The sequence below is a fragment of the Streptomyces sp. genome (genome assembly GCF_019510245.1).
Lineage (GTDB): Bacteria > Actinomycetota > Actinomycetes > Streptomycetales > Streptomycetaceae > Streptomyces.
Genome location: NZ_JAEKKT010000173.1, coordinates 1 through 42,642, shown reverse-complemented (window position 1 = coordinate 42,642; position 42,642 = coordinate 1). Strand labels below are relative to the sequence as shown.

Below are 42,642 nucleotides of genomic sequence, written 5' to 3'. Positions count from 1 at the left end.
GACTTTCTCAGGCGCTCCGGAGGTTCCGACTCATACCCCTTGTCTTCCGTCGCCCTTGCTGGCCACAGGTTGGCCGTGGGCGTAGCCTTTTCCTTGAAATCAATCACTAGGTCTGCGAAGTGCTGCGGAGTCTTTCCCGGTACGGCATGGGCGCGCACCCATGCCGGTCGGTCTTTCTCGACTTTAAGCTTGCTTTTTCCGATCATGCCTTTACCGATCGGATGGACAGGGGCGAGGAAGTACGACACTCCCGTGAGCGCTGACTTTTTGTGCTGTGAGCCGATGGCGCGGTTTCCGCCATGCGGCACGTGGTCGAGCACAACAACGGCCCATTGAGCGGCTGCGAAAGCCTTTGTCACTCTCGCGTGCCACGCGGCTACGTCCTCCGCTTTGTTCGCCTCCAATCCCTCAAGTGCCATTGCCTCGGTCATTCCGTCGAATATGGCGAGGCTGCCGCCCAGGGCAACGAGCCGTTGAAACTCTCTCTCGTCGGCATCCGTGAGTGGCCCGCTTGGGTTGCAGTAGTGGAAGAACTCCGCTATTTCCTCGCGGCTGATTCCCAGCGATTTGAGGCGCCGGACGATTGAGGCTGCGTCGTCCTCAAAGTCGATATAGGCAACGTGTCTGCGCGCCCGGATTTCCTGTACGGTCACGAGACAGGCAAGCCAAGACTTACCCGCTTCCGACTCGGCATGTACGCCGTTGATTTTTCCACGGTAGAAAATACCTAGGGGCATGTCGCCTGACAGGTGGCCGACGTCGGTTTGTGACTCTGTCTGCGCGTCCTCCCATGCTGCGACAACGTCAATGGGCGCCCACGTTGAACCCTTGCCGTTCCTCTCGGCAAGAATTTTCTTAGCTAGTGTCTTGGCTTCCTCCCAATCCACTTGCCGTTTCGCCTCGCGAAATATGGCCTCCCTGCGTCTGTGTTCTTCTATGAGCGCCTCTGTTTTTCCGCCAAGGCTTATGCCTTCTAGTGCGCCATAGACAGCCGACACGATGCGTTGTACGTCTTCACTGTGACTCTCTAGAGGCTGGTCATCTTGACTTAGAAGCCAATGGAGTGCGAGGCGCACATTTATTTGTGACTCGGGGAGTTCTGCGATTTCATCAGTCAACCGGTGCCCCGCTGTTTGGGCCACCTATGACCCTTGCAATGTGGCCGGTCGCCATGGCTGCCCGTACGGCGTCCGGGACGTCCGGAAGGGTGCCGGTAAGGACAGGGCAGCCGTTATCGTGAGCGACCATTACGCGGAACATCCGTGATGAGGACTGGACGATTTCGGTAACGCGCGAGTGGCAGTGTGAGCACCGGTACGACTTGGCGAAATCCTTGATGGCTTTGGGCGGCCCCATGGGCGCCGGCCGAGGTTCTCTCTTCTTCTTTTTCTTGGGCATGATGGTGCCTTCCTAGATAGATGGTTCAGTGTTTTTCGCTGCACTCTGTTGAGTTGTCAAGGTTCACGGCCTGCGGGCCGGATTGGTATTTACTGGTCAGTCGAGCGGAGGCAGCAAAGAGCGCAACCGCTCGATCTGTTCAGGGGTGAGAGGCGGGGCACTTTCGACGGCACGCCTTATGCGTTCCTCAAGCGTGAGAATCTGCAACTCACGCTTTTCTTCGCTCACATCAGCGTGAGGGTTCTGACTCTTGCGCCCAGCGATACGGGCGCGGATCTTGGCCGACTCCGGAGAGATAGGCATGGGGCCGTGTGCTGCGCGGGGCAGCCACAAAAAAGGATGCCTGACCGGCTCACGCGGCTTGCTGTGCTAAGCCGTCTGGCGTCCGCACGGCCGCGCCCCAGGAAACGGGCGCCGTGCCGCGAATCAGCCGCAGGTGTACCCGACTTGATGGGCGAGGCGCAGCATTGGGGATAACCCCGGGGAAGCACGTTCCAGAGGCTTTCCCGCCCCTGTGCGGCCCCAGGAACGCGAAAGCGCCCCCGCCCCAGGAAAAGGGACGGGGGCGCCGTTGGCGGGCCGTTACGCGGCCGTACAGCCCTTGCAGCCGGTCTTGTGCAGGTGGGCGCGGTCGACAGGGTCAACGCGCTTGCCCGGACCGACCGGCATGATCCGCACCTCGCCCAGCACCGAGGGGGAGAGCACCATGCGCGCAACGGCGCGCCGCACGGCCACGGGGGCAGCCGCCCAGCGCCGTGCCACGTCCTTACCGGGCGTGATCATGTCCGCAAGTTGTGCAGGTGCTCGCAGCTTCTGTTCCTCGGCTTGCAGGCGCGCTATGTCCTCGGTGAGGGAGTCGACCAGACGGCCCACCGCGAGCGCCTCGCCCAGCGTGGCCGTTTTGGCGCCCTCCGCCTCGCGCCGCTCGCCTTCCAGCCGTTCCCGTTCGGTGCGGATCTCCTCGGCGCGCGTCTCGTCCTCCGGGGCAGCCGTGAACGCCCCGTACACCCTGCTTTCATCGGCCAGGAACGACAGGATCACGCCCGGCTGCGCCTCGGTGCCGATCAGGTACTCATCAATGCGCGCACGGGGCACACGGACGCATCCATGGTCGCGGCACTCGTAGCAGGGGGCGCCCTTGACCTGTGCGGCGCGCATGGGGCCGCCGCACTTCCCGCACCGGATGATCCGGGTCAGTTCGTGCTGTGCGCGGCCGTCCGGGCGCCGCTTCTGAGCCTGTGTACGGGTGTTGAGCATGCGCACAACCGCCCGGTAGTCCGCCTCGGACACAAGCCCCTTCCACGTGCCGGGGCGCTCCGTGCCGTGGTGCGAGCGGATACCGGCATACGCGGGCCGAACGGCCATGCTCCGCAGGTGCTGCGGCACGAACGGCGTGCCCGACCCGTTGCGGATGCCCCGCGCCGCAAAGTCACGGGCAATGGCGCCCATGGCGTGACCGGCCTTGATCCGCCGGAACAGTTCCCGGACGACGTCCGCCTTGCTCAGCCCCGGAACGGCCTCCGTGCCGTCGGCAACCCAGTCCGTGAGCCTGCCCGTGCGAGTGTCGTACACAGGCACGTAGCCGTAGGGGGCGCGGCCGGTCGGACGGCCGTCCGCAGCCTGTGAGGCTGCCGTGCGGGACGTTCGGGTGTGCACCTTGTACGACTCGTACTCGGAGTCAACGGCGTCTTCCAGCAAGGTGCGTCGGTCACGCCCGTTGCGCGGGTCGTAGGTACGGCCGTGAGTGGTCACGTGCACGAGTTTGCCGTGTTCTTCGAGGGCGTCCAGCAGGGTGCACCACTCGCCCACCTTGCGGCTGCCTCGCGACGACTCCCAGATGATCAGGGCGTCATCGGTGAACGTGCCGGAGTCAAGATCCTTGACCAGCTTCGCAAAGTCGCCGCGCTTCTTGCGGCCGTACTTCGATGCGCTGAACCCGTCATCGACGTACGGCGCGGCACTGATCAGGATGCGGTGCGTCTCAGCGCTGCGGATGTTGTCGGCGTGCTGCTCATCGCAGCTCTGCCCCTTCTTCTTGCTGACTCGGAGGTACTCGCGGCCGGTGATCTGCTGTGTTGTCGTCATGCCTCACAGCATGGCAAAGAGGTCCCCCTTTGACTGTGCCGCCAAGCCGAGAGTGGGGGAGGTCGGCGACAGCGAGTCGAAGCCGTTCTGGACGAAGTTCCTGCGCTCGCTGCGGGCCCGTGGCGTGGAGAACGTCCAGCTGGTCATCTCCGACAGCCACAGCGGCCTGGTGGCCGCCATCCGCACCGTCCTCCTCGGCGTGGTCTCCTCGGCCCACGCCACCGGGGCCTGGGCGTCGGCGCCGGCCCTCAGGAAGGGGGCGATGTAGGCGTAGCAGGGCTTGCTGCCGGTGTTGGTGGCCTTGAGCAGCAGGTGGTTGACGGGCCGGGACACCTCGGTGACGGTCAGCTTGGTGTTCGCTGTGGTGCAGGTGACGACCGACGGGGCCTTGCCGGTGGCGGCGGAGGCGGTCTGCGCGGTGGCCTGGAGGCCGACGAGCGCGAGGGCGGCGGCGAGGACCATGGAGGAGGCGGCCGCGCGGGAGACGGAACGGGTGACGATACGCATGAGTGGGCTGCTTTCTCTGGACATCCGGAAGGACTCGGGTCGAGCGAGACGGCCGCCGAGTGCGGTCGGGTGCCGTGCTCCGACGACCCAAGGCTGTGCCGGGCCGCGTCCCGTCCGCCATTCCCTCCGGGAGTTTCGGGATGCTGGAACGCTCGCACCGGATCTGACCTGCACGGACGTGGCCTTCTTGGAATGCCGGATGGAACGACGGGCTGCGCGGGGCGGTCGACGTGAGGGGCGCGGGTCCGTCACGGACGTGGAGAGACAGTCGGTGCCCGCCGTGTCGGCGACGTGGGAACGGGGGTGTACTTCGCCGGCGGTCTCGGACGTCCGGCGGCACTGGACGGCCGCACCTGCAGGGGGCCGGCGCACCTGTGCGCCGGACGGCCCCGGGGACGAGGCGCGAGGGCTGTCCGCCTCGGGCGCTGCCCGTCGAGGACGCGAGCGTGGCGACGGCCGGCGGCACGGCCTTCGCCCGGAGACCGGACAGGCGCTGACCTGGTCCCGGGCCTGCCCGTCCCGGCCGTACCCGGCGGTGGACGCGGGGACTGTCCCGGGGTGCTCTCCTGCGGCGGTCGGTCAGGACCGGGTGGCGCCGTGGCGTTCGGGAAGCATGGTGAAGATCTGGTCGAGGCCGACGATCTTCAGGACGCGCAGGGTGCGGGGCGGGACGGCGGCGAGCGCGATGTCGGCCCCGGCGGCATGGGCGTGGTTGCGTGCGGCGATCAGGGCGGTGATCCCGCTGGAGTCGCAGAACTCCAGGCCGGCCAGGTCCAGGACGAGGCGCCGGCCGGACGGGAGGGTGAGGGCGGCGACCCGGTCGCGCAGCTGGGCGGCGGAGTCGTGGTCGAGTTCGCCGACGACCTCCAGGACGGGGCCGGTCGCGGCGTCATGGGTGATGACCTTCAGTCGGCTCATTTCGTGTTCTTCGTCGTAGGAGGCCCGGCGGCGGGCACGCCGAGGGCCAGCAGGGCGGTGTCGTCGTCGAGTCCGTCGCCGAAGCCGTCCAGCAAGGCGGTCAGGGCCTGGACGACCGCATGCGGGGGCTCGCCTGCGTGGTCGGCGGCGAAGGCACGCAGCGCCTCGTCGCCGTAGAGGCTGGTGCGGTCGGCACCGGTGCGGGCCTCGGTGACGCCGTCGCTGTACAGCAGGAGGGTGTCGCCGGGACCGAGGGTGGTGGTGGCGGTGGCGAAGTGGGCGGAGGGCAGGATGCCGACGAGCAGGCCGCCGGGGGTGGGCAGGAAGGCGGCCGTGCCGTCCGCGCGCAGCAGGAGGGCGGACGGGTGGCCGCCCGAGGCGAGTGCGACGGTGGCCTGTGCGGTCGTGGGATCGGGCTCGACGATCCCGAATATGGCGGTGCAGTACCGCGGGTCGCCGCCCGTGTAGCGCTCGTGGAGCACCTTGTTGAGGGTGGACAGGGCGGAGACGGGGTCGGGGTCGTGCAGGGCGGCGGCGCGCAGGGTGTAGCGGGTCAGCGAGGTGACGGCGGCGGCCTGCGGCCCCTTGCCGCAGACGTCGCCGAGGAAGAAGGCGAAGCGTTTGCCGTCGACGGGGAAGAGGTCGTAGAAGTCGCCGCCGAGCCGGTCCGGGGAAGCGGTGCGGTAGTGGGCGGCCGCCGCCATGCCGGGCACCGGCGGCAGGGAGTCGGGCAGCAGCGACTGCTGGAGGACGGCGAGGGCGTCCTGGAGCCGGGCACGGTCGGCCTCGGCCCGTTGGCGTGCCTCCTCCGCCGCCCGGCGGGCGCGCAGGAGTTCCTCCTCGTAGGCACGGCGGTCCCGGGCGTCGAAGACGGTGGTGCGGATCAGCAGTGGTTCGCCGTCCCTGCCGCGTTTGACCGCGGACGAGACCAGCACCGGCATCCGCGCGCCGTCGGCCTGCCTGATCTCCAGGGCGATGCCGCCGATCTCGCCCTGCATCCGCAGCAGCGGCGCGAAGTGCGTCTCGTGGTACAGCTTGCCGCCCACGGTCAGGAGGTCGGTGAACCGCATCCGGCCCACCACCGAGTGCCGGTCCAGGCCGAGCCAGCCGAGCAGCGTGGAGTTGATCTTGGCGATGGTGCCGTCCATCAGCGTGGACAGGTACCCGCACGGCGCGCTCTCGTAGAGTTCCTCGGCGCTGTCCTCCAGGAGCGCGGCGAACGCCGCGTTCGCCGTGTCCTGGTCGTCCGCGTCCTGCGGGTCGGGCTGCTGCCCGGTCCGGCACATCATCGCAGGCTCGCCAGGAAAGCGGTGATCGCCTCGTTGGTGGCCTCCGGCGCGGACAGGTGCGGGCAGTGTCCGGTCGCGTCGAGGGTGACCAGCGTCGAACCGGGAATCGCCTCGTGGACGAAGGCGCCGACCTCGCGCGGAGCGATGACGTCCCGGGTGCACTCCAGTACCAGCGTCGGCACGCTCACGGTCTTGAGATCGTCCCTCGAGTCCGACAGGAAGGTGGCGCGGGCGAAGACACGTGCCATGTCCGGGTCGGTGGCGCAGAAGCTGTTCGTCAGCTCCGCCGCCAGCCCGGGCCGCTCCGGGTTCCCCATGATCACCGGCGCCATCGAGGCCGACCATCCCAGATAGTTCGACTCCAGGGACTCCAGCAGCTCGTCGATGTCCGCGGCGCTGAACCCGCCCCGGTAGCCGTCGTCGTCGATGTACCGCGGGGAGGGGGCGACCATCACCAGCGCCCCGATGCGGTCCGGAGCCAGGGCGGCGGCCAGGACCCCGATCATCGCGCTGACCGAGTGCCCCACGAACACCGCGTCGCGCAGGTCGAGCGCCGCGCAGACCTCGGCCACGTCCCGGGCATAGCCGTCCAGGGAGGCATAACGGTCCGCCGAGAACGCGGACGGGTCCGAACGGCCCGAACCCACGTAGTCGAACAGCACCACCCGGTACTCCTCGACCAGGGCCGGCACCGTCAGCCGCCACATGTTCTGATCGCAGCCGAACCCGTGGGCCAGCACCACCGTCGGCCCCTGCGGGTTGCCGACGACAGTGACGTTGTTCCTGCGACCGATATCCATATCCTCACCTTTTCAGACACCACAGCACACCCGCAGGGACCGGCCGTCGTGACGGCCGGTCCCTGCGGCGGGTTCGCGTGAATCAGATCACCATCGATACCAGCGGCTCCGGCCGCCGCCCGCACTGGTGGAGCGCATCGCGAACCCGAGCAGCCACAGCACCAGCACGGCGAGGGCCACCCACCACAGAACCTTGACGGCGAACCCGACACCGAAAAGGATCACGGCAAGAAGCAGGACAAGAAGCAAAGGAACCATGATTATCGACCTCCTGCCGCTCCGTGTGCCCCGCAATCGGATTGCCATTCCGCGTGACTGCCTTGTTTATGAAGGGGAGGCATGGGCACTGGCGGAGTTGTCACGACAGCGGCACCACCAGCCATGAGGAGGCATGTTCCATGACTGCCGGCGAGAAGGCCAAGGCGAAGACCGAGCAGGCCGCGGGAAAGGCCAAGGAAGCCCTGGGAAACGCCCTCGGGAACGAGCGCATGGCCGCCACGGGGCAGGCGGAAAAGAGCAAGGGTGACGCTCGAGAGGCCAAGGAGAAGGCCAAGGACGCTTTCAAGCACTGACGTGCTTACCGCTCAGGTGAAGGGCCTTCCCGAGAACGACCCGGGAAGGCCCTTTCCGCTTGTGCGGGCAGTGCACCGCTCTGCCGGAACGCCTCATGAAATGGGAGACGGCGGGTACGCGAATTCGTGCGACGGCGAGAGCCCGTGACGAAACGACAAGGACGCCTACGGAGGGAGTTCCATGGTCACCCCGCTGAAGAACCGGGCGTCGGACGGACACGAACCCGGGGCGCCCCTGCGGTACAGCGCCACCTGGGCCAGCCCGGACACGCCGGTCTCCGACGCCCGGGTCGCCGTACGCGAGCTGCTGGCCCGGGCCGGACACCACCCGCACCACCGGCCGAGCCAGGACGCCCAGCTCGTCGTCAGCGAACTGGTCACCAACGCGGTCCGCCACGCACCCGGCCCGGTCGGCCTGGTCCTGGAGGTGTCACCCGACGCCGGCCTGCTGCGCATCACCGTGAGCGACACCTCCCCCCGTACGCCCGAACCGCGCCCCCGCGACCCCCACCGCGTCGGCGGACACGGCCTGAACCTGGTGGCCCGGCTGTGCGGCAGGCTGTACACCGTCACACAGGACACCGGCAAGCACGTCGTGGCCCACCTGCACCTGCGCAGGCCGGCCTCGCCCGAGCCGTAGGGCTGCCCCGGGGGGGGCTCAGGTCAGCATGCCTTCGCGCAGGCGGGCGAGGGTCCGGGACAGGAGCCGGGAGACGTGCATCTGGGAGACGCCCAGGCGCTCGCCGATCTGGGCCTGGGTGAGTTCCTCCACGAACCGCAGGTGGATGATCTGCCGGTCGCGCTCGGGGAGCCCGGCGACCAGCGGGGCCAGGGTGTGGAAGTCCTCGACCAGTTCCAGCGCGGTGTCCTCGGCGCCGATGAAGTCCTGAAGGGCGCTCTCGCCGTCCTCGCTGCCGCTGATCGTGGCGTCCAGGGAGGAGGAGTTGTAGCCGTTGGCGGCCAGGCGCGCCTCGCGCACCTCGTCCTCGGGCAGGCTCATCAGCTCGGAGAGCTCCCTGACCGTGGGCGTACGCCCGAGCCGGCTGCGGAGTTCCTCGGTGGCGCGGGCGAGCTGGACGCGGGCCTCCTGGAGGCGGCGCGGGACGTGCACGGCCCAGGTGGTGTCACGGAAGAACCGCTTGATCTCGCCGACGATGTACGGCACGGCGAAGGAGGTGAACTCGACCTCGCGGGTGAGCTCGAAGCGGTCGATCGCCTTGATCAGACCGATCATGCCGACCTGGACGATGTCCTCCATCTCCTCCGGCTCGCGGCTGCGGAACCGGCCGGCCGCGAACCGGACCAGCGACATGTTCATCTCTATCAGCGTGTTGCGCGCGTACTGGTGCTCGGGCGTCCCTTCCTCCAGGACCGCCAGCTGCTCGAAGAACAGCTTCGACAACTCCCGCGCGTCCTTCGGCGCGACCTTGGAAGGGTCCTCGATCTCCGGAACGTGCACTGTCCGCCCGACGGTCCCCACGGTCGTCGTCCGCATGATGCGCCCTCCCAGTCGATCGCTCTTCGTCCGAGCCGGTCCGTGGCCGGCACACACACGCCTGCCCCCGCCGCCCACCGGCATGCACGCGTCTACCCCGGTCGGCGGCCGGCATTCCTGGCCGGCCGGGCCGAAACGCCGGTCACCGCCCCGCGGCGCTCAGCCGCCCGGTGTCCGGCCCGCCCGCACCCGTCGTCGCCGCGGCACCGGTCACATCATGGGCTCGCGGCCCGCTCACCCGGTGGTGTGAACTTCTCCCCGTGCGCCCTCAGGTGCTTGCGGAGCCGGGGTTTCGGGGTGTTTTGTCCGGCCTAGACTCCGGGCCCATGTCGCTCTGGCTGCTCAACCACTTCAGTACCTTCACGCTGGCCGTCGTCACCGTCGGCGGCACCGTCGCCCTGGCCGTCGCCGGCAGCGTGCTGCTGCGGCGCAGGTACCCGTCGGTGGCCGGCGGGGAGCACAACGACATGGTCGGTGTGACGCTGGGGATGTTCGGCGCCATCTACGGGATCATCCTCGCGTTCGTGATCGTCACGCTGTGGACGCAGCTTGAGGACACCCAGACCATCGTCGCCGCCGAGGCCACCGACGCGGCGCTCATCACCCGTGACGCCGCCGCGTTCCCGGCGGCGGTGCGGGCCCGGCTCGACTCCGCCATGAGCGGCTACGTCCACGCGGTCGTCGAGGACCAGTGGCCGCGGATGCGCGCGGGCCACCCCAGCTACGGGGCCACGGAGACCCATCTCCGGTCCGCCTTCCAGGTGTTGCAGACCTACGACCCGAAGTCCGAGCGGGAGCAGGTCTTCTACGAGCAGACCGTCGGCCATCTCGACGACGTCGCCTCCCAGCGGCGCGCCCGCATCACCATGGCCCGCCAGGAACTTCCGCCGCTGCTCCAGGCCCTGGCCGTCGGGGGCGCACTGGTCCTGGTCCCGCTCACCTTCCTGTTCGGCATGCGCAAACTCAGGGTCCAGATCCTGTTCGTCGCCTCGGTCGCCGGGCTCGTCGGCTTCAGCCTGCTCCTGGTCTTCGTCCTGGACCGCCCCTTCTCCGGTGACCTCAGCGTCAGCCCGGCGCCGTACCGGGAAGGAGCCCTCGCCCGGTACTGGACCAGGTGAGCGGGTGCGCCCCCCGCTGTCCGACCGCCACGGTGGGCCCCGGCCCGCCCGACGAGCCGCAGCCGGGGCCCCGGCATACGCTGATCGAGGGGGTGCATTCGGGTGAACCGCACGCCGGAAGGGGCGCCCCGATGGACGACTACCCGCTGATCGAGAACCACGGGCTGGTCGGCGACCTCCAGACCGCGGCGCTGGTGACCACCGAGGGGGCGATCGACTGGTTCTGCTCCCCGCGGTTCGACTCGCCCAGCGTGTTCGGGGCGCTCCTGGACAAGGAGAACGGCGGGCACTGCACGGTCCGGCCGGCCCACCCGACCCATTCGACCAAGCAGTTGTACCTGCCCGACACGGCGATCCTGGTGACCCGGTTCATGACCGAGGCGGGCGCCGGCGAGGTCGTCGACTTCATGCCGGTGACCGGTACGGCGACCACGGACCGGCACCGGCTGGTCCGACTGGTCCGCTGCGTGCGCGGCACCATGACCTTCGACGTGGAGGTCGCCCCGCGGTTCGACTACGGGCTCATGAAACACGAGGTGCACATCACCCCGCACGGAGCCGTCTTCGTCGCGGAGGACGGCACGGAACTCACCGTGCATCCCGTCCGGGAGCCGGAGGACGAGCGGCTCACGGAGATCATGACGCACCGGGACGCGGACGTGCAGGTCTCGCTGACCCTGGCGGCGGGCGAGCAGCGCGGGCTGATCCTGGAGATGGGCGCCGACGGACCGCCCAGGGAGGTCCGCCGCGCCGAACACGAACAGCTCTTCGAGGAGACGGCGGTCTTCTGGCGCACCTGGCTGGCCCAGTCCCGCTACACCGGACGCTGGCGGGAGGTGGTGGAGCGGTCCGCGATCACGCTGAAGCTCATGACCTTCGCCCCGAGCGGCGCCGTGGTGGCCGCGCCCACGGCGGCGCTCCCGGAGCAGCTGGGCGGTGAGCGCAACTGGGACTACCGCTTCACCTGGATCCGGGACGCCTCCTTCTCCGTGTACGCCCTGCTGGGACTCGGTTTCACGGAGGAGGCCAGGGCCTTCATCGTCTGGCTGGGCAACCGGGTCAAGGAGCGGGCGGGCAGGCACGGGGACACGGGCCCGCTGAACATCATGTACAAGGTCGACGGCTCCTCCGACCTGACCGAGCAGATCCTCGACCACTGGGAGGGCTACGAGGGTTCCGCCCCGGTGCGCATCGGCAACGGCGCCGCCACCCAGCTCCAGCTGGACATCTACGGCGAGGCGCTGGACAGCATCTACTTCGCGCACCGGCACGGCTTCACCCTCGGGCACGGGGGCTGGACCTCGCTGCGGACGGACCTGGAGTGGCTGGCCGACCACTGGGACCAGGCGGAGGAGGGGATCTGGGAGACCCGCGGCGGGCGCCAGGACTTCACCTACGGCCGGGTGATGTCGTGGGTGGCGTTCGACAGGGCGCTGCGCCTCGCCCAGGCCACGGGATGGCCGTCCGCGCCCGGCCGCTGGCAGGCCGAACGGGACGCCGCCTACGAGCAGGTCATGGCCAAGGGCTGGAGCGAGAAGCGGCAGGCCTTCGTCCAGCACTACGGCACCGAGGTCCTGGACTCCTCTTTGCTGCGCATGGCGACGGTCGGGTTCGTCACCCCCGGGGACCCGATGTGGACGGCCACCCTGGACGCCATGGAGCAGGAGCTGGTCAGCGACAGCCTGGTCTACCGCTACAACCCCGATGCCTCACCCGACGGCCTGCGCGGCTCGGAGGGCACCTTCTCGCTGTGCACGTTCATGTACGTCGACGCGTTGGCTCGCGCCGGCCGGACCGACCGGGCTCGGCTGGTGTTCGAGAAGATGATGGGGTACGCCAACCATCTGGGCCTGTACTCGGAGGAGATCGACCCGACGGGCCGCCAACTCGGCAATTTCCCCCAGGCGTTCACCCACCTCGCGCTCATCGACTCGGCGATCACCCTGAACGAGGCACTGGACGCGCGCTGAGCAAGCCGAGGGAACTGGCGGACGGTTCGGCAACGCGCCCCTGACGGGGCGCTGTCGGACCGCAGGTCGGTGTCGGCGAGGCCCTCCAACTCGCCGTGGATGTCCAGCCAGTAGAGGAAAGCGACCGCGGGGACGACCAGGACGACGGCGACCGGGGTGACGAGTCCCAGCCAGCGCGGGGTGGTGGGGGCGCCCGCGCCCTCGGTGACGGTCAGCGAGGTCAAGACGAGGCAGGGGCGCTGCGCCAGGCCCAGGCGCGGGGCCTTCATAGGGGCTGCTGCCGATGCTGAGGGATGCGAACAACTGACGTAATGGCCACTGATCGTAGTGACCGCCGGACGAATGGCGATCGTGAGGGAGTCGGCGAGACCAGGGCCGTGCGCTCGGGTCAGCCTCCGGTGGCGAAGCCCGGGAAGAGGGTCATCCCGCCGTCGACGTAGAGGGTGGCGCCGACGACGTAGTCCATGAGGTCGGAGGCGAGGGCGACGGCCGCGTAGCCGATGTCCTCGGGGTCGCCGACCCTGTCGTAGGGGATCAGCTTCAGCAGGTCCTGCTCGGCCTGCGGGGTGTCCCAGGCGCCGCGGTTGATGGGGGTCCTGATGGCGCCGGGGGCGATCGCGTTGACGCGGACCTTCTTCGGGGCGAGTTCCTGGGCCAGCGTCTCCATCATCATCTGCACGCCGCCCTTGGAGGAGGCGTAGTTGACGTGCCCGGCCCACGGGATGATCTGGTGCACCGAGCTCATGCAGATGATCTTCCCGGCCGCCCGCGACACCTCGGGCACGACGCCGCGGCGCAGGAACTCCCTGGTCGCCTCGCGGGCGCAGAGGAACTGCCCGGTGAGGTTGACGTCCAGGACCTTCTGCCACTGGGCGAGGGTCATCTCGGTGAACGGGGCGTCCCGCTGGAGCCCCGCGTTGGCGACCAGGATGTCGATCGTGCCGAACTCCCGGACCATCCGGTCCGTCATGGCGACGACCTGCTGCTCGTCGGAGACGTCCGCCTCGTAGGCGGCCGCCCGGACCCCGAGGCCGGTGATCTCCTCGACCACCTTCTCGGCCTCGTCGGCACCGGCCACGTAGTTGACCACGACATCGGCGCCAGCCCGGCCCAGAGCGATGGCCGTCGCCTTCCCGATGCCGGAGTTCGCGCCGGTCACGAGTGCCTTCTGGCCCTTCAGCAGGTGCGCGGGGATCACGCTTCGGGTCGCCCCCTCGGTGGAACTCACGATGTTCTGCTCCTCCTCTGCGTTCCCGCCTCCGCCGGGCCCGTCGCCCACGGATCAGGCTCAGGGAAACACCGGGAAGGGACGGCGGCACGCGGCGGCGGACCGCGTTGCGCTGCCCGGCGGAGGATCTTCGCCCGGTCGGGGGCCGGGTGCCCGTGCGGGCTCAGCCCAGTCGCTCCAGCAGGTGGTCGCCGACCCGCAGGGCGTTCGCGATGGCCGTCAGGGACGGGTTCACCGCACCGATGCTCGGGAAGAAGCCGGTGTCGACGACGTCGAGGTTGTCCAGGTCGTGGGCCTTGCAGTGGACGTGCAGGGCCGAGGACGCCGGGTCGGTGCCGGCGCCGCAGGCGGTGTCCCACCCGTACGAACAGCAGGTCACCCGGTCCGACCGCGGTCCGCTGGGCGGCCCCGGCGGCGACGAGGTCCTCGGCGGTCACCCGGTCCCCGGGCTCCAGCCACCGCACCCCGCGCAGGCGCGGGATGTCGAGGAGGACACCCCGGCCGGCGATCGTCCCGGACCAGGTCGAGGGAGAGCGCCCCGGCTCCCTCGGGCGTCAGGGTGCTCGCCGGCACGCCGCCGTACAGCTCGCCGTCGAACAGCACGTGGCAGAGCGCGTCGAGGTGGCTGCCGACGTCGTTGTGCACGTTCATGGCGAACCGGTCGCGGGCGAACACGAACCCGGGTGCGCCGGTCTCGCCGGGCGCGGGAGCGTCATCCGGTGGGTCGCGGGCTCCGGGCTGTCCGGGCCGCGCCGCGTCTCGACGGTCGCGGCCGGCGAGACGGTGCGCCCGCACCGGACCTCGGCGGCGGCCGCCGCGACCCGCTCCGGCGTCAGCCGGTCCAGCGCGCCCCGCTGTTGCGGCCCACCGTCCCGGGCCAGGTCCCGCAGCCTGCGGTACAGATCGCGGAAGGCCGCTTCGGAGAGGCCCGGCGGGGGCGCGGGCGCGGCGGGCACGGGCTGGTCCGAGGCCATCGGGACACCTCCTGCTCCGATCCCGCTCCGGGTCTTGGTGCGGCTCTCGTTCCGGCTCTTGTCACGGGCCTTGTTCCGGCCCTCGTGCCGGTCGGCGCTCCTGCTGACACCGAACCACCCGGGCGGCCGGACCACTTGCTGGACGCGGGCGGCGGACGCACCCGGTCCGGCCGCGTCCGGGCCCCGGACGCCTGCTTCCCGGCGTGCGGGCGATGTGGGCGCGGCATACGCTGATCGGGTGAAGTCGCAGGATCTCCCGGCGGTCTCACCGCCGTCGTCCGGTCTGTGCGACGCCTGATCTCTGCCCGCGTGCTTTCCCGCGATCACCAAAATCCTCTGCGGAGACCCGACGAGCGCGGAGCGCCGCCTCCCGGTACGGCTCCGCAGCCTGCAGCCCCTGTGGAGGCCGGGATGCGAGTCGTCGTTGATCTCTCCCGATGTCAAGGCTATGCGCAGTGCGCGTTCCTGGCTCCGGACGCGTTCCGGATGCACGGGGAGGAAGCGCTGATGTACGACCCGGAGCCCGACGACGCCCTGCGCGACCGGGTGCTGCGGGCTGCGGCGGCCTGCCCGGTCCAGGCGATTCTCGTCGACCGGCTGGAGGGCCGGCAGGCACCGGTGGAGGCGGCGAGGTCATGACCAGTGCCGACAACCTGCGCGCGTTCAAGCGCGACGGCCGCATCGTGGTCGTCGGCGCGTCCCTGGCGGGACTGCGGGCCGCGGAGACCCTGCGCGACGAGGGCTTCACCGGATCGCTGACGATGATCGGCGACGAGCTGGGCGAGCCCTACGACCGTCCCCCCTTGTCCAAGCAGGTGCTGACGGGGTGGGTGCCCGCCGACGGCACCAGGCTGCCGCGACGGCGTGACATCGACGCGGAGTGGCTGCTGGGGGTGCCGGCGAGCGGGCTGGACCTGGCCACCAACCAGGTGCGGCTGGCCGACGGACGCGAGGTCCCCTTCGACCGGGTACTGATCTCCACCGGGGTGCGGGCCCGGCCCTGGTTCGTCGAGTCCGAGGCGGCGCTGGACGGGGTGTTCGTCGTCCGGACCCGCGAGCACGCCGAAGGCCTGCAGCGGGCGCTCGCCGCCGGGCCCTCCCGAGTGCTCGTCATCGGGGCGGGGTTCACCGGCTCCGAGATCGCGTCCATCTGCCGGGAGCGGGACATCCCGGTGACCGTCGCCGAACTCGCGCCGTACCCGCTGGTCGGGGCGCTCGGCGCGATGATCGGCGAGGTGGCGGCGGAGATGCAGCGCGCCCACGGCGTCGACCTGCGGTGCGGGGTCAAGGTCACCCGGTTGGAGGGCGACGCCCAGGGACGGCTGCGCCGTGCCCACTTCGACGACGGCAGCACCGTCGACACCGACGTGGCGGTGGTCGCGCTCGGCGGCATCCGCAACACCGAGTGGCTGCGGGGCTCCGGACTGGCCGCGGGGGTATGGGGCGTCGCCTGCGACACGGGCTGCCGCGCCATGGACCTCAACGGGCTGATCACCGACGACGTCTTCGTCGCCGGGGACGTGGCGCGCTGCCCCAACCCGGTCTACGAGTACCGGCTCATCTCGCTGGAGCACTGGGCCAACGCCGTGGAGCAGGCCGAGGTCGCGGCCCACAACATGGTCAACGGCCAGGCGGAGCGCTGGCCGCACCTGTCCATCCCGCGGTTCTGGTCGATCCAGTTCGGCGTCAACATCAAGTCCGTCGGCGTGCCCACCTTCGCCGACGAGGTCGTCGTCACCCAGGGATCGGTGTCCGACCACCGCTTCGTCGCCGCGTACGGCTACCAGGGCCGGGTCACCGCGGCGGTGACCTTCAACAACGCGAAGTGGCTGGACCACTACCGGCGTCTCATCGAGACGGCCGCGCCCTTCCCGCCGCCCTGCCCCACGCCGGACCAGCCCGTCGACACCAAACCGGTGCCCGTCGACTTCCCCGGCCCCACCCTGCTCGCCCAGGGCGCCACCGTGGTCGTCACCGGCCACGACCCGAGCGAACGACGCGTCACGGCCGCGCACCAGCACCACCGGTAGCGGGGAAAGGACAGCGAGATGACCACCACCGAGGCGCCCGACACGCTGCGCCGAATCCTCGACTACGGCTCCCGGGCCGACCCGTACCCGCTCTACGCCGAGCTGCGCAGGACGCCGGTGGCCCGGCAGGAGGACGGCAGCTACGTCATCAGCACGTATCGCGAGCTGGAGGACATCCTGCACAACCCGCACCTCAGCTCCGACGTCCGCAACCTGGCGCACGGGATGCCCTCGGCCGAGGGCGCGGCCACACCGGCCTTCATCAACATGGACCCGCCCGAGCACGACCGCCTGCGCCGGATGACGATGCGCCACTTCGGTCCGCCGCACACGCCGGGGCTGGTGACCGGCCTGGAACCGGCCCTGGCCGACACCGTCGGCGGTCTGCTCGACCAGTGCGCGGGCAAGGAGCGCATCGACATCGTCGACGACGTCGCCTACCCGTTCCCCGTCACGGTGATCTGCCACCTGCTCGGCGTGCCGCGCGAGGACGAACCGCGGTTCCGGGTCTGGGTCAACGACCTCATCAACTCGATCGACTACGACCCGAAGACCGACCCGAAGGAGAAGCTGGAGGACGGCGTGCGGGCCCGCCAGGACCTGCGCGAGTACCTCGGCGGTCTGGTGGAACAGCGCCACGGCCACCCGAGCGACGACCTGCTGTCCCGGCTGGCCAACGACGACGGGCCGGACGGGCGGATGACCGACGAGGAGATCATCAGCACCGCCAACCTGCTGCTGATCGCCGGTCACGAGACCACCGTCAACCTCATCACCAACGGCATGCTGACCCTGCTGCGCCACCCCCAGGTGCTGCAACGGCTGCGCGGCGACCCGGACCTGATCGTGCCGCTGGTCGAGGAACTCCTGCGCTACGAGCCACCCGTGCACATCATTCCCTGGCGGGCGGCGTACAGCGAGGTGACCGTCGGCGACACCGTCATCCCCAAGGGCTCGCAGATCATGCTGCTGCTGGCCTCGGGCAGCCGCGACCCGAACCGCTTCCACGATCCGGACCGCTTCGACCCCGACCGGCAGGACAACCAGCACCTCGGCTTCGGCAGCGGCATCCACCTCTGCTTCGGCGGCCCGCTGGCCCGCCGCGAGGCCCAGATCGCACTCACCGAGCTGGTACACCGCCTCGACGCCCCCACCCTGGTCACCGACCCGCCCCCGTACCGGCGCAGCCCCGTCCTGCGCGGGCCGATCCATCTGGAGGTCGAACAGAACGGCGGTTAGCACGAACGCCCCCCGGGGCCACCGGCGCCGGGGCGGTTCGCTCAACTCGAAGGGCGTCGTGAGCTACACGTACACCTTCGACACGGAGCCGGAGGGCACGGTCGCCGCCGGAGCCGACTGCACCGCGAGCATCGACTGGGCTCCGCACTCGGCCGGCTCCTACGACCTCCAGATCCACGCGACGACCCGCTCCGGCATCGAGCTGGCCACGTACACCTACTCCTTCTCCTTCACCGTGCACTGAGTCCGCGCACCGACCGCTCATCGACCGTGCGCCGTCGGCACGGCCTATTGCACAGCTGTGACGGCGGGCGCACAGCTCCGTCACCCCCGGGCGGAAGACTTCTCTCATCGCAGTGTCGTTCACATGCCTGGGGGAACCTCGATGTCCGCTCGTAACCGTCGGAGCACCGCCGCCGTCACCACCGCGAGTGCCGCGGCGCTGCTCACCCTGTGCGCCGCGGCCGCGACCGCGACGGCCGCTCCGTCCTCCGGCAGCGCCGCCGCGGCCGCCGTGCCCCGGGGGCTCACCATCAGCAACGGCACGCGGCACGTCGTGGCCGGCGGGAAGTCGATCGACTTCGGCACCGTCGTGCGCGACCTGGCCTGGAACCCCAGCGGCAGCAAGGCCGCCTTCGTCGACGGGCACGGAAACCTCGTCGTCTCCGACCCCGACGGCAGCCACCGCGTCACCGTCGCCGTCAACCCGGGCGGGCAGACCTGGTCCCACCCCACCTGGCAGGTGACCGCCACCGACCGGGCGAACCACATCCCCGCGAAGAACAACCTCATCTTCTCGGCCAAGATCCACGGCCACACCGTCCTGGAGGGCGTCAAGGCCACCAGCAACCACGGCAAGCCGGCGAAGATCAGCCTCAACGGCGACCCGGGCGACGGCGCCGTCCCCCAGACCGACAACACCTGGCCCAACGTCGGCGGCGACTACGGCTCGGCCGTCTACGAGAACACCCACACCGGCGAGGTCTACATCCGCGACGACTACCTGCGGCAGCAGGGCGGCGCGCTGACCAAGGGTTCCGAACCCGCCCTGTCTCCCGACGACGAGGAGGTCGTCTTCGTCCGCTCCGTCCACGGGCACGACCACCTCTTCGTCGAGGACTTCGGCGGCTCCACCAACGTCGTCAAGGACGTCACCCCGAACGCCACCACCGACTACACCGAGCCCACCTGGTCGCCGAACGGCAAGACCATCGCCTTCCGCGCCCCGACCGGGACGTACACCATCACGAAGACCGCCCACGGCTTCGGCAAGCCCGTCAAGGTCTCCACGCACACCGGACTGCCCGCCTACCGCGGCTGACCGCCGCCCGACCGGCCGCCGGAGCGGGCGAGTTCGGCCTCCAGCTCCGCCAGGTGCTGGTCGGCCGTGTCGTGCGGCAGGTACTCGACGACGTCGAGGAAGCGGAACAGGACCTTGGTGCTGGTGACGGCGTACTCGTAGTCGCCGTACCCGACCACGGCACCCATCTCCCCGCGGATGGCGCCCCGGACGACATGCGCGGTCATGTCGTCCGGGTCCTGTGCCGTCAGCCCCCGCCGCGCGTTGGGGCGCGCCAGGTACGGGCAGACCATCGAGGCGTAGAGCATGCACGCGCGGTGCCCCGGACCCTCCAGGGTGGCGGCCATGTTCCGGTACGGACGGCCGGCGGCGAGCGCCTCGCGGATCGCGGCGCTCTCCGCGGCCCCGACCACCCGCCACACCGGGCCCCTGGGCATCAGCGTGTTGCAGACCGAGCACAGCCGCTGTCGCGCGCACTCGGCGCTGCGCCCGTAGTCGGTGAGCGCGAACTGCGGCTCGTCGCCCTCCCACGGCGTGATGGCGGGTACCGGATAGCCACGGCTGTCCCGAGGCCTGGCCTCGACGGTCGCCGGCATGGGAACGGAGTCGAATCGCACACCCCATGGTGAACCAGACGGCCCCGCCGCCGCGACGGACTCCCCTCACTTTCCCCCGGGGCCGGTCTCCGGCTGCGTGTCGATGCGGTACCCGGTGCCGGGAACCGTCGCGATCAGCCAGGGCTCGCCGAGCCGCTTGCGCAGCGCCGAGACGGTGATGCGCACGGCGTTGGTGAACGGGTCGGCGTTCGCGTCCCACGCCCGTTCCAGGAGTTCCTCGGCGCTGACGACACCGCCCTCGGCGCCGACGAGGACCTCCAGTACGGCGAACTGCTTCCTGGTCAGGGCGACATACCGCCCGTCCCGGTGGACCTCCCTGCGGAACGGGTCCAGCCGCAGTCCCGCGATCTCCCGCACGGGAGGCCTGCTGTGGGCGCGTCTGCGGTCGAGCGCCCGGAGCCTGAGCGCGAGTTCCTGGAGCTCGAAGGGTTTCGTGAGGTAGTCGTCGGCGCCGAGCTCGAAGCCGGACGCCTTGTCGTCGAGGCGGTCCGCCGCGGTGAGCATGAGGATCGGCATGCCACTGCCGGAGGCCACGATCCACCGGGCTATCTCGTCCCCGGACGGGCCGGGGATGTCGCGGTCGAGGACGGCGATGTCGTAGCTGTTGACGCCGAGCAGTTCCAGCGCCGTACCGCCGTCCCCCGCGATGTCGGCGGCGATCGCCGCGAGGCGCAGGCCGTCGCGGATGGCCTCCGCCAGATAGGGCTCGTCCTCGACGATAAGCACACGCATGCCGTCGAGGCTACGAGCCGGCACCTATGGCCGGCGTATCGAAATCCGCATACGCGCCGGCAACACCGCACCGCCTTGGCCGGCGGCATGTCCTACAGCGAACCAGCACGAACAGCGGCCGGTGCGGCAGTCGGGCCGGTGGGCCGGACCGCAGACCGTCGGGAGGGCGCGGGCCGGCGGCTGAGCGTCCGGCCGATCAGCGCCGCCGAGCACCTCGCTTTCGTGCGGGCACAGCGGTCGGGCAGCTTCCTGCAGACCCCGGCATGGGGCCGGGTCAAGACCGAGGGGCGCAGCGAGTCCCTCGGCTGGTACGACGGCCGGCGGCTGGTCGGCGCCGGGCTGGTCCTGCACCGCCCGATGCCGCGGCTGGAGCGGCGCACGCTCGCCTACCTGCCCGAGGGTCCGGTCATCGACCGGACCGGCGAACTCGGCGCGTGGCTCGACCCGCTCGCGGCCCGGCTCAGGGCCCACGGCGCGTTCGCGATCCGGCTCGGGCCGCACGGGTGGACATGTTCCTCACGGAGGACGGGGAAGTGGTCCTCAACGAGGTCAACACGCTGCCCGGCATGGCCTCGTACAGCCGGTATCCGCGGATGATGGCGGCCGCGGGGCTGCCGCTTCGCGACGTGATCGACCGGACGGTGGCGCCGGCACTGACGGGGACCGGCCGGTGAAGGACGGTTTCGTCTTCGTGGACGAGCTGGTACCCGGAATCCGCTGGGACGCCAAGTACGCCACCCGGGACAACTTCACCGGCAGACCGGTGGACGGCTACCTGGCCAACCGAATCGTCGGTACGACGGCTCTGTGCGCGGCTCTGTGCGCGGCTCTGGAGAAGGCGCGGGGCGAGGCCGCGTCCCTCGGGTTCGGGCTCCTGCTCTGGGACGGTTACCGCCCGCAGCGCGCCGTGGACTGCTTTCCGCGCTGGTCGCAGCAGCCCGAGGACGGCCGGACGAAACCGCGGCACTATCCGAAACATCGACCGGGCTCAGATGTTCGAGAGGGGATACGTGGCCGCCCGGTCGGGCCACAGCCGGGGAAGCACCGTCGACCTGACGCTGTACCACCTGGCCACCGGTGAACTCGCTCCCATGGGCGGCGGTCACGACCTGATGGATGCGGTCTCGCGTCACGGCGCACAGGGGATCACGCCGACGGAGGCGCCGAACCGGCGGCATCTGCGCTCCGTCATGGCGGCGGCCGGTTTCGGCTCGTACGAGTGCGAGTGGTGGCACTACACGCTGGACGGCGAGCCCCATCCGGACACCTACTTCGATTTTCCCATCACCTGTTCGAACGGCTCGGGCATGACCCCGGCACTTCGGGGAACCCGGCAAACCGACAGAGGCCGTGGGACGTACTAGGAGGTACGGGTCATGATCGCTCTCGGCATCATCCTGCTCATCGTCGGATTCCTCACCGGCATATCGATCCTGTGGACGCTGGGCATCATCCTGGCCGTCATCGGCGCTGTCTTCTGGATCCTGGGATCCATGGGTCACGCGGTCGCCGGCCGACGTCATTACTGGTGAACGTGACAGCGTTCCCGCATCCCCGTTCTCAGGTGAGGACGGAGATGCCGTCTCCGAGCAGTTTCAGCCCGAGGACGAAGAACAGGACGGCCATCACGGCGACGTTGTGCTGAGCCGCCCACTCCTTCCAGTTGCCGAGCACGGTCCTGGCCCGCTCTCCGCCGACCAGGAAGACGCCCAGCGGGGCCAGCAGGCCGAGGGTGGCGATCACGACGAAGACCGCCAGGGAGGCGATCTGCTGCCCCACCGGCAGGCCGGCCGAGCCGATCGTCGCCCCCGCGGCGATGGTCAGCGGGGCGTTCTTCGCGTTGAGGGCGGCCAGGGCCACGCCCAGGCCGAAGATCTTGACCGGCGTGAGGCCGTCGATCGCGCTCATCCACTTCGGCAGCCGGGCCTGCGAGGGGTCCTTCGGGCGCCGGTGCCACTGCCGGGCACCGAAGAGGACGAGCAACAGGCCCAGGGCGAGCTTGAGGGCTCCCACCCAGGTGGCCGGGTGCTTGTGGGCGGAGGCGTGCGCGGGCGAGGCGATCGCCAGCATCACCGCGCCCAGGACCGCGAGCCCCAGGATCCAGCCGATGGTGAAGAGGACGCCGTTGAGACGTCCCCGGGGGGTGGCGAGGATCAGGATGACGGCGATGATCGGGAGGGGACTGACCGCGACGGCGGCCGCGAAACCCAGTACGTCACCGAGAACTGCGCCCATGGTTGCCTCCGACGTGCTCGGCGCCTCCGCTCTTCTCCATCCTCCGGTGCCCGGCCGGATCTGTCCTCGGGAGCCTGCCGGGCTGCCGGGCCGCACCACGTCGTGAAGGTCAGCTCCGGGCGCCGTCGCAGAGGTCGAGGATCCTGGTGAACGGCCTGCGCAGCACCACTGCCGGCGGCTCCCGGTCCTTCTCGGCGTACCGGGCCAGTCCGGCGCGGGCGGCGTCCGTGTCGGCGCGCGGATCACGCCCCGCGAGGACCGCCTCCAGGGCGCGTCCGGTGGCCTCGGCGACCGGGACGAGGAAGGCCCGGGCCCGGGAGAGCGCCGGGGCGGGTCCGTCGCGCACGCTGAAGAACTCGGTCTCGGCGGCGAGGGAGAGGAGATGGGGCACCGCCCGGACCGCGAGGTCGATCCGCCCGCCCAGTTCGGTCACCTCGTCGCGGTGGCGGCGCCGCAGCGGATTGAACCGCAGGGCCTTCTCCGCCTCCCGGGCCTGGGCCCCGTAGCCGCGCAGCCGGTCCGCCGTCGCCTGCGCCGACGTCCGGTTCGCGCGCGCCGCGTCCGGGGACCCGATCGCGTGCGTGGTGCGCACGAGGCTCTCCGTGAGGCCGTCCGCGCACTCCCGGGTGAGCGCCGCCGTCTCCCTGCGGGGGTTCCGCGGCCAGAGCACCGGCGCGAGAACGGCGGTGACGGCACCGCCCAGCGCGTTCTCCCACAGCCGGGCGAAGCCGTACGACTCCGGCGCGGGGTTGGCGAAGACCAGCAGTGAGGTCACCGCGACCTGCACGTTCAGGGTCGTCCCGGAACTGATGACGGTCCCGCACAGCAGGGCCAGGCCGATCACGACGGCGAGCACCAGCGTGCTCGGCCGGAAGAGGCTGACCACGGTGACGCCCAGGGCCACGCCCGCCAGCACGCCGAGGATCCGCAGCAGCAGGGCCGTCAGGGAGGAGGCGGAATCACCGCGCAGGCACAGCAGCGGAACAATGGCGGCGAACACCGGTGGCTGGTCGGCACCGGCCCACAGCGCCGTCTGCCAGCAGAGCACCGCGATCACCAGGATCCTGGCCGCCGTCGGCCCCTGCGCCCGGAGCCTGCGGCTCACCCGCGCGGCCGGGGAAACGCCCGTCACCTGCTCACTTTAGGCACACATCACGGTCCGACGCGCCGTGGTGACCCTCCGTGCGGACCGGTCCGCCGTTCCGGCCTATCCGCGCCGGCGGACCGCCGCGGCCTCCGGCAGGTGGCCGGTGCCGCCGAGGACGAGGACCTGGAAGGCGGCGCCGACGTAGGCCGTCACGAAGCGGGCGATTCTGCGGGTGCTGCGCATGGTGGGGTGGCCTTTCTGCCGTGGATGGTCCGAGGGCCGGTGCTGCGGGCGGGGGCGGGGCGTCACCAGTTGAGGGCGTCGTCCATCGACTGCTGCCAGTACGTGACCTTGAGCGAGTCGTCGACGTAGACGCCCTTGGCGGGCAGCGACGGGTGGGCGCCCTTGCCGACGCTCTCGTTGCCGGAGCGGCCGTGGAAGTAGACGTCCAGGGAGTTCACGGTGTGTCCGTCGGTGCCGCTGCCGTCGGTGGCGGACAGGCTCACCGAGGCGTACCCGGACTCGCCGGGCTGGAGCGTGACGACCGCCTGCGGCTTCGAGTCCTCGATCGCCGGGGGGACGGACTGGGCCTCGCCGAAGCGGACGGCCGGGTAGGAGTACAGGTAGCAGGTCCTGCTGCCGGTGTTGGTCACCGTGAGCAGCATGTGGTTCACCGGGCGGGTCAGCGGTGCCGCGACCGTCCTGGTGTCGGACCCCTCGCAGGTGACCGGCCGGTCGGCCGGGGCGGGCGCCTTCGAGGCGGCGGCGTCCGCGGCGGACTTCGGCGTGCCGGTGGCGGCCCGGGCCGTCGGGTCGGCGGAGGTGGCGTTCGCGGCGGTGGACCCGGCGGTGGAGGTCCGCGGGGCGGAGGTGGAGTGCGCGGTCGGGGTACTGGCCGCGACGCTCTCGGCGTGGACGCCCGTGCCGTCGCTGCACGCCGTCAGGGACAGCGCGGCGAGTACGACGGTGGTGGCGGCGCCGAGGAGACGGGTGCGGGAGGTGCGGAGGCTGGACATGTGGACGTGCCCCTTCGGTTTTCGGGTGGCGGTGGTGATTGGATGACCGAAGCCTGCGCGGCGATCTGTCCCAACTGCCAGGCATGGCGGGCAGTTGGGGACACTGGAACGCGGAAACGGGCTCCGGCCAGGGCGAACACCGTCGCCCTGGAACGCGGGACTGGAACGCGAGGGGACGGGGGAACGGGTGTCAGGGGCAACAGGGGCCGACGCGACGGAGGCGTTCGCGCTGCTGCTGCGGGAGCTCAAGGACCGCTCGGGACTCAGCTACGGGGTGCTGGCCAAGCGGCTGCACATGAGCACGTCGACGCTGCACCGGTACTGCAACGGCACGGCGGTGCCCGTGGAGTACGCACCGGTGGAGCGCCTCGCACGGGTCTGCCGGGCGACGCCCCAGGAGCTGGTGGAACTGCACCGGCGCTGGATCCTGGCGGACGCGGCACGCGGCAGCAGGACGGACCAGGCCACGGCGACGCCCGCGCCACAGCAGGCCGCTACCCCCGCGCCGCCGCACAGAGCCGACGACGGCGGTGACCGGCCGACCGCCACCGACCCCGGCGCACCGCACGGCGCCGGCTCGACCGCGGTGCACGGAGCCGGCTCGACCGCGGCCCACGGCGCCGACTCCACCGCAGCGCACGGCGCCACCGCAGCGCACGGCGCCGACCCCACCGCACCGCGCGAAGCCGACTCCGAGCCGTCGCGCGGCGCCGACTCCACCGCACCGCACGGGCCCGGCGACGGTGAGCCGGTCGTGGTCGATCTGCCGCGGGGGCCCGCGGCGCCGCGTCGGCGCCGTACCGCGCTGATCGCCTCCGTCGCGGTGGCCGCCGTGCTGGGGGCCGTCCTGTTCGCCGTGAGCCCGTCGCTGGGCGGCCGGAGCGGCGGCGCGGACGACGGGCAGGCGGCCGGGGACGCCGCCGCGGTCACCGGCAGGCCGGACACCGGGAAGACGGCGTCGTCCCGCTCCCCGTCCCCGAGTGCGAACGGACGCAAGCCCTCCGCATCGTCCTCCGCCACCCCCACCGAGTCCGCGGGGAGCGGGACCGGCGGTTCGGCGGACGACGGCAAGCAGGGCGGCGGGGCCCAGGGCGCCGACGGCGGCACCACCGGCACCGCCGTCCCGCTCGCCGTCAACACGCGTCCCTATGTCTACGACGACCCGTGCAGCCAGCACTTCCTCGTCGACAGCGAACCCGCGCAGGTCGGCCCGCCGGCGAGCGAACAGGACGCCCCGCGCTGGGCGGCGGCGTACGGGGCGGTGTCCTCGGGCGAACAGGAGGTCGCCCTCACCGTCCAGGGCACCGGCTCGGAGACCGTCGTCCTGGAGGCGCTGCACGTGCGCGTGCTCAGCAAGGGCGCACCGCTCGCCTGGAACGACTACTCGATGGGCGTCGGCTGCGGCGGTGGCGTCGGGACCAAGTCGTTCGACGTCGACCTCGACAACGGCAGCCCCACGGTCACCGCCAAGAACGGCCAGCGCGACTTCCCGTACAAGGTCAGCGAGTCCGACCCGGAGGTCTTCTACGTCTTCGCCCGGACCAAGGCCCACGACGTCCGCTGGGACCTCACCCTGGACTGGTCCAGCGGCAGCCGCCACGGCACCGTCCGCGTCGACAACGCCGGCACCTCCTTCCGTACCAGCGCCGACGCCGGCCGCCCGGGCTACGACTACCCGCTGGGCGGCAGCGAGTGGATCCCGCGGGAGGGCGGCTGACGGCGCCCGCCGCCGTGCGCTCACGTGCCGTACGAGCCCGGACGCGGAGCGCGCCGGTGCGGTATGCGGATGTGGCGCAGGGGTGATGGAGACATAGCGGTTTGGTGTTATATGACCCCTATGCACCACATGCTCCGGCAGGTGCGCTCCTGGTACGGGATACGCAGCGTTGCCGGTCAGATGTTCCTGCTGCAGGTCGCGGTCGTCCTGGTCGTCGTGGCGACGGCCGTCGCCGCCCTCCTGCTGCAGTCGCGGACCGACGCCGAGCGGGAGGCCCGCAACCGCACGCAGGCCGTGGCCGCCTCCGTCGCCGCGAACCCCACCGTGCGGCAGGCGCTGACCGGCGCCCGTCCGTCCGCCGAGCTCCAGAAGGTGGCCGAGGAGACCCGTCGGCGCGCGCACGTGGACTTCGTCGTCGTGATGAGCCCCAAGGGCATCCGCTACACGCATCCGAACCCCGCCGAGATCGGCCACCGCTACATCGGCAGCATCGGCGCGGCGCAGCGCGGCGGCACCGTCACCGAGACGACGACCGGGACGCTCGGCCCCTCCGTCCGCACCGTCGTGCCCGTGACCACCGCCGCGGGCAAGGTCCTCGGGCTGGTCTCCGCCGGCATCACCGTCCACCGGGTGAGCCTGGCGGCGGCCCGGCAGATGCCGCTCGTCCTCGGGGGCACGGGGCTGGCGCTCGCGGCCGCCACCGGCGGCACGGCACTCGTCGGCAGGCGCCTGCGCCGCCAGACGCGGGGGCTGGGACCGGTCCAGATGACGCGCATGTACGAGCACCACGACGCCGTTCTGCACTCGGTGCGCGAAGGCGTCCTGATCGTCGACCCGGGGGGCCGGCTGCTGCTGGCCAACGACGAGGCGCGGCGCCTGCTGGGCCTCGCGGCCGATGTGGACGGCCGGTCCGTCACCGACCTGGGGATCGCCCCCAGGGCCGAGGAGCTCCTCGCGTCCGGCAGGGCGGCCACGGACGAGGTGATCGAGGTCGGCGACCGGCTGCTGGCCGTCAGCCAGTGCCCCATGGACGCGCCCCGCGGACCGGGCGGCTCGGTCGCCACCCTGCGGGACACCACCGAACTCACCGCGCTGACCGGCCGGATCGAGGTGGTCCAGGAACGGCTCGCACTGCTGTACGACGCCGGGCTGCGCATCGGCACCACCCTCGACGTGACGCGCACCGCCGAGGAACTGGCGGAGTTCTCCGTCCCCGGATTCGCCGACTACGTCACCGTCGACCTGGCCGACACCGTGCTGAGCGGCGGGGAAACGGACGAGGCGGGCGTGGCGGAGCTGCGCCGGGTCGCCCTGCACGGCATCCGGCAGGACGTGCCGCTCCGCCCGCCCGGCGCGCTCATCCACTTCGACCCCTTCACCCCGCAGGGCGAGGGTTTTGGTTCCGGGCGGATGGTGCTGGAGTCCGACCTGGCGGCCTTCTCCGGCTGGCAGGCCCAGGACCCCGACCGGGCGCGCCGGCTGGTGGCCTACGGCATCCACTCCATGATCTCCGCCCCGCTGCGGGCCCGCGGCGTGATCCTCGGCGTGGCGACCTTCTGGCGTTCCAAGGAGCCGACCGCCTTCACCAGGGAGGACCTCTCGCTCGCCGAGGAGCTGGTCGCCCGCGCGGCGACCAGCATCGACAACGCGCGCCGCTTCACGCGGGAGCACACCATGGCGGTCACGCTGCAGCGCAGCCTCCTGCCGCACGCCCTGCCGGAGCAGAACGCGGTCGACGTGGCGTACCGCTACCTCCCGGCGGGGGCGGGGCTCGGCGGCGTGGGAGGCGACTGGTTCGACGTGATACCGCTGCCCGGGGCGCGCGTCGCCGTCGTGGTGGGCGACGTCGTGGGGCACGGACTGCACGCCGCCGCCACCATGGGCCAACTGCGCACCGCCGTGCACAACTTCTCGACGCTCGACCTGCCGCCCGACGAACTCCTCTGGCACCTCGACGAGTTGGTCACCCGCATCGACCAGGACCGGGACGGCGAGCACGGCACCAGCACCCTCACGGGCGCCACCTGCCTGTACGCGATCTACGACCCGGTCTCCCGGGTGTGCACGATGGCCAGGGCGGGCCACCTGGAACCCGTCATCGTGTCCCCGGACGGCGACGCGCACCTGCCCGGCGTACCGGTGGGGCCGCCGCTGGGGCTGGGCGGCATGCCCTACGAGGCGGGCGAGGTGCTGCTGCCCGAGGGCAGCGGCATCGTGCTCTACACCGACGGCCTGATCGAGGACCGGCGCGAGGACATCGACGAGGGCATCGAGCGCCTGCGCCGGGCCCTGGCGGTGGCGGGGCGCACGCCGGACCAGATGTGCCAGGCGGCCATGGACGCCATGCTGCCCGGGGCGTCCCGGGACGACGTGGCCCTGATCGTCGCCCGCACCCGGGCGCTGGACGACAGGCACACCGCGTACTGGACCGTGCCCGCCGATCCGTCGGCCGTCGCCGGGGTCCGGGCCGCGGCCACCGAGCTGCTGCGGGACTGGGGCCTGAAGGAGGAGGCGTTCACCCTGGAGCTGATCCTGAGCGAGCTGGTCACCAACGCCATCCGGCACGCGACGGGCCCCGTCGGCGTACGCCTCATCCACGACCGCTGCCTCATCTGCGAGGTCTCCGACGGCAGGAGCGTCTCCCCGCACCTGCGCCGGGCCGCCACCATGGACGAGGGCGGCCGCGGCCTCTTCCTGGTGGCCCAGTTCGCCGACCGCTGGGGGACGCGCTACACCCCCGCCGGAAAGGTCATCTGGACCGAGCAGTGGCTCGGCACGGGGCCGTGAACCGGCACGGCGCCGTCGGCGGACCGGCCTCGCGCGGAGGTTGCGCCCGCGGTCCCGGGCAAGAAGTATGCCCAGCGGTCGATGTTCCGCGATCGAGACCGGAGGCGGTGCGGTGGGCAAGCCCGAGCTGGAGTTCCATGTCCCCGGCGGACCGTGGCGGACCCCGGCCGGCGCCGGTCCGGGGGTCGAGGAGCGCGTCCTGGCCGACGACCCCGAGCACGGGTCCCGTACCGCGCTGGTCCGCTGGGCCCCGGGCACGGACACCTCGGCGGACGGGGTGACCCGCCACGACTTCTGGGAGGAGGTCTACCTCGTCGAGGGCGCCCTGCACGACCTGACGCTGGACCGGACCTTCACCGCCGGCATGTACGCCTGCCGTCCGCCCGGCATGCCGCACGGCCCCTGGACCGCGCCGGACGGCGTCACCATGCTGGTGATCACCTACCCGGCGTCCTGACCCGCGAGCAGCGCCTCGGGCCTGGGCCCCGGGGGCCCCGCATCCGCACGGACCGGGCGGCGCCTCAGCACCGCGTGTGCCGTACGGCCAGGAGAGCCACGTCGTCGTCGTTGTCCGGCGGGCGGGCCCGGGCCAGCAGCTGGTCCGTGAAGGACTCCAGCGGGCGCTGGGCGAGGGCCGCGGCATGGCGTCGCAGGCGGTTCATGCCCTCGTCCAGGCCGTGCCGGGGGGACTCGACGAGGCCGTCGGTGTAGAGGAGCAGGGTCGCCCCGGGCGGCAGCTCCGCCGTCGCGTCGGGGCGGACCCGCTCGGGCGTGACGCCCAGCAGGATGCCGTGCCCGTCGGTCAGGTACCGGGCCACGCCCTCGCGGGTGACCAGCAGCGGGGGCGGGTGGCCGGCGTTGGTCCAGGACAGCTCGCAGCGGCCGGCGCCGATCTCCGTCATGCGGGCGAAGACCAGCGTGGCGATGGAGACCTCCGCGATCTCCCGCGTCGCCTGGTCCAGCCACTCCACGATCTTGCTGGGCGGCTTCTGCTGGGACAGGGCGTACGCGCGGAGCATGTTGCGCAGCTGGGCCATGCCGGCCGCCGCGTCCAGGTCGTGGCCGACCACGTCGCCGATGGCGAGCGCGGTGGCCCCGTCCGGCAGGGTGAACGCGTCGTACCAGTCGCCGCCGACCTGGGAGGCGTCCGGGGCGGGCAGGTAGCGGGCGGTCATGTTGTGCATGGGCGAGTGCGGGAGCTTGGGCAGCAGATGGCGCTGCATGGTCTCGGCGACCTTGCGCTGGCGCTGGTAGAGGCGCGCGTTCTCCAGGGCGAGGCTGGCCCGGCGGGCGATGTCCTCCAGCAGGGCCACCTCGGTCGCGGTGAACCGCTCCGGCTGCTCGGCCCGGCCGAGGGTGAGGGCGCCCAGCACCTCGTGCAGGCTGCGCAGCGGGACCACGACCGCCGCGTGCATCCCGGTCACCGCGAACAGGTGCCGCTGCTCCACCGCGATGCCGGAGTCGGGCGGCCCCTGGTAGGTCTCCGGACCGGCGAGGGAGGACGCGACGCCGCGCAGGGCGCGGGACAGCGGCATCGGCGACTCCTGCGGCACCGGTGGCATGGGCCCCTGGAGGTCGTCCCGGAACACCACGGTGCCCCCCTCGGCATGGGCGACGGCGAAGCGCCACACCTCGCCCTGCTCCTGGATCAGGTCGATGACGGCCCAGTCGGCGAGGCGCGGCACCACGAGGTGGATCAGGCGGCGCAGCGCCTCGTGGATGTCGAGGGTGGAGGTGAGCAGGGTGGTCGTCTCGGCGAGCAGGGCGAGCCGTTCCAGTTCGGAGAGCCGCCCGCCGGCCGGCGGACGCTGGGCGGGGCGCCCGGCGCGGCCGGAGGGGTGGAAGAGGACGAGCGTGGCCGACGGGGTGAGGCCGATGTCGCAGGGGGTGGACAGCCACGCCACCGGCAGCAGCGTCCCGTCGCCGCGCTCCAGCCACTCGTCGCCGCCCTGGTCCGTGTGTCCGGCGAGGATGCTGGCCCGGATCCGGCACTGGGCCCTCGGCACCGGCTCCCCGCAGCTGTTGCGGTGCAGCAGGTCGTGGGCGTCCTGGCCGACGAGACCGGAGGCGGGCCGGTCGAGGAGCTGTTCGCCGCGCGTGTTGACGGCGACGATCGAGCCCTGTTCGTCCGTGAGGTAGGCGCCCGCGCCGAGGGCGTTCAGCGCCCTGGCGACCGCCTCCCGGGCACCATCGGAACGCGCCATGGCCTGCCTCCCTCACCGGGGAAAACGCCTCGGACCCCGCTGCCCGCCGAGTTCCCCCGGGGGGCCGCGGTGATACGCGGCCGCCCGCGCCGCTTCAGACGAGCTCGGGGTGCGGGGCCGGCCGTCGCGCCGCCGGCTCGGTCCGTGGGTCCCAGCGGTTGACGGTCCGCACGTAGTGGTGGACCACCGAGGCCGCCGCCAGCACGAGCAGCGGACCGGCCACCCAGGGGTGGGTGGCCATCTCCAGCGGCAGCCAGCGGTAGGAGGCCAGGAGCGCGACGAAGACCGTCGTGCCGTGGGCGACCAGCCGGATGCCGGAGCGGTCCAGGTCGCGGTCGAACGTGCGCAGGCCCGCCTCGACCGTGAGCGCGAACACCGCGCCGGCGAGGAGGTCCGCGCCGTAGTGGTAGCCGAAGCCCAGCGTCGCGGCGACGGTGGCGGCCAGCCAGAACGTGCCCGCCCAGCGCAGCGCCCGGGGGCCCCGCCGGGAGTGCACGAAGATCGCGGTGGCCCACGCCGTGTGCAGGCTGGGCATGCAGTTCCGCGGGGTGAAACCGTCGTACGGCACGGGGTGCGGGGCGGTGATCCGCGGCACCGTGCGCGGCCACAGGTCGGGTGCCGGCCAGTGGCCGTGCGGCGGCCGCTCCGGCCAGAGGCTGACCGACGCCCAGTGGTCGGCGCCGGTGCCGTAGGCGAAGACCGGTCCGACCACCGGGAAGATCATGTAGACGGCCGGTCCGAGCAGGCCTATCACCAGGAAGGTGCGGACCAGGTGGTGGCGCGGGAAGCGGCGGTCGGTCGCCACGCCGCGCAGCTGGTAGAGCGCGACGGCGACCGCGGCCACGGCGAGCTGGCCGTAGACGACGTCGAGGAGGTTGAAGCCGACCGGGCCGGTGGCGGTGACGATCCGGCCTGCCAGCCACGACGGGTTGCCCAGGGCGTGGTCGGCGGTGGCCACGTACTGGTCGAGCACCGTCGGACGGGTCTTGGAGGTGATGAGCAGCCAGGTGTCGCCGGTCTTGCGGCCGGTCACCAGCAGCAGGCCGAGACCGACGCCCTTGAGCAGCAGGACGCGTTCCGGGCCGGTGCGGCGGGTCACGGCGACGACCGCACAGCCGAGCAGCACCCACAGGGCGCCGTTGCCGAACGGCTGGCCGGGGGCGACCTCGGCACCGGTCGCCCACCGGCCCGCCGCGAAGGCGAGGTCGATGCCGATCGCGGCGCCGAGGGCGGCGAACCGCTGCCGCCAGGTGAGCACCACCATCGTCAGCGCCAGCCCGGCGTAGAGCAGGAAGCCGGACTTGGGGGCGCATATCACCTCGCGGGCCTGGTTGGTGAGCGGCCCGGGCAGGCCGTAGTGACGTGCGGCCGCCTCCAGTGCGACGAGGAACGCGAAGGCCGTGGCAGCCGCCACGGCCCAGGGTCTCAGTGGTGTGTGTCTCAAGTCCCGGCCGATTTGCTAGAGGTTGGGGAAGGGTGAGGTCCTGTTCGACGAGGGAAGACGGAAAGACCGCTACCGGGGTTCCAGCTCTGTTCTCGACGGCTCGAAGGCTAATCGCGGGATAACGCAGGGTAAAGGGTTCGGCATTGTCGGTTCAACACACTTGATCTGTGCATGACTCCTCCGGTGGGATGCGCGAAGACCACTCCGAGATCACTTCGTGAGACTCCGTACCCCAGGGGGATCCATGCAGACAGCCCGCACCGGGCGGGGCGTCGCGGCTGCCACGTCCGTCGCCGCTCTCGCGGCCACCGCGCTCACGGCCGCCGCGCCCGTCGCCGCACCGCACACCCTCGCGGTACCGGCCGTCGTCGGGCACACCCTGGCGCACCGCGTGAGCAGCCCGCTCTCCGACGCGCAGTGCCAGGCCAAGTGGCAGATCAACTGCTACACCCCGCTCCAGTACCGCACCGCGTACGACCTGAACGCCCTCTACCGCAAGGGCGTCACGGGCAAGGGGCGCACCATCGTCATCGTCGACTCGTACGGTTCGCCGACCGTCCAGCACGACCTCGACGTCTACAGCAGGCAGTTCGGGCTGCCCAGCACCAAGGTGAAGGTCGTCAAGTGGGGGCACGTGCCCGCCTTCGACCCCAAGAACTCCGACATGACCGGCTGGGCCGGCGAGACCACCCTGGACGTCGAGATGGCGCACGCGGTGGCGCCCGCCGCGAAGATCGTCGTCGTCGAGACGGCCGTCTCCGAGACCGAGGGAACCACCGGTCTGCCGGAGATGATGAACGCCGAGAAGTACATGATCGACCACGGTGTCGGCGACGTCATCAGCCAGAGCTTCGGCGCCACCGAGAACACCTTCCCCGGCTTCGCCAAGGGCGACTTCTCCAGCATCAAGAAGCTCCGGTACGCCTTCCAGGACGCGAACCGCAAGCACGTCACCGTGCTCGCCGCCTCCGGCGACGGCGGCGCCACCGACCTCCAGGCGGACGGCAAGACGTACTACAAGAAGCGCGTCAACTCCTGGCCCTCCTCGGACCCGTTGGTCACCTCCGTCGGCGGCACCCAGCTCCACCTCGACGACAAGGGCAACCGCGTCAAGCCGGACAGCGCCTACAACGACTACGGCTCCGGCGGCGGCGGGCAGTCCCACGTGTTCACCCGCCCGTCCTTCCAGAACGGCGTGAAGAAGGTGGTCGGCACCCGCCGCGGCACCCCGGACATCTCGATGTCCGCCGCGGTCGACGGCGGCGCCTGGATCTACTCCAGCTTCGACCCGACCGCCACCGGCTGGGACGTCAGCGGCGGCACCAGCGAGGCCACCCCGCTCTTCGCGGGCATAGTCGCCCTCGCCGACCAGGCCGCGGGCCACCGGCTGGGCAACATCCAGAAGCGGCTGTACGACCTCTCCTCCTACCGCTCCAAGCTCACCGGCATCGTGGACGTCAACGACGGCACGGACAACAGCTACCAGGGCGTGACCGGCTACAAGGCGGTCAACGGCTACGACCTCGCCACCGGCGTCGGCACCGTGGACGCCCTGCGCTTCGTCCCGGCCCTCGTCAAGCAGAAGCCCTGACACCCACCGCCACCGCACGGCAAACGGCCCGGGTCCCGCACCCGGGCCGTTTGCCGTGTCCGGCCGTAAGCGCTTCCTGAGATGCCTTGAGATCTCGTCCGGTCGGCACGGTGACTGTGAAGGCGAGGTAGCAACTGCGAAGACCTGGTGAAGTCCGGGGCGTGGGCGGCCCGTTGCCCGCCAGGGCTGCCATCCCTCCCCGATCCCTGGCCCCTCTGCCCTTCCCAACTCCCGCTCTGCTGGCCTGAACTGGTAGAACGGCCTTCCATCGGGTGCCGTCGGGCGGCGTGCGGCGCGGCTGTCAACTGCCGTGTTGTCCATACGTCTTGACGTATCCGGCCGCGGCGCGTTTGCTTCGTTCACACCATCGGTTGCGCATGACGCTCCCCCCACCCGGAAGGCGCCTGATGTGAGCGTTCCCATCCTCCGCGGGATCCCCCTGCCCCGCCTCGCCATCACCCTGGCCGCCTCCGCGTCCGCCCTCGCGCTCAGCGCGTGCGGCGTCGTCGACGGCATCGGCGGGAGCGGCGACTCCGCGTCCGCGAAGAAGGGCGACGACATCACGGTCGGGCTGCTGCTGCCCGACAAGGACACCGCACGGTTCGAGAACTTCGACCGCCCCATCATCGAGAAGGAGGTCGCCTCCCTCACCCACGGCAAGGGCAAGGTCGACTACGCCAACGCCGAGGCGAGCCCGGCCACCCAGAGCCGGCAGTTCCGGCAGACGCCAAGGCCATCGCACCGGACGTCCGGAAGGCGAAGGCCGCCGGCATCCCCGTCATCGCCTACGACCGGCTCGCGCAGGGCCCGATCGACGCGTACGTCTCGCACGACAACGAACTCGTCGGCGAGGTCCAGGGCCGCGCCATCCTCGGGGCGCTCGGCGGCAGGGCGGCGACCAGCGAGGTCGTCATGATGAACGGCGACCCCGCGGACCCGAACACGGCGAGTTTCAAGAAGGGCGCCCTCGGCGAGCTGAAGAACAAGGTCCGCATCGCCGAGGAGTACGACACCGACAAGTGGTCGCCCGCGGTCGCCGGGGCGAACATGAAGAAGGCGATCCGGGCGGTGGGCCTGAAGAACATCGCCGCCGTCTACTCGGCCAACGACGGCATGGCCGGCGCCGTCATCGACACGCTCAAGGCGGCGGGCGCCACCACGATCCCCCCGGTGACCGGGCAGGACGCGAACCTGGACGCGGTGCAGCGGGTCGTCTCGGGCGAGCAGTACATGACCGTGTACAAGTCGTTCCTCGACGAGGCCACCGACGCCGCGCAGATGGCGGTGTACAAGGTGCAGGGCCGCGACATCCAGTACGACGCGCTGGCCCAGGACAAGGTCGACAGCCCGACCGAGAAGGACGTCCCCGCGACGCTCGTCCCGGTGGTCGCCCTCACGAAGGACAACATCAAGGACACGGTGATCGCGGACGGCGTCTACACCGTCGCCCAGATCTGCACCCCGAAGTACCGGTCGGCGTGTGCCGCGATCGGACTCGAGTAGCGGGCCGGTGATGTCGGCCTACCCCCAGCCTTCGGCCGCGGGCTGTTCGGTGGCGAGGAACTCCGTCACGGCCAGGGCGAACAGCAGGCACAGGGCGATGCCGACCACGACCCAGCCGGTGGGGTAAGGCCACAGGAGGTAGACCAGTACCGCCACGGCCACCAGGACCCAGGTGATCCAGACGCGGAAGCGGCGGACGAAGGGGCCGACCGGCCCGGTGCGCAGCCCGGCGCGGTCGGCGGTGCCCCGTACCGCGCCGATGCCGGACGCCCACAGGCCCCGGACCAGCCCGGCGTACCGGCCGGGGCCGGAGAGCCAGGCGGCCAGGGCGACGACGACGGCCAGGGCCACCACCACGCGCACGCCGGTGCGCAGGAAGTGGGTCAGCGCGTCGTACACGGCGGCCGCCGCGCCCGGGGAGACGCCGGCGGGCAGCCGGTCCAGGTAGAACACGCGGAACACGCGCAGCCCGATGCCGAGCAGCCCGGTGGTGACGGCGACCGCGAGGCAGCCCGCCACCAGGGCCCGGCGCCGCCGTACCGCGAGCAGTACCCCGGCGGCGACCAGCAGCACGGCCAGCACGGGCAGCCAGTTCCCGGCGAGCTGCAGCAGCCGTACGTAGGTCTTGACCTTGCCGACCTGGTCGGACCTGGCCAGGGTGAAGTCCGTGTGCACGGCGGGGATGTGCTCGGCGGGGGTCAGCCCGGCGTCGACGAGGCGCTGCTTGACCTGGTCCACGACGGGGCCGATGTCGAGGGTGACGCTGTCGTTCGTCAGCTGCACCGCGCCGCCGCCGCTGCCGGTGAGGGCCTTGTCGAGGCTGCTGTGGATCCGGCGGTTGGCGTCGGTCCAGACGGTCCGGAACGCGTCGGACGCGGCGACCTGGCGGGCCTTGTCGTGGACGAAGCTGCGGACGGCCCCCTCGAGCGCGTCGCCGAGTCTGCCGCCCAGCGCCTGCTGCAGACGGGGCCGGTCCGCGGGGGCCACGTCGGCGAGCAGGGCGGGCAGGTCGAGGTGGGACATGAGGGCGTCGGTGGCCCGGTTGGCCACGGCGTTCTGCACGTCCGCGTTCGAGGCGAGCGGGGCGACCGTGCTGACGTAACGGTCGGTGTCACCCACCTGGTCGGCCGCCCACGAGGCGACCACGGCGAGCGGGGCGAGCAGGCAGCCCACCAAGATCAGGACGGCGGCGAGCAGCGACCTGGCGTGGTGCCGGGGCGGCCGGGCCCGTTCGCTCTCCAGGGCCGCGACCCGGGCCCGCAGTTCCCGCACGTCGTCGGACCGGTCCCCGGCACCGCCGCCGTGCGCGCTGTCCTCCGTCACCCGTACCTCCCGCTCGATCCGGCCCTTCCTGCCAGCCGAACCGCCCCGGCGCGCGCCCGCGAGCAGGAGAGGGCCGTCCGGGGTACGGACGCGTCCGGCCGGCCTCCGCACGGGCGGGAGGCGAAGGCCGCTCGGACGCCGGACGACGACACCTGCTCGGCGCGATCGCTCCGGTGCGGCAGCCCGCGGCTTCGAGTAAGGCGACCGGTGGCCGGCGTCCGGGCGTACGGGGCACCTGGTGCAGTCCCGCCCCGCACACACGACGGCGCCCCGTGCCCGGTGAGGGCACGGGGCGCCGTGACGGCCGTGCGGACTACTTCACCGGCTCCGGCTCCGGCTCGCTCTCCTGCTCGGCGGCGCCCGCCGGGTCCACCGGGGTCTTCACCGAGTCGAGGAGCAGCTGGGCCACGTCCACCACCTGGACGGACTCCTTGGCCTTGCCCTCGTTCTTCTTGCCGTTGACCGAGTCGGTCAGCATGACCAGGCAGAACGGGCAGGCGGTGGAGACGATGTCGGGGTTGAGGGAGAGGGCCTCGTCGACGCGCTCGTTGTTGATGCGCTTGCCGATCCGCTCCTCCATCCACATCCGCGCACCGCCGGCGCCGCAGCAGAAGCCGCGCTCCTTGTGGCGGTGCATCTCCTCGTTCCTGAGACCCGGGACCTTCGCGATGATCTCGCGCGGGGGCGTGTAGATCTTGTTGTGGCGGCCCAGGTAGCAGGGGTCGTGGTACGTGATGATGCCCTCGACCGGGGTGACCGGGACCAGCTTGCCCTCGTCCACCAGGTGCTGGAGCAGCTGGGTGTGGTGGATGACCTCGTAGTCGCCGCCGAGCTGCGGGTACTCGTTGCCGATGGTGTTGAGGCAGTGCGGGCAGGTGGCGACGATCTTCTTGGCCGACCTGGGCTTCTTCGACTCCGCCGTGACCTTGCCGTCGTCGTCCAGCTCCTCGCCGAACGCCGTGTTCAGCGCCATGACGTTCTCCATGCCGAGCTCCTGGAACAGGGGCTCGTTGCCCAGGCGGCGGGCGGAGTCGCCGGTGCACTTCTCGTCGCCGCCCATGATCGCGAACTTGACGCCCGCGATGTGCAGCAGCTCGGCGAAGGCCTTGGTGGTCTTCTTGGCGCGGTCCTCGAGGGAGCCCGCGCAGCCGACCCAGTACAGGTACTCGACCTCGGTGAGGTCCTCGATGTCCTTGCCGACGACCGGGACCTCGAAGTCGACCTCCTTGAGCCACTCCAGGCGCTGCTTCTTCGCCAGGCCCCAGGGGTTGCCCTTCTTCTCCAGGTTCTTGAGCATCGTGCCCGCCTCGGACGGGAACGCGGACTCGATCATCACCTGGTAGCGGCGCATGTCGACGATGTGGTCGACGTGCTCGATGTCCACCGGGCACTGCTCGACGCAGGCGCCGCAGGTGGTGCAGGACCACAGCACGTCCGGGTCGATGACGCCGTTCTCCTCGGCGGTGCCGATCAGCGGCCGCTCGGCCTCGGCGAGGGCCGCGGCGGGCACCTGGGCGAGCTGCTCCTCGGAGCCCTTCTCCTCGCCCTCGGCGGTCTTGCCGCCGCCGGCCAGCAGGTAGGGCGCCTTGGCGTGCGCGTTGTCCCGCAGGGACATGATCAGCAGCTTCGGGGAGAGCGGCTTGCCGGTGTTCCAGGCCGGGCACTGCGACTGGCAGCGACCGCACTCGGTGCAGGTCGAGAAGTCGAGGAGGCCCTTCCAGGAGAACTGCTCGACCTGCGAGACGCCGAAGACGTCGTCCTCGCCCGGGTCGGTGAAGTCGATCGGCTTGCCGCCCGAGGTCATCGGGAGCAGCGCGCCCAGCGAGGTCTCACCCGTCGCGTTCCGCTTGAACCAGATGTTCGGGAAGGCGAGGAAGCGGTGCCAGGCGACGCCCATGTCGGTCTTGAGGGCGACCACGATCATCCAGATGAAGGAGGTCGCGATCTTCAGGCCGGCGAAGAAGTAGGTGAGGTTCTGCAGCGTGGAGACGTCCATGCCCCGGAACCAGGACACCACCGGGTACGAGATGAAGAACGACGCCTCGTAGGAGTCCACGTGGTGCTGTGCGCCCTCCAGCGCGTGCAGCGTGAAGATGCAGACGCCGACGATCAGGATGACCGTCTCGACGAAGTACGCCTGGCCGAAGTTGGAGCCGGCGAAGCGGGACTTGCGGCCCGGCCGGTTCGGCTTGCTCAGTTGGCGGATCGCGATCAGCACCAGGATGCCGAGCACCGTCATGGTGCCGATGAATTCGACGAAGACGTTGTACGGCGCCCAGTCGCCGATGACCGGCAGGATCCAGTCGGCCTGGAACAGCTGGCCGACGGCGTTGACGATCGTCAGGAGGAGGGAGAAGAAGCCGACCGCGACGAACCAGTGCGCCACGCCGACGATGCCCCAGCGGTTCATCCGGGTGTGGCCGAGGAACTCCCTGACCACCGTGACGGTCCGCTGGACGGGCTCGTCGGTACGGGTGCCGGCGGGCACGTTCTGGCCGAGCCGCATGAAGTTGTAGATCTGCAGGACGGCGCGGGCGAACAACGCCACGCCAACCACGATCAGAACCAGCGACACGATGATCGCGGCGAGTTGCATGGGGGCTCCTCGGGCCTGCGAGGGGTGGTCTCTTCGGGTCTCTTCGCAGAGGGTTCCCGAAATTACTAAGCGGTAACTTATGCAGTTCGTTCGAGACTACCCGCATCTTTACCCGCACTGTAGCCAGGTGCGGGGTGATCTGGATCGCTGAGGTCCGCCTGGGCGGTACGCCCCAACCCGATCGTGTTATTCGTACATAATTGTTACATTTAGGTCTAATTTGGACCCGTGCTCTACGGGATCGTCGCCGCCACCACCGCCTTCCTGCTCGCCGCCTTCCTCGCCGCGCTGATCCGCCCGTGTGCCCTGCGGCTCGGGCTCGTCGACCGGCGGCGGACCCGGCGGGTGCCCGCGCTGGGCGGGCTCGCGGTGGTCGGTGCCACCTGCCTGGTCGCGTTCGCCGGCGACTGGACCGGGGTCGCCCCGCTGGGCACCGGCGTCGGGGAGCTGGTGGCCGCCGGGGGAGCCGTGGCGCTGCTCGGGGTGGTCGCCGACGTGTGGCGGCTCAAGACGCGGTTCCTGCTGTTCGGTACGGCGGTGGCGGCCGCGTGCGTGGTGCCGTACGGCGAGTTCGGGATCGTCGGCGGGGTGCTCGGCGCGGGCTGGATCGCCTTCGTCGCCGTCGCCTTCAAGGGGCTCGACCACGCGGACGGCCTGGCCGGGACCGTCGGGGTGGTGACCGCCTTCGGGGTCGGGGCCTGCGCCGCCGCCGAGGTGATGGACGGGCTCGCCGTGCTGCTGAGCGTGCTCGCGGCCGCGCTCACCGGCTTCCTGCTCCACAACTGGGCTCCCGCGCGGATCGCCCTCGGCGCCACCGGCTCGCTGTTCACCGGGTTCGTGCTGGCCGCGGCCGCGCTGGTCACCCGGTCCGGCTACGACCCCGCGGCCAGCGCGGGCGTGCTGTTCGCGCTCACCGCCGTGGCGAGCGCCGACGTCCTGCTCGTCGTGCTGTCGCGGCTCCTCGCCGGGCGCCCGGTGCTGCGGCGCGGGCCCGACCACCTCGCGCACCGGCTGCGGCGGCTCGGGTTCACCTCGCAGCGGGCAACCGTGGTCCTCGGCGTCGCGTCCTTCGCCGCGGTACTCGTCGCGGTGCTCGTGCACGGCGGCTGGGTCGGCCGGACCGGCGCCACCTGCGTCGCCTGCGTCACCTTCAGCATCGTGCTGCTACTCCTTCGGGTGCCGGTGTACGGGCCCAGGAACGCCGTATCGACGCAGGTCAGCGGGCACTTGCGTGTAAGGAACGGATAAGACTTGAGTCTGCTCCACTCAGGTCTGTTGACCCCGGGCGAGGCTTGATGCATACTTGAGTCCGTTCCACTCAAGTCAGCTGGAGGAAATCACCATGGCACGTGCGGTCGGCATCGACCTGGGCACGACTAACTCCGTCGTCAGCGTTCTTGAAGGCGGCGAGCCCACCGTCATCACCAACGCCGAGGGTGCCCGGACCACGCCGTCCGTCGTCGCCTTCGCGAAGAACGGCGAGGTTCTGGTCGGCGAGGTCGCCAAGCGCCAGGCGGTCACCAACGTGGACCGGACCATCCGGTCCGTGAAGCGTCACATGGGCACCGACTGGAAGATCCAGCTGGACGGGAAGGACTTCAACCCCCAGCAGATCTCCGCCTTCATCCTGCAGAAGCTCAAGCGCGACGCCGAGGCCTACCTGGGCGAGAAGGTGACCGACGCGGTCATCACCGTCCCGGCCTACTTCAACGACTCCGAGCGCCAGGCGACGAAGGAGGCCGGCGAGATCGCCGGTCTGAACGTCCTGCGCATCGTGAACGAGCCCACCGCGGCCGCGCTCGCCTACGGCCTCGACAAGGACGACCAGACGATCCTCGTCTTCGACCTCGGTGGCGGCACCTTCGACGTGTCCCTCCTGGAGATCGGCGACGGCGTCGTCGAGGTGAAGGCCACCAACGGCGACAACCACCTCGGTGGTGACGACTGGGACCAGCGCGTCGTCGACTACCTGGTCAAGCAGTTCGCGGCCGGCCACGGTGTGGACCTCGGCAAGGACAAGATGGCCCTGCAGCGCCTCCGCGAGGCCGCCGAGAAGGCCAAGATCGAGCTGTCCTCCTCCACGGAGACCTCGATCAACCTGCCCTACATCACCGCCTCCGCCGAGGGCCCCCTGCACCTCGACGAGAAGCTCACCCGCGCCCAGTTCCAGCAGCTGACCGCGGACCTCCTGGAGCGCTGCAAGACGCCGTTCCACAACGTCATCAAGGACGCCGGCATCCAGCTCGGCGAGATCGACCACGTCGTCCTCGTCGGCGGCTCCACCCGCATGCCCGCCGTCGCCGAGCTCGTCAAGGAGCTGACCGGCGGCAAGGAGGCCAACAAGGGTGTGAACCCGGACGAGGTCGTCGCCATCGGCGCCTCGCTCCAGGCCGGTGTGCTCAAGGGTGAGGTCAAGGACGTCCTGCTCCTCGACGTGACCCCGCTGTCCCTCGGTATCGAGACCAAGGGCGGCATCATGACCAAGCTCATCGAGCGGAACACGACGATCCCGACCAAGCGGTCCGAGATCTTCACCACCGCCGAGGACAACCAGCCCTCCGTGCAGATCCAGGTGTACCAGGGCGAGCGCGAGATCGCGGCGTACAACAAGAAGCTCGGCATGTTCGAGCTGACCGGTCTGCCGCCGGCCCCGCGCGGTGTCCCGCAGATCGAGGTCTCCTTCGACATCGACGCCAACGGCATCATGCACGTGACCGCGAAGGACCTCGGCACGGGCAAGGAGCAGAAGATGACCGTCACCGGCGGCTCCTCGCTGCCGAAGGACGAGGTCGACCGGATGCGCCAGGAGGCCGAGCAGTACGCGGAGGAGGACCACCGCCGCCGCGAGGCCGCCGAGACCCGCAACC

The 42,642-nt window shown here is 71.0% G+C and carries 35 protein-coding genes and 7 pseudogenes; 21 read left to right on the top strand and 21 right to left on the bottom strand.

Features of this window, described 5'->3' with window-relative positions:
• Positions 1-998 (bottom strand): AAA family ATPase (locus tag JF597_RS33965; protein ID WP_294004180.1); only part of this gene is annotated, 998 nt, incomplete at its 3' end.
• A gap of 982 nt (positions 999-1,980) precedes the next feature.
• Positions 1,981-3,483: a recombinase family protein gene (locus JF597_RS33960; RefSeq protein ID WP_294004177.1), complete on the bottom strand. Its 1,503-nt coding sequence runs from the start codon at positions 3,481-3,483 to the stop codon at positions 1,981-1,983.
• Positions 3,484-3,535: 52 nt separating this feature from the next.
• On the opposite strand from JF597_RS33960, the pseudogene JF597_RS33955 reads away from it, so the two are divergent.
• Positions 3,536-3,673, top strand: a pseudogene (locus tag JF597_RS33955) (transposase); the annotation flags it as partial.
• A gap of 50 nt (positions 3,674-3,723) precedes the next feature.
• Here the strand turns inward: JF597_RS33955 and JF597_RS33950 are convergent.
• The 5 genes and pseudogenes from JF597_RS33950 to JF597_RS33930 form a co-directional block, all read right to left on the bottom strand.
• Positions 3,724-3,945 (bottom strand): annotated as a pseudogene (locus tag JF597_RS33950) (DUF4232 domain-containing protein); the annotation flags it as partial.
• 624 nt (positions 3,946-4,569) lie between these two features.
• A complete protein-coding gene (locus JF597_RS33945; protein ID WP_294004174.1) occupies positions 4,570-4,908 on the bottom strand; it encodes an STAS domain-containing protein in 339 nt (112 codons plus the stop codon).
• Positions 4,905-6,194 carry a SpoIIE family protein phosphatase gene (locus JF597_RS33940; protein ID WP_294004183.1) on the bottom strand — a complete coding sequence of 430 codons (1,290 nt, stop codon included), beginning with the start codon at positions 6,192-6,194 and terminating at the stop codon, positions 4,905-4,907. Before JF597_RS33940 ends, JF597_RS33945 begins: the two co-directional genes overlap by 4 nt.
• Positions 6,194-6,997: an alpha/beta hydrolase gene (locus JF597_RS33935; RefSeq protein WP_294004171.1), complete on the bottom strand. Its 804-nt coding sequence runs from the start codon at positions 6,995-6,997 to the stop codon at positions 6,194-6,196. Before JF597_RS33935 ends, JF597_RS33940 begins: the two co-directional genes overlap by 1 nt.
• Before the next feature lie 87 nt (positions 6,998-7,084).
• A complete protein-coding gene (locus tag JF597_RS33930; RefSeq protein ID WP_294004168.1) occupies positions 7,085-7,255 on the bottom strand; it encodes a hydrophobic protein in 171 nt (56 codons plus the stop codon).
• Positions 7,256-7,395: 140 nt separating this feature from the next.
• Between JF597_RS33930 and JF597_RS33925 the strand changes: the two genes are divergently transcribed.
• On the top strand, positions 7,396-7,569 hold the full coding sequence (locus JF597_RS33925; RefSeq protein WP_294004165.1) for a CsbD family protein: 174 nt from the start codon (positions 7,396-7,398) through the stop codon (positions 7,567-7,569).
• A 181-nt stretch (positions 7,570-7,750) separates the two neighbouring features.
• Positions 7,751-8,209: an ATP-binding protein gene (locus JF597_RS33920; RefSeq protein WP_294004162.1), complete on the top strand. Its 459-nt coding sequence runs from the start codon at positions 7,751-7,753 to the stop codon at positions 8,207-8,209.
• 18 nt (positions 8,210-8,227) lie between these two features.
• On the opposite strand, the gene JF597_RS33915 is transcribed toward JF597_RS33920, so the two are convergent.
• Positions 8,228-9,064 (bottom strand): RNA polymerase sigma factor SigF, encoded by an 837-nt coding sequence (locus JF597_RS33915; protein ID WP_294004159.1) that lies wholly within the window; start codon positions 9,062-9,064, stop codon positions 8,228-8,230.
• A gap of 326 nt (positions 9,065-9,390) precedes the next feature.
• Between JF597_RS33915 and JF597_RS33910 the strand changes: the two genes are divergently transcribed.
• Together JF597_RS33910 and JF597_RS33905 are read left to right on the top strand one after the other, a co-directional pair.
• Positions 9,391-10,182, top strand: a complete 792-nt coding sequence (locus JF597_RS33910; RefSeq protein WP_294004156.1) for a DUF4239 domain-containing protein — start codon at positions 9,391-9,393, stop codon at positions 10,180-10,182.
• 131 nt (positions 10,183-10,313) lie between these two features.
• Positions 10,314-12,152: a glycoside hydrolase family 15 protein gene (locus JF597_RS33905; RefSeq protein WP_294004153.1), complete on the top strand. Its 1,839-nt coding sequence runs from the start codon at positions 10,314-10,316 to the stop codon at positions 12,150-12,152.
• A 388-nt stretch (positions 12,153-12,540) separates the two neighbouring features.
• Here JF597_RS33905 and JF597_RS33900 read toward each other — a convergent pair whose 3' ends face one another.
• The 3 genes and pseudogenes from JF597_RS33900 to JF597_RS55735 form a co-directional block, all read right to left on the bottom strand.
• Positions 12,541-13,380, bottom strand: coding sequence for an SDR family oxidoreductase (locus JF597_RS33900; RefSeq protein WP_294004150.1), 840 nt, complete (start codon positions 13,378-13,380; stop codon positions 12,541-12,543).
• A gap of 163 nt (positions 13,381-13,543) precedes the next feature.
• Positions 13,544-13,711 (bottom strand): annotated as a pseudogene (locus JF597_RS33895) (GMC oxidoreductase); the annotation flags it as partial.
• Positions 13,712-14,027: 316 nt separating this feature from the next.
• A complete protein-coding gene (locus JF597_RS55735) occupies positions 14,028-14,354 on the bottom strand; it encodes a hypothetical protein (protein WP_366916485.1) in 327 nt (108 codons plus the stop codon).
• Between the two features lie 411 nt (positions 14,355-14,765).
• On the opposite strand from JF597_RS55735, the gene JF597_RS33885 reads away from it, so the two are divergent.
• The 5 genes from JF597_RS33885 to JF597_RS33865 all read left to right on the top strand — a co-directional run bounded on the left by JF597_RS33885 (position 14,766) and on the right by JF597_RS33865 (position 18,944).
• Positions 14,766-14,993 (top strand): ferredoxin, encoded by a 228-nt coding sequence (locus tag JF597_RS33885; protein ID WP_294004147.1) that lies wholly within the window; start codon positions 14,766-14,768, stop codon positions 14,991-14,993.
• Positions 14,990-16,384 carry an FAD/NAD(P)-binding oxidoreductase gene (locus JF597_RS33880; RefSeq protein WP_294004144.1) on the top strand — a complete coding sequence of 465 codons (1,395 nt, stop codon included), beginning with the start codon at positions 14,990-14,992 and terminating at the stop codon, positions 16,382-16,384. Before JF597_RS33885 ends, JF597_RS33880 begins: the two co-directional genes overlap by 4 nt.
• An 18-nt stretch (positions 16,385-16,402) precedes the next feature.
• The gene (locus JF597_RS33875) at positions 16,403-17,623 is read left to right on the top strand and encodes a cytochrome P450 (protein WP_294004141.1); all 1,221 of its coding nucleotides are present in this window, start codon (positions 16,403-16,405) and stop codon (positions 17,621-17,623) included.
• 58 nt (positions 17,624-17,681) lie between these two features.
• Positions 17,682-17,867 carry a hypothetical protein gene (locus tag JF597_RS33870; protein ID WP_294004138.1) on the top strand — a complete coding sequence of 62 codons (186 nt, stop codon included), beginning with the start codon at positions 17,682-17,684 and terminating at the stop codon, positions 17,865-17,867.
• A 141-nt stretch (positions 17,868-18,008) separates the two neighbouring features.
• Positions 18,009-18,944 (top strand): hypothetical protein, encoded by a 936-nt coding sequence (locus JF597_RS33865; protein WP_294004135.1) that lies wholly within the window; start codon positions 18,009-18,011, stop codon positions 18,942-18,944.
• Here JF597_RS33865 and JF597_RS33860 read toward each other — a convergent pair.
• Both JF597_RS33860 and JF597_RS33855 read right to left on the bottom strand, forming a co-directional pair.
• Positions 18,932-19,519: a hypothetical protein gene (locus JF597_RS33860; RefSeq protein ID WP_294004132.1), complete on the bottom strand. Its 588-nt coding sequence runs from the start codon at positions 19,517-19,519 to the stop codon at positions 18,932-18,934. The two genes, JF597_RS33865 and JF597_RS33860, sit on opposite strands and share 13 nt — an antisense overlap.
• 66 nt (positions 19,520-19,585) lie before the next feature.
• Entirely contained in the window at positions 19,586-20,272 is a 687-nt protein-coding gene (locus JF597_RS33855) for a response regulator transcription factor (protein WP_294004129.1), read from the bottom strand.
• A gap of 87 nt (positions 20,273-20,359) precedes the next feature.
• Between JF597_RS33855 and JF597_RS33850 the strand changes: the two are divergent.
• From JF597_RS33850 to JF597_RS33835, 4 genes and pseudogenes are all read left to right on the top strand, one after another.
• Positions 20,360-20,770: pseudogene (locus JF597_RS33850) on the top strand (peptidoglycan bridge formation glycyltransferase FemA/FemB family protein); the annotation flags it as partial.
• A pseudogene (locus JF597_RS33845) lies at positions 20,770-20,946 on the top strand (D-alanine--(R)-lactate ligase VanA-Sc); the annotation flags it as partial. The pseudogenes JF597_RS33850 and JF597_RS33845, both read left to right, overlap by 1 nt.
• Positions 20,943-21,636: pseudogene (gene vanX, locus JF597_RS33840) on the top strand (D-Ala-D-Ala dipeptidase VanX). The pseudogenes JF597_RS33845 and vanX, both read left to right, overlap by 4 nt.
• A gap of 12 nt (positions 21,637-21,648) precedes the next feature.
• Positions 21,649-21,804, top strand: coding sequence for a DUF6131 family protein (locus JF597_RS33835; protein ID WP_294004126.1), 156 nt, complete (start codon positions 21,649-21,651; stop codon positions 21,802-21,804).
• A 28-nt stretch (positions 21,805-21,832) separates the two neighbouring features.
• Here JF597_RS33835 and JF597_RS33830 read toward each other — a convergent pair whose 3' ends face one another.
• The 4 genes from JF597_RS33830 to JF597_RS33815 form a co-directional block, all read right to left on the bottom strand.
• Complete coding sequence (locus tag JF597_RS33830; RefSeq protein ID WP_294004123.1) at positions 21,833-22,507, bottom strand: GAP family protein; 675 nt, start codon at positions 22,505-22,507, stop codon at positions 21,833-21,835.
• Positions 22,508-22,616: 109 nt separating this feature from the next.
• The gene (locus JF597_RS33825; RefSeq protein WP_294004120.1) at positions 22,617-23,639 is read right to left on the bottom strand and encodes an FUSC family protein; all 1,023 of its coding nucleotides are present in this window, start codon (positions 23,637-23,639) and stop codon (positions 22,617-22,619) included.
• Between the two features lie 75 nt (positions 23,640-23,714).
• Entirely contained in the window at positions 23,715-23,837 is a 123-nt protein-coding gene (locus tag JF597_RS33820; protein ID WP_294004117.1) for a hypothetical protein, read from the bottom strand.
• A gap of 62 nt (positions 23,838-23,899) precedes the next feature.
• Positions 23,900-24,610: a DUF4232 domain-containing protein gene (locus tag JF597_RS33815; RefSeq protein ID WP_294004114.1), complete on the bottom strand. Its 711-nt coding sequence runs from the start codon at positions 24,608-24,610 to the stop codon at positions 23,900-23,902.
• A gap of 187 nt (positions 24,611-24,797) precedes the next feature.
• On the opposite strand from JF597_RS33815, the gene JF597_RS33810 reads away from it, so the two are divergent.
• From JF597_RS33810 to JF597_RS33800, 3 genes are all read left to right on the top strand, one after another.
• The gene (locus tag JF597_RS33810) at positions 24,798-26,327 is read left to right on the top strand and encodes a helix-turn-helix transcriptional regulator (RefSeq protein WP_294004112.1); all 1,530 of its coding nucleotides are present in this window, start codon (positions 24,798-24,800) and stop codon (positions 26,325-26,327) included.
• A 120-nt stretch (positions 26,328-26,447) separates the two neighbouring features.
• Positions 26,448-29,114: a SpoIIE family protein phosphatase/ATP-binding protein gene (locus JF597_RS33805; protein ID WP_294004109.1), complete on the top strand. Its 2,667-nt coding sequence runs from the start codon at positions 26,448-26,450 to the stop codon at positions 29,112-29,114.
• Between the two features lie 112 nt (positions 29,115-29,226).
• Positions 29,227-29,571, top strand: coding sequence for a cupin domain-containing protein (locus JF597_RS33800; RefSeq protein ID WP_294004106.1), 345 nt, complete (start codon positions 29,227-29,229; stop codon positions 29,569-29,571).
• Positions 29,572-29,635: 64 nt separating this feature from the next.
• On the opposite strand, the gene JF597_RS33795 is transcribed toward JF597_RS33800, so the two are convergent.
• Together JF597_RS33795 and JF597_RS33790 are read right to left on the bottom strand one after the other, a co-directional pair.
• On the bottom strand, positions 29,636-31,318 hold the full coding sequence (locus tag JF597_RS33795) for a SpoIIE family protein phosphatase (protein WP_294004103.1): 1,683 nt from the start codon (positions 31,316-31,318) through the stop codon (positions 29,636-29,638).
• A gap of 94 nt (positions 31,319-31,412) precedes the next feature.
• On the bottom strand, positions 31,413-32,732 hold the full coding sequence (locus tag JF597_RS33790; protein ID WP_294004100.1) for a phosphatase PAP2 family protein: 1,320 nt from the start codon (positions 32,730-32,732) through the stop codon (positions 31,413-31,415).
• 274 nt (positions 32,733-33,006) lie between these two features.
• Between JF597_RS33790 and JF597_RS33785 the strand changes: the two genes are divergently transcribed.
• Positions 33,007-34,353, top strand: coding sequence for a S53 family peptidase (locus JF597_RS33785; protein WP_294004097.1), 1,347 nt, complete (start codon positions 33,007-33,009; stop codon positions 34,351-34,353).
• A 439-nt stretch (positions 34,354-34,792) separates the two neighbouring features.
• A pseudogene (locus tag JF597_RS33780) lies at positions 34,793-35,856 on the top strand (substrate-binding domain-containing protein).
• An 18-nt stretch (positions 35,857-35,874) separates the two neighbouring features.
• On the opposite strand, the gene JF597_RS33775 reads toward JF597_RS33780, so the two are convergent.
• Together JF597_RS33775 and JF597_RS33770 are read right to left on the bottom strand one after the other, a co-directional pair.
• Positions 35,875-37,179: a hypothetical protein gene (locus JF597_RS33775; protein WP_294004095.1), complete on the bottom strand. Its 1,305-nt coding sequence runs from the start codon at positions 37,177-37,179 to the stop codon at positions 35,875-35,877.
• A 313-nt stretch (positions 37,180-37,492) separates the two neighbouring features.
• Positions 37,493-39,775 (bottom strand): heterodisulfide reductase-related iron-sulfur binding cluster, encoded by a 2,283-nt coding sequence (locus tag JF597_RS33770; protein ID WP_294004092.1) that lies wholly within the window; start codon positions 39,773-39,775, stop codon positions 37,493-37,495.
• A gap of 228 nt (positions 39,776-40,003) precedes the next feature.
• On the opposite strand from JF597_RS33770, the gene JF597_RS33765 reads away from it, so the two are divergent.
• Together JF597_RS33765 and dnaK are read left to right on the top strand one after the other, a co-directional pair.
• Complete coding sequence (locus JF597_RS33765) at positions 40,004-41,023, top strand: MraY family glycosyltransferase (protein ID WP_294004089.1); 1,020 nt, start codon at positions 40,004-40,006, stop codon at positions 41,021-41,023.
• A 94-nt stretch (positions 41,024-41,117) separates the two neighbouring features.
• The coding region (dnaK, locus tag JF597_RS33760; protein WP_294004086.1) for a molecular chaperone DnaK at positions 41,118-42,642 on the top strand (1,525 nt) is incomplete at its 3' end.

Coding starts and splice junctions, on each gene's coding strand:
- JF597_RS33960 (WP_294004177.1), bottom strand. CDS start 3,483: ATGACGACAACACAGCAGATCACCGGCCGCGAGTACCTCCGAGTCAGC.
- JF597_RS33945 (WP_294004174.1), bottom strand. CDS start 4,908: ATGAGCCGACTGAAGGTCATCACCCATGACGCCGCGACCGGCCCCGTC.
- JF597_RS33940 (WP_294004183.1), bottom strand. CDS start 6,194: ATGTGCCGGACCGGGCAGCAGCCCGACCCGCAGGACGCGGACGACCAG.
- JF597_RS33935 (WP_294004171.1), bottom strand. CDS start 6,997: ATGGATATCGGTCGCAGGAACAACGTCACTGTCGTCGGCAACCCGCAG.
- JF597_RS33930 (WP_294004168.1), bottom strand. CDS start 7,255: ATGGTTCCTTTGCTTCTTGTCCTGCTTCTTGCCGTGATCCTTTTCGGT.
- JF597_RS33925 (WP_294004165.1), top strand. CDS start 7,396: ATGACTGCCGGCGAGAAGGCCAAGGCGAAGACCGAGCAGGCCGCGGGA.
- JF597_RS33920 (WP_294004162.1), top strand. CDS start 7,751: ATGGTCACCCCGCTGAAGAACCGGGCGTCGGACGGACACGAACCCGGG.
- JF597_RS33915 (WP_294004159.1), bottom strand. CDS start 9,064: ATGCGGACGACGACCGTGGGGACCGTCGGGCGGACAGTGCACGTTCCG.
- JF597_RS33910 (WP_294004156.1), top strand. CDS start 9,391: ATGTCGCTCTGGCTGCTCAACCACTTCAGTACCTTCACGCTGGCCGTC.
- JF597_RS33905 (WP_294004153.1), top strand. CDS start 10,314: ATGGACGACTACCCGCTGATCGAGAACCACGGGCTGGTCGGCGACCTC.
- JF597_RS55735 (WP_366916485.1), bottom strand. CDS start 14,354: ATGGCCTCGGACCAGCCCGTGCCCGCCGCGCCCGCGCCCCCGCCGGGC.
- JF597_RS33885 (WP_294004147.1), top strand. CDS start 14,766: ATGCGAGTCGTCGTTGATCTCTCCCGATGTCAAGGCTATGCGCAGTGC.
- JF597_RS33880 (WP_294004144.1), top strand. CDS start 14,990: ATGACCAGTGCCGACAACCTGCGCGCGTTCAAGCGCGACGGCCGCATC.
- JF597_RS33875 (WP_294004141.1), top strand. CDS start 16,403: ATGACCACCACCGAGGCGCCCGACACGCTGCGCCGAATCCTCGACTAC.
- JF597_RS33865 (WP_294004135.1), top strand. CDS start 18,009: ATGTCCGCTCGTAACCGTCGGAGCACCGCCGCCGTCACCACCGCGAGT.
- JF597_RS33860 (WP_294004132.1), bottom strand. CDS start 19,519: ATGCCGGCGACCGTCGAGGCCAGGCCTCGGGACAGCCGTGGCTATCCG.
- JF597_RS33855 (WP_294004129.1), bottom strand. CDS start 20,272: ATGCGTGTGCTTATCGTCGAGGACGAGCCCTATCTGGCGGAGGCCATC.
- JF597_RS33835 (WP_294004126.1), top strand. CDS start 21,649: ATGATCGCTCTCGGCATCATCCTGCTCATCGTCGGATTCCTCACCGGC.
- JF597_RS33830 (WP_294004123.1), bottom strand. CDS start 22,507: ATGGGCGCAGTTCTCGGTGACGTACTGGGTTTCGCGGCCGCCGTCGCG.
- JF597_RS33820 (WP_294004117.1), bottom strand. CDS start 23,837: ATGCGCAGCACCCGCAGAATCGCCCGCTTCGTGACGGCCTACGTCGGC.
- JF597_RS33815 (WP_294004114.1), bottom strand. CDS start 24,610: ATGTCCAGCCTCCGCACCTCCCGCACCCGTCTCCTCGGCGCCGCCACC.
- JF597_RS33805 (WP_294004109.1), top strand. CDS start 26,448: ATGCACCACATGCTCCGGCAGGTGCGCTCCTGGTACGGGATACGCAGC.
- JF597_RS33795 (WP_294004103.1), bottom strand. CDS start 31,318: ATGGCGCGTTCCGATGGTGCCCGGGAGGCGGTCGCCAGGGCGCTGAAC.
- JF597_RS33785 (WP_294004097.1), top strand. CDS start 33,007: ATGCAGACAGCCCGCACCGGGCGGGGCGTCGCGGCTGCCACGTCCGTC.
- JF597_RS33770 (WP_294004092.1), bottom strand. CDS start 39,775: ATGCAACTCGCCGCGATCATCGTGTCGCTGGTTCTGATCGTGGTTGGC.